Genomic DNA, 57,671 nt, shown 5'->3' with positions numbered 1-57,671 from the left:
GGCAGATTGTAATATATCGCTGAATATAAAAGCATTGGAACATTAAGCTCCAATGCTTTTTTCTTAATCTTATGCTTTTGGATTATTTGCCTGTTAATCTTGCAAAAAAGCCTTTTTTCTTCTGTGGTGTCTCCAGTGAACCTCTTACGCCTTTTACTGCCGTAATGTAGATGCCGCTTACGGTAGCTTTTACTTCCTTCTTTACAGGAATCAGCGGATATACCTGAGCGTCACACATAAGGGTCATGATCTTTGGTCCGATCTTTGCTTTTACAACAGGAACTTTGGAACGGCGCAGATACTTTGGTGTGTTGTCGATCACGATCTGCGGAAATCCTGCGTCTTTGAGTCTCATCTTTTTCTTGTCAATGATGAGCATAGACATTGTCTGTGCAACTGCGTCCAGCTGCTGCTGCTGTTCAGCCTGTTTCTTTTCTGCTCTCTTCCCTAAAAAATATAATACGATGCATGCAACGATTAATACTACAAGAATAACAAGCATTACGATTGTAAATATCTTCACAATGTACCTCCTAAAAATCTGTTTTCATGACGTATATTGTAACATTCTTTAAAGGCAAGTGCAAGAGCTCCGAAGATTTTCGATTAGTTTTCTGAAAAGAAAGGAATAATAGAGGCAAAAGAGAACGGACAGGTGGAATGATATGGGAAATCCAGAGTCAGAGTTTAAAGTGTATCAAGAATTAATACGCTATAATCGCAGAATGGGAGATGCTGTGCTGACAGATGACAATGAGGTGCAGATCTATACCGAGGGCAGAGAACTGTTTCACGCACTGATAGTAGAGATGAAGAAGGCCAGATCTTCCATCTATCTGCAGTATTATATCATCCGGGAGGATCTGGTGTGGAAGAAGATGGAAAAAGTGCTGAGGAAAAAGGCCGGACAGGGAGTGGAAGTCAGGATACTGTTTGATGGGCTGGGCAGTCGGAATGTCTGTGCAGGCAGATGGAATATGCTTCGTAACAAGGGAATTCATGTGGCTAAGACAGATGGTAATATAGGTGGCGGACAACGAAGAAGTCTCGGAATGATGCTTTCCGGAAGATGGGTCAATTGCAGGAATCATCGTAAGATAGCAGTCATTGACGGAAAGATTGGATTCCTTGGCGGATATAATATCGGAAAGGAGTATCTGGGTTATGATCGGAGATTTGGATACTGGAGGGATACACATATCCGGATAGAGGGGAGCGCAGTTGTAACCCTGTTGCTGCGTTTTTTTCGTGACTGGTATTATGCGACGAGTCAGGAACTGATCCTGCAACACAAGAATGCTCAATCTATACAGAATCATGGTTCCGGAGATAAGGCAGTCCAGATCATATCCGGAGGACCGGATTCATTCCGTCCCTTGATTCGTGATAATTATCTGTATCTGATCCGGCATGCAAGGAAGGCAATTCTGATTCAGACTCCTTATTTTGTACCAGACAGGAAGATTCGGGAAGCTTTGCTTCAGGCACTTGAAAACGGTATATTCGTATGTATTATGTATCCGTGCAAACCGGATCATCCAATCGTATATCGCGCAACAAGCTCTTATATAGAAGAGATGGTAAAGCACGGGGCGGTCTGTTACAGGTACGAGAAAGGATTCCTGCACGCAAAGTGCATGTGTGTGGACAAAAAAGTGACATGCATTGGAAGTGCGAATATGGATATGCGGAGCTTTCATCTGAATTGTGAAGCGAATGCCCTGATCTTTGATTCGGAAACAGCCAAAACATGTGAAAGAATCTTTTGGGCAGACAGCAGGCAGTGTACAAGGATGTCAGAGCTCATGTATCGTAGTCGTTCTGTCAGGACTCATTTTCTGGAATATGTATGTCGTCTGTTTTCCCCTTTGTTATAGGGTTCGGAGAATAAAAGAGTGAAATATGTGTGAAAACACTTTGAATGTGAAACGGAATGTGCTATAACATAATGGTAGTCTGATGAAGGCGCAGTCTGCAATTAATTAAGATATTATGAGGTGCGATATGAAAAAGAAAGTTATAGCTATATTAACAGGAGTTCTTGCAGCTTCCATGCTTCTGTCCGGGTGTGCTGCTAGCAAGGGTCTGGAAACAGATGAACTGAAGATCAGCATGTACAAGGGTGTAGAAGTAGAAGAGGTGGAAAAACCGGAAGAGGTTACAGATGAAGATGTAGAGAATGCGATCAATGCCACTTTGCAGTCTAATGCGACTACAAAGGAGATCACAGACCGTGCGGTAGAAAGTGGAGATACGGCTACGATTGATTTTGTCGGAAAGATAGATGGCGAAGAATTTGACGGTGGATCTTCCACCGATTATCCGCTGGAAATTGGTTCCGGACAGTTTATTGAAGGGTTTGAAGACAGTGTGATCGGACACGAGATCGGAGAGACTTATGACTGGAATGGAAAATTCCCGGATGATTATGACAATACAGATCTGGCTGGAAAAGATGTTGTATTTACGATTACTGTAAAATCCATTGCTCAGACGGAAGTTCCGGAACTGACGGATGATTTTGTAAAACAGGTGTCTGAAGAGTCTGCCAATGTAAAGGAATATAAGGAAGAAGTTAAGAAGCAGCTGGAAGAAGACAACGAGCAGAATTACGAAGATTCTCTTACACAGGAAGCATGGGATAAGGTTCTGGAGAATACGGAAGTGAAAAAATACCCGGAGGATGAAGTGAAAGAGTTCTCAGATTCACTGATCGAACAGTATAAGACAGCAGCTGAATATTATGGACAGGAGTATGAAGACTTTATCGAAACTCAGATGGGAACAACGGTCGAGGACTTTGAACAGCAGGTCGAAGACGTTGCAAAGGAAAATATTAAGCAGAAGATGGCAACAGAAGCCATTGCTGACAAAGAGAAGATTAAGATGGATGATGAAACCTATGAAAAAGAGCTGAAAGAGCTGGCTGATCTGTACGGATATACGGATGTTGATTCTCTGAAGGAAGCAGCTTCAGAAGAAGATCTGAAGGATATTGTCCTCAATAACCTGGTCAAAGAGTGGGTAAGAGAACACTGTGTTCAGGTAGCATCCAAATAATCAGTCAGGAAAGAATTCTTTCCATTCCCCCGGTTTTAGCTGAGGATCCAGTCGAATATTGCCGATGGAGATGCGTTTCAGCTCAATCACACAGCAATGAACATACTTCATCATACGGCGGATCTGCCGTTTCTTTCCCTCGGTGATTGTGATGGTTCCGAAGGTGACAGGATGCTCCGGCAGATTAGAGGAGATGGATGCCTGTACTTCCGGGTGGAGAGAAGGAAGAATAGCAGAAAGAATATTGTGCCCGGTGATTGTGATCCGGGCAGGAGAAGTAAGACTGGCGGCGCCCTTTAAGAGGACGCCGTTTTCTAATGCGCGGATTCTCTCTTCGGTCAGGTCTCCAAGAACCGTAAATTCATAGGTCTTTTCTTTGTGATAAGCCGGGTGAGTAAGTTTCTGATTCCACATGCCGTCATCGGTGATCAGAAGAAGCCCGGTGGTCTCGCGGTCCAGACGTCCTACCGGATTCAGATTGTCATTGTGAAGTTCGGAAAAATAGTCCATGACCGTCGGATAGCGGTCATCCCGGCGGGCAGTGACACAGCCGAAAGGCTTGTGGAACATATAGTAGTGATACATGGAATAAAGCACCTCCAGTTATGGATTCCCGGTATCCAAGAGTTACCTTTTGACAGTGTACCATATTTTTACAGAATTTCGTAAAAAATCAGTAAATCTTCAAAAAAACTCAATGGAAGCATTTCTGGTATGACCATCAAAAGGAATGTACCCTTGAGCAGATTGGTGAACTTTCCAAACAGTTAGTCAGTGAAGGCGTTACTGAATATATAAAAAGTATGAGATAAAGATAGTCACGGCTGTTGCCCCTTACGGAGTAGCAGTTGTGTTATATTTTTTTTGAAATTGAGGAAAGTATAATATAGTATCGGAATTTTCTTCCATATATGATAGAATATAGTTACTGGAATAAAAACTGTTTTGTGCGTTTTAGTGACAGGAAAATTGGTATACAAAGGAGAGGGATTGTATTGATGAGAAAAAAATGGATTGCATTGTTAGGTGTGGGGATACTGACTGTCAATTCAGTGATTCCCAATACGATGCTGTTAGCTTATGCCGCCGATGCGGAATCCGAACAGGCGGCAGTCGTTAGCGCAGGAGAGCAGATCGTAGAAGAACAGATTCCTGAGGAGCAGACGGCCGAAGAAGACAGTATCGAAAGAACCGAAGAGGTTGAGGAAGAGATTGTTTTGGAATCCGAAGAAGAAAGCATTGTTATCGAAAGTGGAAGCTGTGGAGCTACTACGGAGGATAATGTGGTATGGACGGTGCTGGACAGTAATGCTGACGAGACGGGAGATACCCTGGTGATCAGCGGAAATGGTGCCATGAAAGATTATTATGGAAATGCGCCATGGAATAACTACAAAGAGAGTCTGGAAAAACTGGAGATCCAGCAGGGAATTACCTATATTGGTAAACAAGCTTTTTATCAATTTGCAAAATTGGGTGGAGAATTGATCATTCCGGATAGTGTTACAGAAATCGGCTCTTCTGCCTTTTATCAATGTAGTGGTTTTATCGGGAACCTGGTATTACCGGAGGGGTTAAAGAGTATTGGCAGTTGGGCTTTTTATCAGTGTGAAGGCTTTACCGGAAAATTGATCATACCGAAAGAGATAACGAAAATTGAAGAATATACATTCTGTGATTGTAAGAACTTTACAGGCCTTCAACTGTCAGAAAATATATCATCCATCGGGAAGTCTGCTTTTTTGGGATGTAGTGGATTTACAGGAAGTCTGGTATTGCCGGAAGGATTGAAGAATATTGGGAAAAGCGCGTTTAGTCATTGCGAAGGCTTTACTGGGAAACTGATTATACCAGAAGGCATAATGAAAATTGAGGAAAGTACCTTTTATGGATGTAAACAATTTACCGAGCTTCAATTGTCGGAAAACTTAACATCCATAGAGCGTGATGCTTTTGGGGCCTGCAATGGTTTTACAGGAAGTCTGGTTATACCTGCGAAAGTGGAAACGATTGGAGCACAAGCGTTTTTTGGCTGCAACAAGTTTACAGAATTAAGACTTTCAGAGAATTTGAGGACGATAGGAAATGAAGCGTTTAGTTCATGCAGTGGTTTTACCGGGAACCTGGTATTGCCGGCAAAGCTTGAAACGATAGGAAATTCAGCGTTTAATAATTGTAATTTTACCGGAACTTTAGAATTGCCGGATAGCTTGACTTCTATCGGAAGTGGAGCATTCATTTCTTGTAAGTATTTTAGTGGTGATCTGGTGTTGCCTGAACATCTGAGCAGAATTGAAGATAGAACTTTCTCAGGGTGTAGCGGATTTGATGGAAAGCTGGTACTGCCAGAGGGCCTGGTAAGTATTGGGACTTCAGCTTTCAGCACCTGTTCAAAACTTTCCGGCCAGTTGGTAATACCCGAAGGTGTCACAAGAATTGAAGAAGAAACTTTTGAGGGGTGTAGAGGCTTTGATGGAGAACTGGTTCTTCCGTTGAATGTTACATTTATTGGAAATGAAGCTTTCAATGGATGTAGTAATTTGTCAGGAAATGTGTTCCTGTCAAAAAATGTGAAGTACATTGGGCTGGATGCGTTTAATAATTGTAAAGGATTGACTTCTGCAGTTGTGATTAATAAGGAATGTACGATTGCGGATAGTCAAAATACACTTCCTTTTGAGCGAATCTATGGTTTTGAGAATACGACAGCGCAGGAATATGCAGAAAAATATAACAGGGAATTTGAAGTGTACATCTGTGATCATGTCTGGGATGAAGGAGAGGTAATCACAGAAGCAACGTGTACAGAAGCTGGAGAGGAGCTGTATATATGTACTGTTTGTGAAGGTACAAAGACGGAAGTGATTCCAGAAAAGGGCCATACCTGGGATGAAGATTATACAGTAGATAAAGAGGCAACCTGCACAGAAATCGGAAGTGAAAGTATTCATTGCAGTGTCTGTGATGAGGTGAAAAAGGAGAGTTCACGAGAGATACCGGCCAAGGGTCATACCTGGAATACAGACTATACAGTGGACAAAGAAGCAACGTGTACAGAAGCAGGAAGTGAAAGTATTCATTGCAGTGTCTGTGATGCAGTAAAAGAGGATAGTGAACGAGAGATCCCGGCGAAGGGTCACAGATGGGATGAAGGAAAAGTGACAACGGAAGCAACGTGTACGGAAACCGGAGAAAAGACCTATACCTGTACAGTGTGCGGAATCATCAGGACGGAAGAGATCCCAGCAAAAGGCCACACCTGGAATACAGACTATACAGTGGACAAAGAAGCAACATGTACAGAAGCGGGAAGTGAAAGCATTCATTGCAGTGTCTGTGATGTGGTAAAAGAGGATAGTGCACGAGAGATCCCGGCGAAGGGCCACAGCTGGGATGAAGGAAAGGTGACAACGGAGGCAACGTGCACGGAAGAAGGCGAAAAGATCTATACCTGTACAGTGTGCGGAACAACCAGGACGGAAGAGATCCCGGCCAAAGGCCATACATGGAATACAGACTATACAGTGGCCAAAGAAGCAACGTGTACAGAAGCGGGAAGTGAAAGCATTCATTGCAGTGTCTGTGATACAGTAAAAGAAGATAGTGTACGTGAGATACCGTCGAAGGGCCACAGCTGGGATGAAGGAAAGGTGACAACGGAGGCAACGTGTACGGAAGAAGGCGAAAAGACCTATACCTGTACAGCATGTGGAACGACCAGGACGGAAGAGATCCCGGCCAAGGGTCACACCTGGAATACAGACTATACAGTAGAGAAAGAAGCAACATGTACGGAAGTGGGAAGTGAAAGTATTCATTGCAGCACCTGTGATGCAGTAAAAGAGGATAGTGCACGAGTAATCCCTGCAGCGGGACATACATATGGAGAATGGCAGACGGTAAAAGAAGCGACGACTTCGGAAGAAGGATGTAAGAAGCGTGTATGCAGCAAGTGCGGAGACGAAGAGATTCAGAGTATTTCGAAATTGCCTCTGGGTGAATGGAAGTCCAATTCCAAAGGCTGGTGGTTCCTTTGTACGGATGGAACCTATCCGGTGAGCTGCTGGAAGAAGATTGACGAACAATGGTATTATTTCAATGCATCCGGTTATCGTGTGACCGGATGGAATAAGATTAAGAATACGTGGTACTATTTTGATCCGGCGACAGGAATGATGTATGAGAATCAGTGGCTGAAACTGGATGGCAAGTATTATTATCTGAAGAGTGGCGGAGCTATGGCGACCGGCTGGCTGGATCTCTCCGGTAAATGGTATTACCTGAACAGCAGCGGTGTCAGAGCAAGCGGCTGGCTGCAGTCCGCAGGTAAGTGGTACTATATGGATTCAGAGACCGGAGCGATGCTGGAGAATGAATGGTATCAGGATACCTACTATCTGAAGGGCGACGGCGTGATGGCGACCGGCTGGCTTCAGCTGGACGAGAACTGGTACTATTTCAAGAGTTCAGGAGCAAAGGCGACCGGCTGGCTGCAGTCCGGAAGCACCTGGTATTATTTTGCACCGGCAACCGGCATCATGTATGCGAATGAATGGCTGGATCATACGTATTATTTCAAGGGAACCGGAGCGATGGTAACCGGTTGGCAGTCCATTGACGGAGAGTATTACTATTTTGATTCCAATGGCAGAAAAGTAACGAGTAAGTGGGTTGGCAATTATTATCTGAAGTCCGATGGAGTGATGGCTACAGATGAATGGGTCGACAACGACAGATATTATGTAGACGCAAACGGAAAATGGGTTCCGGGGAAAACAAAACAGTAGATGATACATAAAAAGCCCCGGCAGATTGAGTGATAAGTCTGCCGGGGCTTTGAAAATGAGTGATTGACACTGCTTTATTTGTTGCCGTAAGGAAGATAACAGGATACAGTGTGAACTTTAGACAGAATGAAAAAGCCCTTGAATTTCAAGGGCTTTTGTGATGCGGAGAAAGGGACTTGAACCCTCACAGGATGAACTCCCACTAGAACCTGAATCTAGCGCGTCTGCCATTCCGCCATCTCCGCTGACAAAAAGTATTCTATCACAGGATACACGAGAATGCAAATACTTTTTTGAAAAAATTAAAAAAAATCTCGCAAAAAAATGTCGGAAGCGAAAAAAGAAGATCTCAGGAAGGCAGTGTGTTCGTTTTAGAAATCGTTTTGCATCGAGGATTTGACAAATTCAGATAAATATATGCTGAAAAGTTATATTGGAGAGAGGAGTTTGCATCGAGAATTAAAAAAATCAGATCACATATATGCCAGAAAAAGGTATTTTGAGTAGAAATATGCATCTAAAAAATGTAAGAAACTGGTAACTAGATGACAAAAACAGAGAATATGGATGATTTTGGAAGGAAAAATACATATATAATTAAGAAATATGTTGTAACTCGATGCATGTCAAAGGATGAAGGACCCGCCCTGACACAAAATGGCATCGAGATATCAGGAATTTCCAGAATCTCGATGCCAGTAGAGAGCCAAGGAATCCTTACTTTACTTCGATCCCATTTACTTCCAGATGATCGTCGATGGCGATGACCAGGCAGCGTCTGCCGTCGATTTCCCGGGTCTCTACCAGATCTGAGCGTTCCGGATTCACTTTTATGATGATATCAGGCGTCTCGATTTGGAACGTTTTGGCACTGGCAATATTGGACGCAAGGAGTGTTTTGTGTTCGCCGACGGTTTCTTCATACTCTTTGTCGAAGGATTCAAGCTTTTCCTCAGATACACCACTTCTGGATAAGAGTTTCCTGACATCGGGTTTGGATAATTCCAGTGGCTCTGGTTCTTCTTTGGATTCTTCCAGCATTTCATTCAGATTGTCATGGATATTACGGACAACTTCATAATCGCAGTCATCTCCCAGAGTATCACTGATTATGGCCTGAAAGGTGGTCTTCTGATCACCGGCAGTCAGTGGAATGGCTGCGCCGAGAACGTTGGAGATAAAGGCAGGTTGAAGTTCTTCCGGCTTCTTTGTATAATACAGGACGCCATGCAGGTCGGTGGCGCGATCCTGGAATGCAGGAAAGAGGAAGCCTTTCACAGGTCCGTCTACAATCCAGTCGCGAATACGGTCTTCAATGTTATTGGTAAGAGCGTTGTAAGTAAGTCCTGCCTTGGTGAGATTCACCGGACAGATACTGCACAGGATATGATCATAGACCGTATCGGAAGCGTCATCCATCTCCATTCCGTCTTTTGCTACTCCCGGAACATCGTAGACGGCATGGATCAGCACGATGAAGTAATTCTCGCCATATTCATAGTTTTCGATTACTTTGTCATAGAATTCCTCCAGAAGCAGATCGTCTTCTAGTCTGCTGTCGCGAAGCTTTAACAGGAATTCCTGGGTTCCTCCGTTTAATTCCTGCTCCAGAGGGAATTCCATATTGATCAGATTCTTTCCGAGTGTGCCGGAGAGTGTGTGTTTAAATATGTCAAAGTATTTGAAAGCCTCTTCCTCCGGCAGGGAAAGAAAGGCTTTTTTCATCTCCATTTTTTTCTCTTTTTCATGATCCACATAGCAGCCACAGATACGGGTGATCGCACAGTTTTCCGGAGTAAACTGCTTGCGGATTTCCAGTACTTCTTTTTTATTCATTATCTGCACTTCCTTTTTTAGACTGTATCCAATCTTAGCATATTCCAATGTATTTTACAACATTTCCAAAAGGGAGTTTTGAGAAAGAAACAGGAGAAGACCCCTTTTAGAAATGCTGTAAATTCTCGTTGTAAAGCTTGAGTAAGACAAGTATAATAAAAGAAGAAATATGTCAAAATAAGAAAAGAGAGGGTAAATAAATGGGAAATATATTTGACATTCTGGGACCAGTTATGGTAGGTCCGTCCAGTTCCCACACGGCAGGAGCAGCACGTATCGGTCTGATTGCAAGACAGCTCTTTGGAAGACAGCCGGAGAAAGCAACCGTATATCTGCATGGTTCGTTTGCAGCAACGGGGAAAGGACATGGAACGGATAAAGCGTTGATCGCGGGTCTTCTGGGGATGATGCCGGACGACATGAGGATTCCGACCAGTTTTGAAGTAGCACATGAGGAGGGAATGGAATTTACCATTCAGAATAAGGATATCAAGGAAGCCCATCCGAATACGGCCCAGATTATTATGGAAGCAAACGGAGCACCGACGATGAAGATTCAGGCATATTCCATCGGAGGTGGAAGAATCCGGGTATGTAAACTGGATGGGATCGATGTAAACTTCAGTGGTGAGAGCTGCACACTGATTATCCGCAACGTGGACGAGCCGGGAAGAATCAGAGAAGTGGCGAATGCTTTGAGCAATGCAGAGATTAATGTTGCTACCATGCAGGTGTTCCGTGATAAGCGTGGCGGTACGGCGGTTATGGTAGTTGAGACGGATCAGATCGTACCTCGTGAGGCAATCGAAGATCTGGAAAGAAAGCCGGGAATTATAAGAGTGAAATTCCTTGATCCCAACGGGACAACGTAATATATGATAGTGGAGGATATAAAAGAGTATGTCATATCAATCAATGGAAGAAGCACTGGAAAGGTGTGAAAAAGACAGGATTCCATTCTGGAAGGCGATACAGCTCGAAGATGCAGATGAACGCGGCATCAAAGTTGAGGATTCCTGGGAAAAGATGAAATATATGTGGCATTCCATGCTGGATGCATTGGATGCTTATGAACCGGACAGAGTATCCAGAAGCGGCCTGGTCGGAAAAGAAGGCGGGCTTATGGAACAGTATCTGCAGACGGGAGATCCTCTGTGCGGTAATTTTATGGCGAAAGTAATGACCAATGCATTAAAAATGGGATGTAACAATGCCTGTATGAAGCGTATCGTTGCTGCTCCGACGGCAGGTGCCTGTGGTGTACTGCCTGCGGTTCTGGTTACTTATTATCGTGAATACGATGTTCCGGAAGAAACGATGATCGAAGCTATGTATGTGGCAGCAGGTCTGGGACAGATCATTGCCAATCGTGCATATCTTGCCGGTGCTTCCGGTGGATGTCAGGCGGAGATTGGCTCCGGTTCCGGAATGGCGGCAGGAGCGATCTGTTATGTCAGAGGTGGAAATACACAGCAGATTGGAGATGCCTGTGCGATGGCGCTTAAGAATCTGATGGGACTGGTATGTGATCCGGTGGGCGGACTGGTAGAAGTTCCCTGCGTAAAGAGAAATGTCGGAGGTGCTGTAAATGCGATGGCGGCAGCCGATATGGCATTGGCGGGAATCACAAGCAAGATTCCGGTAGATCAGGTCATTGATGCGATGAAAGAGGTCGGAGATAAGATGGATGTCTCTCTGCGCGAGACCGGAGTCGGCGGCGTGGCAGGAAGCCCGGCAGCTGAGGAAGTTGTAAAACAGATGAATATGTAAAATCTGAAGTCAGAAATAAACCGGCATCGGGACGGGGAAAAAGTCCTGATGCCGGCTTTTCGTCTGCAGCATTTTTTTAGGATAATATTTTGATAATCAAAATACTTGACATGCAAAACAATATGATATATACTTTGAAAGTCAAAATAACTTGTATTCAAAGTAAACAGAGGTATTTATATGACTGGAAAAATATGTGGAACGGGATCGTGTGTGCCGTCATTCGTAATGGATAATCATGATATTGCAAAGCTGGTAGAGACCAGTGATGAATGGATACAGGAGCGAACCGGAGTTGTAAGACGTCATATCATCAGAGAAGAAACAACGGTGTCAATGGCGGCGGAAGCAGGAAAGAGAGCTCTGGACAATGCGGGAATGTCTGCACAGGAGATCGATCTGATTCTTGTATCGACGATATCTTCGAATGTTGTGCTCCCGTGTGCAGCTTGTGAGGTTCAAAAAGAACTGGGCGCAGTTCATGCAACCTGTTTTGATCTCAGTGCGGCCTGTACCGGATTTGTGCTCGCCTACAATACAGCGATGGCATACCTTGCTTCCGGGGTATACCAGAATGCGTTGATCATAGGAAGCGAAAGCCTGTCCAATCTGACGAACTGGAAAGATCGCGGTACCTGTATTTTATTCGGAGACGGGGCGGGGGCAGCTGTTGTAAAAGCCTGTGCTCAGAAGGCGTATATTCCGGTAACGCACTCCGATGGGGCAAAGGGAGCGGCACTTAGCTGTACCAGCCGTTACAATAAAAGTGAACTTGCCGGGAAAGTAGATCCGCAGGAATGGATGGAGGATCGTTACCTGATGCAGATGGATGGCCGGGCAGTGTTCAAATTTGCGGTAAAGAGTGTACCACAGGCTGTGGAAGAATTACTGGAAAAGAATCAGATGAAAAAAGAAGAGATTGCATGGTATATTCTACATCAGGCAAATCGAAGGATTGTGGAATCTGTGGCAAAGCGCCTGGAAGAGCCTATTGAGAAATTTCCGATGAATCTGCAGGAGTATGGCAATACATCCTCTGCGAGCATTCCGATTCTGTTAGATGAGATGAATCGGAAGGGACTATTAAAGAACGGGCAGAAGATCATCCTGGCAGGATTTGGAGCAGGACTTACCTGGGGAGCATCCTTGCTGGAATGGTAACCGGCAGGATGGGAGAATGATGCGATAAACCGGTGGTGCAAGCTTTCCCGGTTTATATAGAGTTTTAAGAAAAAAATGAAAAAGGAGAAAATGAAATGTTAGAACAGATTAAGACAATGATTGCTGAAAATCTTGGAGTAAATGAGGATGCAATAACAGAGGGGTCTACCTTTAAAGAAGATCTTGGAGCAGATTCTCTGGATCTTTTTGAGCTTGCAATGGCTCTGGAAGATGAGTTTGAGATTGAGATCCCGACAGAAGATCTGGAAAAAATAGCTACTGTAGGAGATGTTGTGGAGTATATTAACGCACACAAAGAATAAGAAAGAAGCGGGGTTTTTAGATATGCAGACAGAAGTAACCAGATTATTAGGAATCGAATATCCGATCATCCAGGGAGGCATGGCATGGGTTGCAGAGTATCATCTGGCAGCAGCTGTATCAGAAGCAGGAGGTCTCGGACTGATCGGCGCGGCAAGTGCACCTGCCGAGTGGGTAAGAGAACAGGTACGCGAAGCAAAGAAACTGACAGATAAGCCATTTGGAGTCAATATTATGCTGATGAGCCCATATGCAGATGATGTGGCAAAAGTTGTTGTAGAAGAAGGTGTAAAAGTAGTTACAACCGGTGCGGGAAATCCTGAAAAGTACATGAAGATGTGGAAAGAAGCAGGGGTTAAGGTGATTCCTGTGGTTGCTTCTGTAGCCCTGGCAAAGAGAATGGAACGCTGCGGAGCTGACGCACTGGTGGCGGAAGGATGTGAAGCGGGCGGCCACATTGGAGAGAATACGACGATGGTATTGGTACCGCAGGTCGCAGATGCGGTGAATATTCCGGTCATTGCAGCCGGCGGAATTGCAGATGGAAGAGGAATTGCGGCAGCATTTATGCTGGGAGCAAAAGGTGTACAGATGGGAACTCATTTTGTTGTAACGGATGAATCTCAGGTACATGACAATTATAAAGAAAGAATTATCAAAGCGAAGGATATTGATTCACGTGTCACAGGAAGGACGACCGGACATCCGGTTCGTGCGCTTCGCAATGATATGACAAAGAAATACATTGAATTGGAAAACAAAGGTGCAGGCTTTGAGGAACTGGAACAGCTGACACTTGGCGGATTACGCAGAGCTGTGGTAGATGGTGACGTGAAGAACGGAAGTGTCATGGCAGGACAGATTGCAGGTATGGTTAAGGAAAGAATGTCCTGTAAAGCATTGATTGAAAAGCTGGTAAGAGAGACGGATGCGCTGATGAAAGGAATGGGATTCTATGAGTAAGACAGCATTTATCTATCCTGGACAGGGCGCGCAGAAGGCCGGAATGGGAGCAGACTTCTATCAGAACAATGAGACGTCCAGGCAAATTTATGATGAAGCAAGTAAAGTACTGAATCTGGATATGAAGGCACTTTGCTTTGAAGCGAATGATAAGCTTGACCTGACAGAATATACACAGGCAGCGTTGGTTACAACCTGTCTTGCTATGACAAGAGCAGCACAGGAAAAAGGATTGAAGGCTGATATTACCGCAGGGTTAAGTCTGGGCGAGTATTGCGCCATTGCTGTGGCAGGCGGCATGAATGACATGGATGCCATTCGTCTGGTTCGCAAAAGAGGAATTCTGATGCAGAACACTGTGCCGGCAGGAGAAGGAGCCATGTGCGCGATCATGGCGATGGATGAAAAGGCAATCGAGGAAATTACGGATGGAATTGACGGAGTAACGATTGCGAATTATAACTGCCCGGGACAGATTGTGATTACCGGAGAGACAGAAGCGGTAAAAGAAGCAGAGACAAGGCTGAAAGAAGCAGGGGCAAAAAGAACGGTGATGCTCAATGTCAGCGGACCATTCCATTCTCCAATGCTCCGGGAAGCAGGAGAGGAATTGGCAAAAGAGCTGGAACAGACGGAGTTTCACGCACTTCAGATCCCATATGTAACGAATGTTACCGCGAAGACAGTAATGGATATCGGGCAGACACCGGCACTTCTTAAGGAGCAGGTAAGTGTTCCGGTACGCTGGATGCAAAGTATGGAAGCAATGATTGCGGATGGTGTGGATACTTTTATCGAGATTGGTCCTGGAAGAACGTTGGCAGGATTTATGAAAAAAATTAATCGGAATGTGAAAGTATATAACATTGCCACATTGGATGATGTAGAAAAGGTAGCAGCAGAACTGTAAAAGGAGTAGGTATGTTAGAAGGAAAGATTGCATTGGTAACAGGAGCTTCCAGAGGAATTGGAAGAGCGATTGCGCGTAAACTGGCTTCGCAGGGAGCAACAGTTGTGATCAATTACAACGGTTCAAAAGAAAAAGCAGAGAAGGTAAAGCAGGAGATTGAGGCTGATGGAGGAAAAGCATCCATCTGTCAGTGTAATGTATCTGAGTATGAGGCATGCCAGGCGATGATTCAGAATGTTGTGAATGAATATGGAAGAATTGATATTCTGGTAAATAATGCAGGGATTACAAAAGATGGACTTCTGATGAAGATGTCAGAGGAAGATTTTGATCGCGTGATTGATACGAATCTGAAAGGTGCATTTAACACTACTCGTTTTGCAGTACGCCAGATGCTTCGCCAGAAGAGCGGACGCATTATCAATATGGCATCTGTCGTCGGAGTGACAGGCAATGCAGGACAGGTGAATTATGCGGCTTCCAAGGCGGGAATAATCGGAATGACCAAGGCAACAGCCAGAGAAGTAGCTTCCAGAGGAATTACAGTCAATGCCATTGCACCGGGATTTATAGAAACAGATATGACAGATGTTCTGTCTGAAAAGGTAAAAGAAGCTTCCGTCTCCCAGATTCCGCTTGGAAAATTCGGGAAACCGGAACAAGTGGCAGCAACGGCAGCATTTCTTGCATCTGAGGATGCCGGATATATTACCGGACAGGTGCTGCATGTAGATGGCGGTATGGTGATGTAGAGAGTGGAAGGAGAATAGTTGTATGAAAAAACGGGTGGTAGTAACAGGACTTGGAGCAGTGACTCCGATTGGTAATACAGTAGATGAGTTCTGGGCAGGAATCAGGGCCGGAAAAGTTGGAATTGGTGAGATCACTAGATTTGATACTGCGGATTACAAAGTGAAACTTGCCGCAGAAGTAAAAGGATTTGTTGCAAAAGAGCGGATGGACTTTAAAGCTGCAAAACGTATGGAATTATTTTCCCAGTATGCAGTTGCGGCTGCAAAAGAAGCGTATGAAGATGCAGGGCTGGAGATCGAAAATGAAGATCCGTTCCGTGCAGGTGTGATCGTGGGATCCGGAATCGGAAGTCTTCAGACGGTAGAAAAGGAATATGAAAAGATTCTGACACGTGGACCGGGAAGAGTAAACCCGTTGATGGTACCGCTTATGATCTCCAATATGGCAGCAGGGAACATTTCCATTCAGCTTGGTTTCCGCGGAAAATGTACGAATGTTGTGACGGCATGTGCAACCGGAACCAATTGTATCGGTGATGCGTTCCGTGCAATTCAGTATGGAGATGCAGATATCATGCTGGCAGGAGGAACAGAAAGCTGTATCTGTCCGACGGGAATTGCTGGTTTTACCAGTCTGACGGCTCTTTCTACATCACAGGATCCACTGCGTGCTTCCATTCCATTTGACAAGGATCGCGGAGGGTTTGTTCTGGGAGAAGGCGCAGGCGTTGTTGTGCTGGAAGAACTGGAACATGCAAAAGCAAGAGGCGCGCATATCTATGCAGAGGTTGCGGGATATGGAGCAACAGGAGATGCATATCATATTACCTCTCCGGCAGAAGACGGAAGCGGAGCAGCCAAAGCAATGGAACTTGCAATGCAGGAAGGTAATGTTACACCGGATGAGGTGGATTATATCAATGCACATGGTACTTCTACACATCACAATGACCTGTTCGAGACAAGAGCAATCAAACTGGCATTACAGGATGCAGCAAAGAATGTGGTCGTAAATTCTACCAAATCCATGATCGGTCATCTTCTGGGTGCAGCCGGTGGTGTGGAATTCATTACTTGTGTGAAGACCATTCAGGATGGATTTATTCATCAGACGGTAGGAACAGAAGTGGCGGATGAAGAATGTGATCTGAATTATGCCATTGGTGCACCAATAGAAAAAGAAGTTCGCTGTGTGCTGACGAATTCTCTGGGATTCGGTGGTCATAATGCAACCTTGTTAATCAAAGAGTATGAAGGATAGAGAAAGGATCTGAAGCGTATGGAATTAGAAAATCTTGTGAAATTAATCAATGCCGTATCAGATTCTGAACTGACAGGCTTTCAATATGAGGAAAACGGAGTGAAGCTGCATTTGTCGAAAAAAGGCGGGAAAGTACAGGCAGCACAGGTGTTAACGACAAGTCCGGTAAATGCAGAGGCAGTACAGACCGAATCTCCGGTCAGAGAAGAGAAGCCGGTGAGCGGAAAAGTCATAGAATCTCCGCTGGTAGGTACCTTTTATGTGGCACCTGCAGAAGATGCGAAGCCATTTGTATCCGTGGGAGATCAGGTGAAAAAAGGACAGACACTGGCAATTGTAGAGGCTATGAAACTGATGAATGAGATTGAAAGTGAGTATGACGGAACGATCGAAGAGGTGCTGGTAGAGAACGGAGAAGCCGTTGAATATGGTCAGCCATTGTTCCGCATTGCATAGAGGAGAGCGAAGAATTATGAATCATTTGGATATTAATCAGATTAAAGAGATCATTCCTCACCGCCATCCATTTTTATTGCTGGATTATATCGAGGATTATGAACCGGGGCAGTATGCGGTCGGATATAAATGTGTGACCTACAGAGAAGATTTCTTCAAAGGACATTTTCCACAGGAACCAGTGATGCCTGGAGTGCTGACGGTGGAAGCACTGGCACAGGCAGGAGCAGTTGCCATCTTAAGTGTGGAGGAAAACCGGGGAAAAGTTGCATACTTTGGTGGTATCAATAAATGTAAGTTTAAAGGAAAGATCGTACCGGGAGATAAAGTACGCCTGGAGACGAAAATTATCAAACAGAAAGGGCCGGTAGGAGTCGGTGAGGCGGTAGCAAGTGTTGACGGCAAGGTGGTAGTCAGCGCGGAATTGACATTTATGATTGGATAGGTGACAGAAGAATGATAAAAAAAGTATTGATTGCCAATCGTGGAGAGATTGCGGTGCGAATTATCCGTGCCTGCCGAGAGATGGGGATTGAGACGGTAGCAGTTTATTCGGAAGCGGATAAGGAAGCACTTCATACGAAGCTTGCAGATGAAGCGATCTGTATTGGACCTGCACCATCTTCCGAAAGTTATCTGAGTATGGACCGGATCTTAAGTGCTACGATTGTGAGCGGTGCCGATGCCATTCACCCGGGATTCGGGTTCTTGTCTGAAAACAGCAAATTTGCAGAACTCTGTGAACAGTGCAATATTACGTTTATCGGACCGAATTCTAAAGTGATTGCGAGCCTTGGAAACAAGCAGGAAGCGAGAAATACGATGATTGCGGCAGGGGTTCCGGTAATTCCGGGAAGTACCCGGCCGATCTATGACGCAGAGACGGGCGCGGATATTGCGGCCGAAATCGGGTATCCAGTGATTGTAAAAGCAGCACTTGGCGGCGGAGGAAAAGGAATGAGAGTCGCCCGGTCGCCGGAAGAATTTGAACAGAGCTTCCGAACCGCACAGAAAGAAACGCAGATGGCATTTGGTGATAATACCATGTATATCGAGCATTTTGTGGAGCATCCAAGACATATTGAGTTTCAGATTCTTGCAGACAGTTATGGAAATGTGGTGCATCTGGGAGAGCGAGATTGTTCCATTCAGAGAAACCATCAGAAACTGATTGAAGAATCTCCGTCCATTGCTCTTTCAGAAGAACTGAGACAGAAGATGGGAGAGGCAGCCGTAAAAGCTGCGAAGGCTGCCGGTTATGTGAATGCCGGAACAATCGAGTTCCTTCTGGAAAAGAGCGGAAATTTCTACTTTATGGAGATGAATACCAGAATTCAGGTCGAGCATCCGGTGACAGAATGGGTCACAGGAATTGATTTGGTAAAAGAGCAGATTCGCATTGCATCCGGAGAAAAATTGTCTTATACCCAGAAGGATATCCACCTGACCGGACACGCCATTGAGTGCAGAATCAATGCGGAAAATCCGGAAAAAGGGTTCCGTCCTTCACCGGGAACGATTACCGATATGTATCTTCCGGGAGGAAAAGGAATCAGAATTGATTCTGCGATTTACAGTGGATATACGATTCCGCCTTATTATGATTCTATGGTTGCAAAGTTGATTGTGTGGGCAAAAAATCGAAATGAAGCGATTCTGAAGATGCGAAGTGCATTGGGAGAAGTTATCATTGAGGGAATTGATACCAATGTGGATTATCAGTATGAGATACTGAATCATCCGGATTATATTCGTGGCAATATTGATATTGAATTTATCGAGAGATTGTAAAGGTGAATATCTATGAAGTTAGATAATATGTTTAAAAAGACCAGACTTTCTACAGGAAAGAAAGGTTATATCGCACTCTCCGGGAAGCCGGAGGTTCCGGAAGGGCTTCTGCGCAAATGTAATAAATGCGGAGGTGCGATTATTGCGGACGATGTAAAAAAAGGGTATTATATATGCCCCAAATGTGGTGGATATTTTCGTGTGCATGCATATCGAAGAATTGAAATGGTGGCAGATGCGGAGACATTTGAAGAATGGGATATGGATCTGGAGACAAAAAATCCTCTGAACTATAAAGGGTATGAAGAAAAACTGGAAGGCCTGCGGGAAAAGACGGGACTTCGGGAAGCGGTTGTGACCGGTAAGGCCAGAATCGATGGAAGAGAAGCTGTAATCGGAGTCTGTGACGGAAGATTTCTCATGGCAAGTATGGGAGGAGTCGTCGGAGAAAAGATTGCGCGGGCAGTTGAACGGGCAACAGAAGAACGGTTGCCGGTGATTCTGTTTGCCTGTTCCGGAGGAGCCAGAATGCAGGAAGGGATCACTTCTCTGATGCAGATGGCCAAGACTTCTGCTGCATTAAAAAGACACAGTGATGCAGGTCTTCTGTACATCAGTGTTCTGACGGATCCTACTACCGGAGGAGTAACGGCAAGTTTTGCCATGCTGGGAGATGTGATACTGGCGGAACCAAAGGCGCTGATCGGCTTTGCAGGACCACGTGTCATTGAACAGACGATCGGACAGAAGCTTCCGAAGGGATTTCAGCGTTCGGAATTCCTGTTGGAGCATGGATTCATTGACGCCATTGTGGAACGTCCCAAGCTGAAAGAAACGCTGTCTCAGATTCTGTCACTTCATAAAGAAAAGGAGAGCCTGGATCGTACAGAGGAGACAGAAAATGTTGTCCAAAAGACCGGTACGCAGACAGGGATTCAGAATACCAATCTGTCACATGACCAGGAAAAAACGTCTGTGGATGCGTGGGAACGTGTACAACTGTCCAGACAAAAGGACCGTCCGGTGGGAAGTGACTATATCCGGCATATGTTCACGGACTTTGTTGAATTTCACGGAGATCGTTATTATGCAGATGATAAGGCAATCATCGGAGGAATTGCCAGATTTCATGGCAGGCCGGTTACCGTGATCGCGCAGGCAAAAGGAACCAATACAAAGGAAAATATTGAACGGAACTTCGGGATGCCCTCTCCGGACGGATACCGCAAGGCACTTCGTCTGATGAAGCAGGCAGAGAAGTTCCATCGACCGGTTATCTGTTTTGTAGATACGCCGGGAGCATTTTGTGGACTGGAAGCAGAAGAGCGTGGACAGGGAGAGGCAATTGCAAGAAATATCTATGAGATGTCAGGATTAAAAGTTCCGGTACTTTCCATCATTATCGGAGAAGGCGGAAGCGGGGGAGCTCTTGCCATGGCAACTGCAGATGAAGTATGGATGCTGGAGAATTCCATCTATTCCATTCTGTCACCGGAAGGCTTTGCAAGTATTCTGTGGAAGGACAGTTCTAAGGCAAAAGAGGCGGCAAAGGTCATGCGTCTTACGGCAGAAGATCTGTATCAGCAGGGAATCGTGGAAAAAGTATTCAGGGAGCCGGAAGAATATACGGTTCAGAATATACAACAGGTAATCACTCCTCTGGAATGCGAACTGGAAGAATTTCTGAATCAATATGAAGTGATGTCTTCCAAAGAATTGACAGAGCGCAGATATCAGAGGTTCCGGCAACTGTAACAGAAGAGGAGCGAAAATATATGAAGATAAAACCATTGAAAATTGGTAATATAGAAGTAAAGCTTCCGTTGATTCAGGGCGGAATGGGCATTGGAATCAGTCTGGGCCGTCTTGCCGGGAGCGTTGCAAAAGAGGGCGGCATAGGGATCATCTCTGCCGCCCAGATTGGTTTTCAGGAGCCGGATTATGATGTGGATTCATTGAAGGCCAATTTGAGAGCGGTCAAAAAGGAATATGAGAAGGCGAGAAACATTGCTCCGAAAGGAGTGATCGGATTCAATATCATGGTAGCTATGCAGCATTATGAGCAGTATGTTAAAGCGGCGATTGCTGCGGGGGCGGATCTGATCATCTCCGGAGCAGGACTGCCAACGGAGCTTCCGAAGTATGCACAAGCTTCCGATGTAAAGCTTGCACCGATCGTATCCAGTGAAAAATCAGCAAGAGTGATCTTGAAGTACTGGGATCGAAAATACAAAAGGATCCCGGATCTACTGGTTATTGAAGGGCCGCTCGCCGGAGGACATCTGGGGTTTACCAGAGAACAGCTTGAGGAATACGGGGCTGATTCAGCCAGTTCTTTGAAAGAAACTGTGAAAGAATATGACGGGGAGATTCATGCCATACTGGAAGCGGTCAGGGAGTATGAAGACAAGTACAGTCAGAAGATTCCGGTGGCAATTGCCGGAGGTATCGAAGATCAGGAGCAGGCAGCTCATGCATTTGCTCTCGGAGCTGATGCCATTCAGGTGGCGACCAGGTTCGTGACAACTGAAGAGTGTGACGCGGATATCCGTTATAAAGAGGCGTATGTAAGAGCAGAAAAGGAAGATATTGTTATTGTGAAAAGTCCGGTTGGGATGCCGGGACGTGCCATTATGAATCCTTTTATGAAAAAAATTATGGCAGGAGAGCGGATTGCACCGGTCCGATGCCATGGATGCCTCAATGGATGTAATCCTGCAAAGATTCCTTACTGTATTACAGAAGCGCTGATCCATGCGGCAAAAGGGAAAGTGGAGGATGCACTTTTATTCTGCGGTGCGTATGCGTATAAGGCCAGTCGGATTGAAACGGTAAAAGAAGTTATTGATTCTCTCCTGCTGGAAAGGGTATAATGTAGGTGTAGAAAAGTAGGAAGAGTGAAGGACGATGGGAATGGACGACGCATATAAGCTGATTAATAATACGCTGGTGAACCTGATCAATGAGATCTGGGAGCTGGAAGAGAAGGCAATCATAACAGAGGAATTCAAAGATTTGACGAATAATGATATGCATGTCATCGAGGCAATCGGACTTGGTGACGGCAGAAATATGTCTTCTATTGCGAAAAAGTTAAAGATTACCGTCGGATCCCTCACTACAGCAATGAACAGTCTGGTGAATAAAAAATACGTTGAGCGTCACAGAAGCGAGGAGGATCGCCGTGTTGTATTTGTGAAGTTAACGGAAAAGGGAGTCAGAGCGTATCATCATCATGAGGATTATCATCGGCAGATGACGCAGGCTATTATGGATAAACTGGATGAAAAAGAACTGCCTGTTCTGGTTAAGACACTGGATGTGTTGACTGAATTTTTTACCGGATACAGCAAGGTAAAGGAGCCTTAAAAGATGGAAACAGAAATAGAAAGATTGCAGAATATTATTGATGACAGCAGGAACATTGTATTTTTTGGAGGTGCCGGAGTATCCACGGAGAGCAATATTCCGGATTTCAGAAGTGCGGACGGCCTGTACCACCAGCAATATAAGTATACGCCGGAGCAGGTCGTAAGCCACAGCTTTTTTGTTCGTAATACAGAAGGATTTTATGAGTTTTATAAGGATAAGATGATGTTTCTGGATGCAAAGCCGAATCCGGCACACCGGAAGCTTGCAGAACTGGAAGCGTCAGGAAAGTTAACGGCGGTTATCACGCAGAATATTGACGGACTTCATCAGGCGGCGGGCAGTAAGAATGTACTGGAGCTCCATGGAAGTATTCACAGGAATTATTGCCAGAGATGCCATAAATTCTACGATGCGGCATATGTGAAGCATGCAGAAGGGATCCCGAGGTGTACCTGCGGTGGTGTGATCAAGCCGGATGTTGTATTGTACGAAGAGGGACTGGATTCCGATATCATTCAGAAAAGTATCCGGGCAATCAGCAATGCGGATACTCTGATCATCGGAGGAACATCTCTGGTCGTATATCCTGCGGCAGGATTTATCGATTATTTCAGAGGAAGGCATCTGGTTGTGATCAACAAAGGTGCTACAGCGAGAGAAGTAGGAGCAGAGCTGACCATTGCAGCTCCGATCGGAAAAGTGTTGGAACAGGTAAAAATCTGATGAGGGATTGTTGAAAAACAATCCCTCATTTGTATTTTGAAAAAATCAAATTCATTCAATGTCGGTCAAAATCGGTTGTGCATATTAAACGAAAATGTAAGGTCATATTTGTGAAATAGTTTGATTGACTTTGACTGACTTTGAACATATAATGCAATCATAAAATAAAAACAGGAGGAAATGAGATGATTTATACAGTTACATTTAATCCATCACTAGATTATATTGTTTCTGTAGAAGACTTTAAATTGGGATTGACCAATCGTACAAGCTCTGAATTGATACTTCCGGGTGGAAAAGGAATTAATGTGTCAACAGTGCTTGGCAATCTCGGGATCGAGAATACAGCATTGGGATTTGCAGCAGGGTTTACCGGAGATGAGATTGTACATCGAATGGAAGAGATGGGCGTGAAGTCAGATTTTATCTTGCTTGAGAACGGAATGTCTAGAATCAATTTGAAGTTAAAGTCTATTGATGGAACAGAGATTAACGGATGCGGCCCTAAAATTGATCAGAAAGCAGTGAACTCTCTGATGGATAAACTGGATGTGTTAGGACAAGGCGACACTTTGGTCCTTGCCGGTAGTATTCCCAATTCTATGCCGGATGATATATACAGAAGGATTATGGGAAGACTGGATGGACGAGGAGTCATGATTGTTGTGGATGCAACGCAGGATCTGCTCTTAAATGTGTTGGAGTATCACCCGTTTTTAATTAAGCCTAATAATCACGAACTGGGTGAAATATTCAACGTGGAGCTGAAGACGAGAGAAGAAGTGATACCATACGGTAAAAAGCTGCAGGAAATGGGCGCGGTGAATGTTCTGGTGTCCATGGCTGGTGAAGGGGCAGTATTGATTGCAGGAGATGGCAGTGTATATGCGACTCCGGCACCAAAAGGGACTTTGAAAAATGGCGTCGGAGCGGGAGATTCTATGGTAGCTGGATTTGTCGCAGGCTGGTTGAAAGAACAAGACTATAAACATGCATTTTATATGGGCGTATCAGCAGGAAGTGCAAGTGCATTTTCAGAATTGCTGGCAACGAAGGAAGAAATAAAGGCAGTATATCAACAACTAATCCCGAATTAAGGAGGAAAAAAGGATGAGAATTACGGAATTGCGATTCCACATGGCAAATGCGACGCTGTTACCAAGCCGGGTCTTGCAGCTATGGTAATCAAGGAAGGTGTAGAATTTGATTCATTGGATGGTGAGCCGGTAACATTGATGTTCCTGATTGCAGCACCGAATACGGAAGATAATGTACACCTTGACGTATTGAGTAAATTGTCTGTATTGATGATGGATGAAGAATTTTCAAATTCTCTTCGAAATGCGTCGTCAGTAGATGAATTTCTTGCAATTATTGATAAAGCAGACAACGAGAAAGAAAGTATCGATGAGAGACTGGCAGATACAGGGGATGTGGCAGCTTCTAAATGCAAGATTCTTGCAGTTACTTCCTGTCCGACCGGTATTGCACATACTTATATGGCAGCAGAAGGAATTGAAAAAGCGGCAAAAGCAAAAGACTGTTTTGTAAAGATAGAGACAAGAGGATCCGGCGGAGCCAAAAATGTATTAACAGAACAGGAGATTGAAGAAGCAGACTGTATTATTGTTGCAGCAGACGCACAGGTTCCGATGGATCGCTTTGATGGAAAGAAAGTGATTGAATGTCAGGTATCAGACGGAATCAGTAAAGCAGATGAATTAATTGAACGTGCGATTGCAGGAGATGTCCCGGTCTATCATGCGGCAGCAGGGGCAAAAGTTACGAAAACAACAAAGAAAAGTGGCAGCATAGGACATCAGATCTATACACAGTTGATGAATGGAGTGTCTCACATGCTTCCGTTCGTAGTAGGTGGAGGTATTCTGATTGCAATTGCATTCTTGATTGATGGATTCTGCGTGGATATGAATGCATTGGATGTTGCAGACAGAGCTAATTTTGGAACGATTACACCAGCTGCAGCATGGCTTAAGAATCTGGGAGGTGTTGCATTTGGATTGATGCTTCCGGTACTGGGTGGTTACATCGCGATGGCAATCGGAGACAGACCGGCACTTGCATTGGGATTCGTAGGTGGAATGATGGCAATTGATATGGGAGGCCCGTTTAATAAGGCAGCATATGTATTCGGTACTGCAGCGATTGCAGCAGGTAATTACGACATTATGACAGCTGTTATGATTGGTGGTATGACGCCGCCTTGTGCAATTGCAATTGCGACCATGCTCTTTAAAAATAAATTTACAAAAGAAGAACGAGAGGCAGGTCCGACAAATATTATTATGGGTCTGGCATTTATCACAGAAGGTGCTATCCCATTTGCAGCTTCCGATCCGATTCACGTACTTCCTTCCTGTATTATCGGTTCAGGAGTTGCCGGAGCGTTGTCTATGGCATATTGTATATAGAGCCTGACGATGAGATTTTGGATAAAATGATGCGGCTTAAAGAAGAAGAAGAGAAAAAAAGGCTTCTTCAGACTTTGAAAGGCAAGGAAAACATCACTCTTGACGGTCAGAAAATCTTGCTGTATGCTAATATCGGTAATATTAAGGATCTTGCAACGGTTCGACAAAATGATGCTGGAGGTATTGGACTTTTCAGAAGTGAGTTTATCTACCTTGAGAAAGATCAGTATCCAACAGAGGAAGAACAATTTCAGATATATAAGACCGTAGCAGAGACCATGGCCGGAAAGCGTGTCATTATCCGAACTTTAGATATCGGTGCGGATAAGCAGTGTGATTATTTCGAAATGGAAAAAGAAGAAAACCCGGCAATGGGATGTCGTGCGATTCGTATCTGTCTGACACGTCCAGAGGTGTTTAAGACTCAGCTGAGAGCATTATTCCGTGCCAGTGCGTATGGAAAAATTGCAATTATGTATCCGATGATCACCAGCGTGAAAGAAGTTCGAAAAATCAAAGAAATTGTTGAACAAGTGAAGGATGAATTAAAGCAACAGGGCATAGAACATGGTGAGCCGGAACAGGGAATTATGATTGAGACTCCGGCAGCGGCAATCATAAGTGATATGCTTGCAAAAGAGGTTGATTTCTTCAGTATTGGAACAAATGATCTGACACAGTATACGCTGGCAATTGACAGACAGAATATATCGTTGGATGATTTTTATGATCCGCATCATCCGGCAGTTCTTCGCCTGATATCCATGGTAGTCGATAATGCACACAAAGCAGGCATCTGGGCAGGTGTTTGTGGTGAGCTTGGTGCAGATCTGGAATTGACAAGAGAATTTCTGGCGATGGGAGTAGATGAATTGTCCGTATCTCCGGGAAGAATTCTTCCGATTCGTAAGATCGTGCTCGAGACGAACGTTGCAGATTATAAAGAAAACAGAAGATAGAAACGGAGTATCATATGCTGTCAGAGCAACGTTACGCAATGATTTTAGAATTACTGAAAGAAAGACACAGCATTTCAGTAATAGAATTAACAGAACTGCTGAATATATCGGAATCAACTGCCAGAAGGGACATTACGGCACTGGATAAGGCGGGAAAGCTTGTGAAAGTGTTTGGTGGTGCTGTTGCTGCAGATAATACATTTCTTGCACTGGAGCCTACGGTGGCACAAAAAAAAGAGGTTCAGAAAGAGGAAAAGCTTCGGATTGCAAAGTATGCCGCTTCTTTAATTGAACCGGAAGATTTCGTATATCTGGATGCAGGGACAACGACGGGATATATGCTGGAGTTCCTTGAAAAAACATCGGCAACTTTTGTGACGAATGCGGTTGCACATGCACAGAGACTTGCGGCTAATGGGACAAGAGTGTTTTTGATTGGCGGAGAACTGAAAAGTTCGACAGAAGCAGTTGTAGGAAGCGAAGCTGTGATATTGCTGAAAGAATATCATTTCACAAAAGGCTTTTTTGGAACGAATGGAATCAGTAAGACAAAAGGCTTTACAACACCGGATGTGAATGAAGCGCTTGTCAAAAGGACGGCAGTTGAACAGTGTCAGAAAGTGTATATACTGGGAGATTCTTCGAAGTTTCATCTGGTAAGTTCCGTAACTTTTTCGCCATTTCATGGAAAGAAAATCCTGACTGACAGTATTCCGGATGAATATCGGGAGATTTCAGATATTATTGTGTGTTAATAATCAGAAGCTGTGAATATAAAAGAATTATCTCGTGGAAGAACGTGTGTAAAGAAGCACAGTATTCCACGAGATTTATTTTTTCAGGGGGAGGCTTAACGAATCAGATGCTAAAAAATCAAAAGGATCAGGTTGAACGTATAGAAATGTATGGAAAAGAGACAAAAAAGGCGCGTGATAATTTTGCTTTAGGCCCGAATGGAACAAACTTTCATCTGATTGGAGCTATGCTGGATATCAAAAAGGCAGCAGCGCAGACATACAGGGAACTGGAGATGATGGAAAAATGGAAAGCGGATGCCATCATTTTCGCATGCGATGAGTTGAAAAAGGAAAAATATCGGGATAATTTTTGTGTGCATCCATTACAGGGCGGTGCCGGAACAGCCATCGGACTGGGTGATAATGCCAGCAGACAGTATCGTTTCCGTGTGATAGAGAAACTGCGGGATCTGACCGGAATTGGACTTGCAAGGGCAGAATACGAAGTGGATCTGACTCAGAATAATGATGTATTTGTGGAAGTGTCCGGGCTTTTGAAAGCCATGGCAGTGAATCTGATGAAGATTGCCGGGGACTTAAGATGGATAAATTCCGGGCCGAAAGGCGGACTTGGGGAGATTATTCTTCAGGAAGTACAGGCAGGGAGCACAATTATGCCTGGAAAGGTGAATCCGGTGATTCCGGAGATGGTGACACAGGTTGCCATAAAAGTGATGGCAAATGATCAGGCGGTTGCGACGGCAGCTGCCAGTGGTAATTTTGAGTTAAATGCGTTTCTTCCCCTGATTGCAGACAGTCTGTTGGAAAGCCTGGAATTGTTGATTCGTGCAACAGAATTATTTCGTACAAAATGCATAGATACTCTGCGTGTCAATGAAGCGCAGTGCCGGAAGCATCTGGAAGGATCCCTTGCGGAGGTTACCCATAAAGCGGTCGAGATCGGATATGAGAAAGCGGCAGAAGAAGCCCGGAGAAAAGCAAAGATAGATGAATGAAAACATGCAACTGAAAAACGCCGGTATCTCTGAAGGAGACCTTCGGGATACCGGCATTGATTTATGTGGATGTTCATGGTCTGGTATGAGGAAGGTGCAGATCTACCCCAGCGAAGGGAAGATCTCGATGCTTCGTTCCAGAATTCCCTGCATATAGGCAATTGCAGTTCCGTAATTTGTGATCGGAATATTGGCATCTTCCGCACATTTCAGACGATATTTCATTTCCCGTTCATTGAGCGTACAGCCGCCGCAGTGAACGATCATTTTATAGCAATCCAGTTCCAGAGGAAATTCCGTTCCGCTGGTGAATTCAAAATTCAGTTGTTTTCCGGTATAATTCCGAATCCAGCGAGGAAGCTTGACGGTACCGATATCATCACACTGTCTGTGGTGTGTGCAGCCTTCTGAGATCAGGACGGTATCACCATCTTCCAGTGTGTCCAGGGCACGGGCGCCGTGTACGACCGTGCGGAGATTTCCCTTATATCGGGCGAAAAGAATGGAAAATGAGGTCAGAGGAATCTCTCCTGGTGTGTCGGCGGATACTTTGGCAAATACCTGGCTGTCAGTAATGACAAGAGACGGCTTTTTGGATAGATTCTGAAGCGTCTCTCGCAGTTCGTGTTCCTTGACTACAATTGCAGTTGCATCTGCTTCCAGAATATCACGGATCGTCTGTTGTTGCGGAAGAATCAGACGCCCTTTTGGGGCGGCTTTATCGATCGGTACCACCAGCACGACAAAATCCGATGGGTGGATCAGATCACCCACAATACGCAGTTTGGAATCCTCCTGTGGAGCAAGGACGGTAATCTGTTCCTTCAGTTCATATATATTCATTTGATCCTCGGCGCTGGTCCACAGGATACGCCGGCTATTAATTCCGTATGCAGCCTGTGCAGATTCGAGGACGGTACACTGGTCAGCTTCCGAAACAAGATCTGCTTTGTTCAGAACAATCAGATAAGGAATCTCCTTTTGCCGGATTCGTTCCAGGATCGCAGCATCCTCTTTTGTCATACCGGTGGTTCCATCCACCACCAGAATGGCAATATCCGTTTTGTTCAAAACCTGATAAGCTTTTTGAATTCGAAGCTTACCAAGTTCTCCTTCATCATCCAGACCAGGGGTATCGATCATTACAACAGGCCCGAGCGGGAGAAGTTCCATAGCCTTCAGAACCGGATCTGTTGTAGTACCTTTTACGTCCGATACAATCGCAAGGCTCTGGCCTGTAAGAGCATTAATGATACTCGATTTGCCGGCGTTACGTTTGCCAAAAATACCAATATGAATGCGCTCGGAAGAGGGCGTATTATTTAAACTCATAGTTATCAACCTCCTGTTTAATTTAATGAATCTCCGCGTGCGGTTACGACACGATATCCGATGGACTGCATCCTGGTCTCCAGGCATCTTCGGCACTGGGCAGATTCATCTCCGGTGCAGATTTTGTTGTCGTACAGCAGGTAATCCTTTCTTACGCTGGTGGGGGACAGATTCGGCATCACAACATTGGCACCGGCCAGAATGCCCAGTTCTCTTCCTCTGGGATGGATGGTTCCAAGTGCAGTGGTGGAAGGAAGCAGTACCCTGGGGATCATCAGTCGGATCAGCCCCAGCAGAAAGAGTGTAAGTTCCAATGTTCCGGCGGGTTCTCCGGCAAATGGAGTATCATGATGCGGGATGAACGGGCCGATTCCGATCATCTGTGGATTCAGTTCTTTCATGAACAGCATATCTTCAGCCAGATGCTCTGCTGTCTGATAGGGGGAACCGACCATGAATCCGGTTCCTACCTGATAACCGATCTCTTTCAGATATCTCAGACATTGCTGTCGGTGAGCGGCGCTCAGAGAAGCAGGATGCAGCATACCATAATGCTGATAATTACAGGTTTCGTGTCTGAGAAGATACCGGTCGGCTCCGGCATCGAAAAAGGCCTGATAGGTTTCACGCGATTTTTCACCGACAGATAGAGTAATGGCACAGTCGGGATAGCGTTGTCTGATTGTCCGTATGAGAGTAATCATCTTATCATCGGTAAACCAGCCGTCTTCGCCTCCCTGAAGGACGAAGGTGCGAAAGCCCAGGTCATAGCCTTCGCGGCAGCAGGTGAGAATCTCCTCTTCGGTCAGTCGATACCGGTGTACATTTTTGTTACTTTTCCGGATACCGCAGTAAAGACAGTCATTTCGACAGTAGTTGGTGAATTCAATCAGTCCCCGGACATAGATGTCGGTCCCATAATATTTTTGCTGTTCCTGTCGGGCAAGAGGAAAAAGATATTCGGACAATTCGGGTGTACGCCCGGAGATCAGAGCTGTCCATTCACTTCTGGACAGCGTCTGTTCTGTATGAAGTTTATCAATCAGTGATATCAGATCTGAAGTAGGGATGGATGTGTTCATTGGCAGTCTCCTTAAATCTATTGGTTTGCATGATACTGGTTTTGCCGGTTCGTTTCTGCACGCCATAGATACGTAAAAAACCTGGCGTACATAGCGTCAGGTTCTGAAAAGGCAGAGATATCCTGCCAGTGTATTCTCTATGAATCTGTACGCCTTTTCACTCAGAATATACAGTCTTTGTGATCAGTACGGTTTTGTAAAATTATAACATACTGCAAATGTTTCCACAATCATCGTTTATGGATTCACAAATTGCAGATATTTATGAACGCATATATTTCACACAAATTGTAGAAGTCTGTTATAATAGGAAAGAAATAGTTTCAGGGAAAATCTTATCGAAGAAAGAGGTCAGAGAATGGAAACGGAATATGTGGCACATGATTTTGAACCGATATATGACGAACGTTCACGGATTCTGATGCTGGGAACTATGCCATCACCGAAGTCACGGGAAGTGGGATTTTATTATGGTCATCCGCGAAACCGTTTCTGGAAAGTGGTATCGGATGTCTGTCAGGAATCGCTGCCGGAGACTAAGGAAGAGAAGATTACGTTTGCACTGAGAAACCGGATTGCGGTATGGGATGTGCTGGCAGGCTGCGAGATCAGAGGAGCAGAGGACAGCAGCATCCGCAATCCTGTACCCAATGATATGAGCAGAATTCTGAAAACAGCGGATATCCAGGCGATATTCACGACCGGGATGAAGGCATATCAGTTATATAAAAAGTATTGTTATCCTGTAACCGGTGTAGAGGCGATCAGTCTGCCATCTACAAGCCCGGCAAACTGCAGGATATCCTATGAAGAATTGTATCAGGCATATTCGATAATACAAAAATATATCAGTGACGGGTATCAATCCCCTATCTGATATACGTTCCGAGAGAGAGTCTTGAGTTGAAGCGAATAAATAACGATGAAAGAAGGAGAAGGATGGAAAATCTGATATTTAGTTTAAATGCGACGGTTCCGGTGTTTTTTATGATGCTTTTGGGATTGATATTTCGAAAAGCAGGATGGATTGATGATGCATTTGCATCAAAGATGAATCAGTTTGTATTCCGGGTGCCGCTTCCACTGCTTGTGTTCAGTGATCTGGCATCGGTCGACTTTGATAAGGTGTGGAATATGAAGTTTATCTTATTCTGCTTTTTGGTAACAGTACTCAGTATTGCAATCTCTGTTGTAATCTCATATTTATGGAAAGACAAGTCGATCCAGGGAGAATTTATTCAGGCTTCCTATCGAAGCAGCGCGGCGCTTCTGGGAATTGCGTTCATTCAAAATATATATGGAACGTCGGGAATGGCGCCTCTTATGATCATCGGAAGTGTGCCGCTCTATAATGTGATGGCAGTTCTTGTGTTGTCACTATTCCGACCGGAACAGAAGGGACTGGACCGTAAGGTTCTGGAAAAAACACTGAAAGGCATTGTGACGAATCCAATCATTATCGGAATCGTGGTCGGACTTCTGTGGTCAGCACTAAAGATTCCAATGCCACATATTGCAGAAAAAACAGTGAGCAGTGTTGCAAGTGTTGCCACGCCGATGGGATTAATGGCTATGGGAGCAACCTTTGACATCCGGAAAGCATTTGCAAAGGTAAAACCGTCTGTCGTGGCAGCATTGATCAAGCTGGTGGGATATGCAGGTGTCTTCCTTCCGATGGCTGTATGGATGGGCTTTTGCAGGGAGGAACTGGTGGCCATTCTTGTGATGCTGGGATCTGCCACAACCGTGAGCAGCTTTGTTATGGCAAAAAATATGGGACATGAAGGTACTCTGACGTCAAGTACCGTTATGCTTACCACTTTGTTCAGTGCATTCACCCTGACAGGATGGCTGTATATACTGAGAAGCTTTTCCCTTATCTAGGGTGAACTATTAAAAAAGTCTTAATTTCCTTGACAAATTGATTTTCGATGGCTATGATAATCAGTAGTTTATACGTAAAGGCTTTGATAAAGAGGAGTATGTATTCATGAACCTGCCAGAGAGAGTGACCCACAGGCTGAGAGGTACTCGGGATATTCAGGATACAGAAGGTAGCTTTTGAGCCGGATGGCTGAACTTCATAATAAGAAGCTAGGTCGTCCCGGAGTCGTTCCCGTTATAGAATAAGATGAGATGTATAGAAGGGGTGAATAAGTATTTCTTCTATATAATAAAGGTGGTACCGCGACTACAATCGCCCTTTACGTAATGTAGAGGGCTTTTTCATTTTCAAAATGTGAAGAAAATGTGAAAAGTAATAGGATAAAGTGTATCTGAAGTATGAGGAGGAAACTATGAGTCAGAACCTGGAAAAGACCTACAATCCAAAAGAGATTGAAGCAAAGTTATATGAAAGATGGTGTGAAAATAAGTATTTTCACGCTGAGGTTGACAGAAGCAGAAAACCGTTTACAACTGTGATGCCGCCACCGAATATTACCGGTAAGCTGCATATGGGACATGCACTGGACAATACACTGCAGGATATCCTGATCCGCTATAAGAGAATGCAGGGATACAATGCACTGTGGATTCCGGGAACAGACCATGCGGCAATCTCCACAGAGGTTAAGGTTACCAATCAGTTGAAAGAAGAAGGGATTGATAAAAAAGAGCTTGGAAGAGAAAAATTCCTGGAGAGAACCTGGCAGTGGAAGGAAGAGTATGCAGGAACGATCGAAGGACAGTTGAAAAAGTTAGGTGTATCCTGTGACTGGGACAGAGAACGCTTCACAATGGATGAGGGTTGTTCCAAAGCTGTTGAAGAAGTATTTATCAAACTTTATGAAAAAGGATATATCTATAAGGGATCAAGAATCATCAACTGGTGTCCGGTATGTAAGACATCTCTGTCTGATGCAGAAGTTGAGCATGAAGAGCAGGATGGATTCTTCTGGCACATCAAGTATCCGATCGTAGGAACCGATGATTTCCTGGAGATCGCAACAACACGTCCGGAGACTATGCTTGGTGATACGGCTATTGCCGTACATCCGGATGATGAGAGATATAAAGATATCGTTGGAAAGACCTGTCTGCTTCCATTGACTGACAGAGAGATTCCGATTGTTGCAGACTATTATGTAGATAAAGAATTTGGAACCGGTGCGGTTAAGATCACACCTGCACATGACCCGAATGACTTTGAAGTTGGAAAGCGTCACAACCTGCCTGAGATCAACATTATGAACGACGATGCTACGATCAATGCGCAGTATGGTGGAAAATATGCCGGCATGGATCGTTACGAGGCAAGAAAGGCCATGGTGAAGGATCTGGAAGAGCAGGGATATCTGGTAAAGGTTGTGCCACATTCTCATAATGTAGGTACACATGACCGTTGCCATACAACGGTAGAGCCGATGGTAAAGCAGCAGTGGTTCGTTAAGATGGATGAACTGGCAAAACCGGCGATTGAAGCAATCAAGAACGGGGAACTCAGATTTGTTCCGGAGCGTTTTAATAAGATCTACCTGCACTGGCTGGAGAATATCCGTGACTGGTGTATCTCAAGACAGATCTGGTGGGGACACAGAATTCCGGCTTATTACTGTGATGAATGTGGAGAAGTTGTGGTAGGACGCGGTGCTCCGGAAAAATGTCCAAAGTGCGGATGCACACACTTTACACAGGATGAAGATACACTGGATACATGGTTTAGTTCTGCGCTGTGGCCATTCTCCACACTTGGATGGCCGGATCAGAATGAAGATCTGGATTATTTCTATCCGACAGATGTACTGGTTACCGGATATGACATCATTTTCTTTTGGGTAATCCGTATGGTATTCTCCGGTTATGAGCATACAGGGAAAGCACCGTTCCATACCGTATTTATTCACGGTCTGGTGAGAGATTCCCAGGGCCGCAAGATGAGTAAATCTCTCGGAAATGGTATTGATCCGCTGGAGATCATCGATCAGTATGGTGCAGATGCCCTGCGTATGACACTTGTAACAGGAAATGCGCCTGGTAATGACATGCGTTTCTATAATGAAAGAGTAGAGGCGAGCCGTAACTTTGCGAACAAAGTATGGAATGCATCCAGATTTATCCTGATGAATCTGGGAGATAAGGAACTGACAGAGCCGGCAGATTTCAATCGTTATCCGGCAGATGCATGGATCTTGTCCAGATGCAATACACTGGTAAAAGACGTAACAGAAAATATGGATAAGTTTGAGCTTGGTATCGCTTTGTCCAAGATCTACGATTTCCTATGGGATGAATTCTGTGACTGGTATATCGAGATCGCAAAATATCGTATCTATCATGCGGAAGAAGACGCAGAAGGTGCAAATGATGCACTGTGGACGCTCAGAGAGGTACTGAAGAATTCTCTGAAACTTCTCCATCCATATATGCCGTTTGTAACAGAGGAGATTTACAGCAAACTGGTTCCGGAAGAGGAATCACTGATGATGTCAGACTGGCCTGTATACGATGAAAAGCGCAACGCTCCGGATGCAGAGATGGTGGTAGACCATTACAAAGAGATCGTAAGAGGAATCCGTAATGTGCGGGCAGAAATGAACGTACCGAATTCCAGAAAGGCAACCGCATATGTTGTATGTGAAGATGCCAAGATATGTGAGGGACTGGCTCTGCTTGATACATCAGCACAGACCATGGCAGCTTTGAACGCACTTGTGATTCAGAATGATAAGACAGGAATTGCAGATGATGCGGTATCCGTTGTGGTACCGGATGCGACGGTATATGTTCCGCTGGAAGAACTGATCGACTTTGATCAGGAGATTGATAGATTAACAAAAGAAGAAACGAGACTTTCAAAAGAAATTGCCCGTGCAACAGGAATGCTGAATAATGAGAAGTTTGTCAGCAAGGCTCCTGCAGCGAAAGTCCAGGAAGAACGTCAGAAGCTGGAAACATACCGACAGATGATGGAACAGGTAAAAGAAAGACTGGAAGGATTAAGAGCAAAAAGGTCATAGGTGAAGATGAAGAAGGTTCATTTAAAAAAGCCCGACATTAAGGCGGGAATTCATAAATTAAAACATCTGAAAAAAGAAGATATAATAGAATACTGGAAGGGCAGAAGGGAACGAAGAGAAAGGATCCTGGAAGAGCGCCGCAACAGCGCATTTGCACAGAAGATGAAACCGGTATATGCATTTATGAATCGTTTCTCGCTGGTATTTCACGCACTGCTGGCATGCATCATTAATTATGCAATAGAAGCAATTTCCAGGCATTCCTTAGTGGAAGCCTGGAAATATATGACTGGATCGCCATATGTGTTCCTGTACAATGCTTTTATGATATTTGTGACATTTTCGATTGTCTATCTGCTCAAGCGAAGAGTGTTCGCAAGAATCATTATCAGTGCGGTCTGGCTGATTCTCGGAGTTGCCAATGGGTATATTCTACTGAAGCGTGTCACACCATTCAATGCACAGGATCTCAAGATTGCGCAGGATGGTATCGCTCTGATCAATAATTATTGTAATGGTTTTGAGCTGGTCATTCTGGTGATCGGAGTCGTGGCGCTGATCGTCTGGTGTATATCCATGTGGAGGCGGGGCGGACAGTACAGTGGGAAAGTCCACCACGTTCGTGCTCTGATCGGAATTGCAATCTGTTGTGCACTGTATGGTTTTGTGGCAGAGCAGGCGGTAGATAAGAGAGTGGTCTCTACGTATTTTGGAAATATTGCGTTTGCGTATGAAGATTACGGACTTCCTTACTGTTTTATGGCAAGTCTTTTTAATACCGGGATCAATGAACCGAATGATTATAATGAAGAAACGATTGCCGAGATCAGCAAGAATGGAGAGATTACCAGGAATGAGACCGGGCTTGCGGAAGAGGAGCGGCCGAATATCATTGTTGTACAGCTGGAATCTTATTTTGATGTGGCCGAAGCAGAGTTTTTTACAACATCGGAGGATCCATGTCCGAATCTTCATGCCATGTACGATGAGTATTCAACAGGATATTTTAAAGTACCTTCTGTAGGAGCCGGTACTGCAAATACAGAGTTTGAGGTATTGACGGGAATGAATCTTCGTTACTTCGGTCCAGGAGAATATCCGTACAAGACGATGCTGAAAACCACGCCATGCGAAAGTGCGGCAACTGCGCTTGGCACACTGGGATATGGTACACATGCACTTCACAACAATACCGGTAACTTTTACAGTCGCGCCAACGTGTTTAATAATATTGGATTTGACACATACACCAGTAAGGAATTCATGAATGTACTTCAGACTACGGAAAACGGCTGGGCGAAGGATGACATTCTGATTCAGCATATTCTGGAATCCATGGATACGACGCAGCAGCAGGATTTTGTGTTTGCGGTCAGTGTTCAGGGGCATGGAGACTATCCGGAGGAACAGGTCATTGAAAATCCGACAATTACGGTAGAAGGAATCGACGATCCTGCTAAAAAGAATAAATGGGAGTATTATGTCAATCAGGTATATGAGATGGATCAGTTTGCCGGAAATCTGGTAAAGGCGATTGAAGAACGCGGTGAACCAACGGTTGTTGTGTTCTATGGAGATCATCTTCCGACGATGGGACTTAAGGCGGAGGATCTAAAGAGCAGGTACCTGTATAATACAAACTATGTGATCTGGGATAATATCGGTCTGGAAAAGGAAGATAAGAACCTGCCGTCTTATCAGTTGATGGCAGAGGTGTTTGAACGACTGGACATTCATTCCGGAACGATATTCAATTATCATCAGGAAAGAACAAAGAGCAAGAATTATCTGGCGGATCTGGAACTGCTTCAGTATGACATCCTGTATGGCAATCAGTATGTGTATGATGGAGATCAGCCGATTACGGAAGGACATATGGTAATGGGAGTGCGGGATGTCACGCTTAGCAGCATTGTACCGCATTTGAATAAAGGATATAGTCTGTACGGAGAGAATTTTACCAAATACAGTAAAATATATATCAATGGAGAAAAGCAAAAGAGCAGTTTCCTGAATAATACCAGAATCGATCTGTCAGAGGTTGAACTGTCAGACGGAGATGTGATTCAGGTCGGACAGGTTGGATCCAGTGAAACGATCTTCCGTATGTCAGAAAAGTATATCTATCAGGATGGTGAACTGGTAGAACAGGAAGGTACAGCAACCGATAAGTCGAAATCGTGGGTGGATCAAAGCTATGATGTTGAGTAAAAAAGAGACTGTGTCCTACACATATGAGGAAGCAGTAGAATATATTGAAGAGATTCCCAGGTTTACAAAAAAACATACGCTCGAACATACCAGGGCATTTTTAAGAAGACTTGGGAATCCGGCAGTGGACAGAAAGATCATTCATGTTGCCGGAACCAATGGAAAAGGTTCCGTATGTGCATATCTTCAGGCACTGTTGATGGCAGAGGGGAAGAGAACAGGGTTCTTTACATCCCCTCATCTTGTATCTGTAAATGAACGAATAAGAATGGACAATGTCCAGATAGAAAATGATACCTTTCTGAAGGTATTTCAAATGGTTCTGTCCGTTGTCAGAGAGATGGAGGAAGATGGAATAGAGCACCCTTCATATTTTGAATTTCTCTTTGGTATGGGAATGATGGCTTTTGCGCAGACGGATGTGGAATATATCATTCTGGAAACAGGCCTTGGAGGAAGACTGGATGCGACCAATTCTGTGGAGCATCCGGCACTTACGCTGATCACATCGATCAGCCTGGATCATACGGATATTCTTGGGGATACCATTGAGAAAATTGCGGCAGAGAAAGCAGGAATCATCAAAGAAGAAATTCCGGTTATCTTTGACGGAAGTAATGAAAAGGCATCACAAGTCATACTGGAAACGGCGTTCGAGAAGCAGGCACCCTGTAGAGAAATCTCGAAAAATGCGTTCGAAATTCGAGAAGTTAACCGCAAATATATTGCATTTTCCAGAGTGAATGCGTATGATAAAGATGTTATCTATCAAGTCCCAATCTGTGGCTGTTATCAGGTGACGAATGCAATGATCGCACTGGAAGCGGCAGAATATCTGCTGGAGGGAGAAAAAATCCATATCAATCGGTGGGTTGATGCACTGGCATCGATACACTGGGCAGGCAGAATGGAACAGGTTGCGGAACATATTACGATTGATGGTGCGCATAATCCGGGAGCGATTGAAGCGTTTGTAGAAAGCGTTAAGGCTTTGAAGGCGGATGAAGGAGAGGGACCGGTCATTCTGTTTTCGGCTGTTGCAGATAAAAAGTATGAGCAGATGATTGCCTATCTGTGTCAGAACATGAATGCAAAAGCTTATATTGTGACGCAGATCGAAGATACCCGAGGAGTTCCGGTACAGGAACTGAAGGCGATATTTGAAAAATATACGTCCAGAAAAGTGCTGTGTGAGGAAAGCCTCGAAGAGGCTCTTTTGGCGGCAGAAAGGGAGCGTGGGCAAGACGGAGAGATCTATTGCCTGGGATCACTATACCTTGTGGGGATGATTAAAAAACTACTGGGAGGTGCTTTGCATGCTTGATTTTGAAGAAGAATTAAAGAAGTTTCAGCCGAGTCTGGAAGTTGAAGATATAGAAGATGCGGTGTATCAGGAAGATCTGACAGATATGACAGATATTCTGCGGGAAGTGATTCAGCAGACAAAGTAGGAACAGAGTCGTAGGAGACATTATTAACAGAGGGTAGTATATGGATTATACAACAAAACTTGTATATCAGTCGAATTACTGGTATAACGACGGATTAAAAAAAGCGAATATCCGGGATATGTCCGGTGCGATTGCTTCTCTGAAAAAAAGCTTACAGTATAACAGAGCCAATATTGCGGCAAGAAACCTTCTGGGACTTGTCTATTATGGACGCGGAGATGTTGGAGAGGCGCTGGTTGAATGGATCTTAAGCAAGAATTTTCAGTCACATGAGAATATTGCCAATTATTATATTCAAAAGATCAAAGAGAAGAAAGATGAGCTTGATACGATTAATCAGGCGATCAAACGGTACAATCAGGCATTGACATACTGCTATCAGAGGGGAGAAGATCTGGCGATCCTTCAGTTAAAAAAAGCGGTAGAAGCGCATCCGACTTATGTCAAGGCGTATCAGCTTCTGACACTGCTCTATATACAGACGGAGCAGTATTCAAAAGCCAGGCAGGCAGTACGAATTGCACATAAGCTGGACAAGACAGATGAGATTACGCTTCAGTACATGCATGAACTGAATCAGGTAAGAAAGTCCAGAAATGTTAAGATTAAGGAAGAAGAAGGAAAGAAAAAGAATCCGCAGACTGTTACTTATAATATAGGTAATGAAACTATCATCCAGCCGGTGACATCCGGACTAAAGGAGAATGCGGGACTTCATTCTCTGATCAACATTGCTGTCGGAGTCCTGATGGGGGTTGCTGTGATGTGCTTCCTGGTCATGCCGGCGATCAATGCGTCCAGACAGGATAAGATCAATGAGCAGACGGTGAAGTTCAGTGACCAGATTGCGACACAGAAGGCGCAGATCAGTGCTTTGAAAAAAGAACTGGAGGAATACAGGTCAACCAGTGAGGAGACAGAAAGTGCACAGGCTACGGCTGCCTCAACGCAGGACAGTTATGAGATTGTCATAAACATCAGTGCACATTTTCAGGCCGGTGATATGAGTGATGAGGCAATGCTGGAAGAACTGTTGAAGGTAAATCCGGATTCTCTGGGAACCGTGGGAAGAGAAAAGTTTGAAAACATTACGGAAACATTGTATCCAAGAATGTGTACAAACCTGTATGCAACTTCCCAGAGTAATTTTGAAGTTGCCAATTATGAGACTGCTATTACAAACCTTGAGACCATTATGAAGATGGATGAAGGGTATAATGATGGTGCGGCAATGCTTTTGCTAGCGCAATCATATGAAAAGAGTGGCGATCAGGATCAGGCAAATATCAGATACCAGAAGATCATTGAGGAGTATCCGGATACCAAGGCAGCAGAGACCGCGCAGGAAGCACTGGATGCACAGAACAGTAAAGGCAAAAAAGATACAGAAGAATAAGAGATCAAACGTACGAAAGAAAAGGATATGCAGATGCATATCCTTTTTTCATTGCCATGCATCCTGGAAAGCTGCCGATGGCAGATCCTGTCGATGCAAGATTTTGAATGGAGGGGAAAGCATGAAATATCAGGTACAGGAAAATTGTCTGACCATATTTCTTCCGGGAGAGCTGGATCATCACAATGCGGAAGAAATCAGGAGGGAATCGGATCATCTGATCGAACACAATCATATTCGCTATGTCATCTTTGACTTTAAAGATACCGTATTCTGTGACAGCTCCGGAATCGGAGTGATCATGGGCCGTTATAAGCGTGTGTATATGTTGGGAGGAGAGGTGTGTGCAGTACACACCAGTGAAAGGATCCGGAAGATACTGAAGATGTCGGGAGTAACAAAAATAATGCATATATATGAGGAGGACAGGTAATATGGAAAATACGAATGAAATGCAGTTAATATTTGACAGCCGCTCATCCAATGAGTCATTTGCCAGGGTGGCTGTGGCAGCTTTTATGACAGCGCTGAATCCGACCGTGGAAGAAGTGTCTGATGTGAAGACTGCTGTATCAGAGGCGGTAACCAATGCGGTGATTCATGGATATGAAAATGAAGTAAAGAATATATACATACGCTGCCGGACAGAAGGAAAAACATTATATCTGGAGGTAGAAGATAAAGGAAAAGGGATCCAGGATGTCAAACAGGCAATGGAGCCGCTTTTTACAACAAAACCGGAACTTGACCGTTCCGGAATGGGATTTTCTTTCATGGAAGCATTTATGGATCATCTGGAAGTTATATCCGTACCCGGACAGGGAACTGTTGTAAAGATGCAGAAAACGATTGGAGAAGGACGAAAATTATGGACCACACACTCGCTTTGATACAGAGATCTCACAATGGGGATGAAGAAGCGAGAGCACAGCTGGTGGAAGAAAATACCGGACTGGTATGGTGTATTGTAAAAAGGTACTATAATCGGGGGGCGGAAGCGGATGACCTGTTTCAGATCGGCAGTATCGGACTGTTGAAAGCGATTGATAAATTCGATCTATCCTATGATGTGAAGTTTTCTACCTATGCGGTTCCAATGATTTCAGGTGAGATCAAAAGATTTCTGAGAGATGACGGAATGATCAAGGTAAGCAGATCATTAAAGGAACTCGCATACCGGGCATACGGCTGTGAGGCTGTGATGCAGGAAAAACTGGGAAGGGATCCGACGGTTACAGAGCTTGCAGAAGAGCTGGGCGTGGAAACGGAGGAACTTACCATGGCACTGGAGGCAAGTGGAGACATTGAGTCTCTGCATAAGCCGATCTATCAAAAGGAGGGGCAGGAAATTCGTCTGATGGACAAGCTTCCGCAGAAAAAAGAGGAAGAAGACAAGATACTGGACCATATGCTTTTGAAGCAGTTGCTTTCATATCTGGACAAAGAAGAAAGACAGCTGATCTATCTTCGGTATTTTGCGGATCAGACGCAGTCGCAAGTAGGAAAGCAGATGGGAATCTCACAGGTGCAGGTATCAAGAATGGAAAAGAAAATATTAAAAAATCTGCGGAAAATGGTATGAAGAGTATTTTAATGTAATATATAGACACATCAAATAAATGATGTAATATATAGAAAAACGTCTTTTGCAATCTTGTCTGGTGTTGGTTTTGTTGTCGTTTTTTGGATTTGCTGTTATCTATTTTGCACCTGGTGATATTTCGAGTCTGTATATTCAGCCGACCATGTCGGAGGAACAAATCGAGGCAGTAAGGGAAAAATGGGCCAGAGGTACTGCGGATAAAAAGATATTGAGAAAACATGTGTTGAAAAATACGTTGCTTCCGGTAATTACATTGGTGGGTATGAATTTGTCATCAGTAGTAGGAGGATCCTTTATTATTGAGACGGTATTTGGCTGGCCGGGAGTTGGTACATATGCTATGACAGCGATAAAGAACAGAGATTATCCGGCGATTATGGCTTATACGATGTTGATTGGTGCTGTATTGGTAGCCGGCAATTTGATTGCTGACTTGTTATATGCAGTTGTGGATCCACGGATCAGGCAGGGGATTTCAGCAGAACACTGGCTTGGAACAGATGAATACGGAAGAGATTATTTTACAAGAGCATTATATGGAGGACAGGTTTCGATAGTAGTTGGGTTGATGACAATGGTTGTAGCAATCGGTATTGGAACGTTGATTGGTACTTGCGTTGTTCTCCTGGCCAAGCGTGACACGTGTCACAAGAGCAGAGACAATGACATTAAAGCAGAGGGGCTTTGTCTGTGCGTCAAAGAATCTGGGAGCAAGTGACAGATACGTCATTTTTCATCACATTATTCCGAATATGGTTGGGCAGATTAGTGTGGCAGCAACTTTAGGAATTGCGCATGCAATTTTAACGGAGTCATTTTTAAGTTACATCGGTCTTGGCGTTCAGTTGCCGAGAGCATCATTTCATCCATATACACAGGCATTGCTATCAGCGGTTCCGATTCCTGATCCGGTCATATCAAAAGAGAAACAGAGAATCATTATGGGTGGAGATGTTCCAAGTCCCATTGATCCGCCTCAGGGATGCAGATTCTGCACAAGGTGTGAATATGCGGATGAGAAATGTAGAACACAAATGATGCAGTTGGTAGAAGTGTCAGACGGACATTTCGTGTCATGTGTAAAAGCTACCATGTAGATATATGTAGAGAAATAGAAAAATCAGGTCTGTAAACGGTATATATTATGAAAAGCAAGTGAATGATATCTGATAATCAGGATATCATTTGCCTGCTTTTTTATATTCAGTAAGGTGATGAGAAAATCTTCTGTTTTATTATATGTATAGTTTTTGGCGGAAGTATTCATACTAAGCAAAGAAAATAAAGATAACAAATACAATAAGATATTAGGATAAAGAAGGTGAGTGTATGGATGACGCGAGGAGAAAGCTTAGAATCTGTCTGTTATGTATCGTGACGGCAGCGGTGATCATAGGGGGGATTTATTACTTTGGAAGTCGGAAGGAGACGGATGATGTCCGGGAGGGAACACTCGTAAGGCAGGAGAGATTATGGCAGGAAGCAAAGATATCGTATATATAAAAGCAGACAGGAATATTGAAGTGACAAAATCAGACGTGACGTTGGGGGATGTGTTGCAGATGGAGTGCAGCAATCCGGCAGTTGTGCCCCGGTTAAGTACGGTGAAGTTGTTAAGGTTTCATCACACAGATCAGAAGATGCAGAACAGAGTTGCGGTATCGGTGTTGAAAGTAATTGAGAAGATACACAAAGAATATCCCGGAATCACGGTTGAAAATATGGGTGAGACGGATTTTATCGTCACCTATGAGGAGCAGCAGACAACGGGAGGGATGGTTCATTATCTGAAAACGGCGGCAGTAGTGCTGATCAGTTTCTTCGGAGCTGCGTTTTCGACGATGGCATTTAACAATGATGTGGATACTACAAAGATGTTTGCGCAGATATATGAGCAGCTGACCGGGCAGGTGTCGGATGGATTTACACTGCTGGAACTGACGTACTGTATAGGACTTACGATTGGAATTCTGGTATTCTTTGATCATTTTGGCAGGAGAAAGTGGACGGTAGATCCGACTCCGATGGAGGTTGAGATGCGGCTTTATGAAAATGATATTCAGACAACACTGATTGAAACCTATGCAAGAAAGGAGAAAGAGATCGATGTGGGCAGCAAAGATACTTTTAATCATTTTCGGACTTAGCGCCGGTGTAGCTGCCGCAGGAGGATTGTTTTCTTTTATTATAGGGTTGGGAGTGGTATCGGACTTTGCAGACAGAACGCATACAGGAGAGCATCTGATGTTATATGAGGACAGTATTGCGCTGGGAGGGATTCTGGGAACTATTTTTTCCATATATCAGATCAGCATACCGGGAGGTGTCTGGCTGGTACCGATGTTCGGAATCTTTGGGGGCCTGTTTGTCGGATGCTGGGCCATGGCGTTGGCAGAAGTCCTGAATTTGTTCCCGATCTTTATTCGACGAGTTCGTCTTTTGCGATGTATCCCATATATTATTCTGGGAATTGCATTGGGAAAGGGACTGGGGGCACTGGTGTTCTTTTTAAAACGATGGTAAGCATGATGGATGTGGCGAGTAAATAACATGGTGAGTAAACAACATGACGGGAGGTAGCATATATGGATAACAAACAACAGCAACAGGCTTATGAGAACTATGTAAAACAGAAAACACCGGTACACAGTCTCCCTGTGAATATGTCAAGGGCATTTGTGACAGGAGGAATCATCTGTACAATCGGACAGGTAATCCTGAATTACTGTGAATACATTGGGTTGGACAAGGATATCAGCGGAGGCTGGTGTTCCATGCTTCTGGTGTTAACGAGCGTGATTCTGACCGGATGCAACATATATCCCGGAATTGCGAAGTGGGGAGGAGCAGGTGCATTGGTTCCGATCACAGGATTTGCCAATTCAGTGGCTGCTCCGGCAATTGAGTATAAAAAGGAAGGTCAGGTCATGGGAATCGGATGCAAGATCTTTACGATTGCAGGACCGGTAATTCTGTATGGAATCTTTACCAGCTGGATTTTGGGGCTTGGGTACTGGGTTCTGAAATGTGTGGGAATTGTATGAGAATTATATGAGATTATATGAGAAGTGTGCAAAGAGACAGATCAGGTAAAGTAAAGGGGAGATATGATGATAACAGGTTTACAGAGTATCGCATTTGAACAGTCACCTTTTGTAGTCGGCAGTGCTTCTGTTGCCGGAAAAAAAGAGGGTGAAGGACCGCTGGGGAGGCTATTTGACATGGTGGAGCCAGAAGATCTTTTTGGTGAAAACACATGGGAGGAAGCTGAGAGTGCAATGCAGAAAGAAGCGTGTCTGCTGGCATTGGGAAAAACACATCTTCGACCGGAGGATATTCGGTTCCTGTTCGGAGGAGATCTGCTCAGGCAGGGAGTTGCCACATCTATGGGTGTGGAGGAACTGCATATTCCAATGTTCGGGTTATATGGAGCATGCTCTACCTCCGGGGAGGCTCTTGCCCTGGCGGCAATGAGTGTTGCGGCGGGCTATGGAGAATATATGCTGGCAGTTACTTCCAGTCATTTCGGAAGCGCAGAAAAGGAATTCCGCTTCCCGTTGGGATATGCCAATCAGAGACCGTTATCTGCACACTGGACTGTGACCGGAAGTGGTGCATTTATCGTGGGGCTGAAAAGGAGCCATGTACGGATTACGGGAGTGACGGTGGGAAAAATTGTGGATTATGGATTGAAGGATTCGCAGAATATGGGAGCATGTATGGCACCGGCGGCCTGTGATACGATCATACAGAATCTGAAAGATTTTGCAAGAGTCCCGGAAGATTATAATCGAATTGTTACGGGAGATCTGGGATATGTCGGGCAGAGTATATTGTTTGATCTGATGAGGGGAAAGGGGTATGATATCAAGAAAAATCATATGGACTGTGGAATGCTGATATTTGATCAGAATCTGCAGGATACGCATGCCGGAGGAAGTGGATGCGGCTGCGCGGCAGTTACATTGTCGTCCTACATCCTGCCAAAGATTGAACGGGGAGAATGGAAGAGAGTATTGTTCGTTCCGACAGGAGCCCTGATGTCTACGGTGAGCTACAATGAAGGGGCCAGTGTGCCGGGAATCGCGCATGGCATTGTATTGGAGCATTGTTAGCGAAGAGAACGGATATAGAATGTTTTTTTCATGATGTCAATAGATGAGAAAAGGAGGAAGCCTATGGATTATATCAATGCATTCTGGATAGGAGGTCTGATCTGTGCACTTTGCCAGATCCTTTTAGACCGGACAAAGCTGATGCCGGGAAGAGTTATGGTTCTGCTGGTCTGCAGTGGAGCTGTTCTTGGGGCATTGCAGATCTATCAGCCATTTCAGGAATATGCGGGAGCGGGAGCCAGCGTTCCGCTGCTGGGATTTGGCAACCTGTTGTGGAAAGGAGTCAAAGAAGCAGTGGATACACAGGGATTTATCGGTATCTTTATGGGTGGATTTAAGGCAAGTGCCGTTGGAATCTCGGCAGCATTGATATTTGGATATCTTGCCTCACTCGTATTTGAGCCGAAAATGAAAAAGTAAAAGGACTGCTACAACATCAGATGTATATCCCAGGATGAATCACTGGATGTTGTAACAGTCCCGTTGAATTTATATGTAATTTGTAATTACTGGAGCTTTTCTCCCGTCAGCATCTCGTAACTCTGAAGATATTTTTCAATTGTCTTCTGAACGATCTCATCCGGAAGTGTCCAGTCGTTGTCCGGATTCGCCTTCAGCCAGTCACGTGCGAACTGCTTGTCAAAAGATGGCTGTCCGTGTCCCGGTTCATATCCGTCTGCAGGCCAGAAACGGGAACTGTCCGGTGTCAGCATCTCATCACCGAGTACGATGTTGCCATCTTCGTCCAGACCAAATTCAAACTTGGTATCTGCAATGATGATGCCGCGGCTCAGTGCATAATCAGCACATTTCTTATAGAGCGCGATGGTGTAGTCGCGGAGTTTGGTAGCATATTCTTCGCCTTTTCCCGGGAAATACTTTTCCAGGTGAGCAATGCTCTGTTCATAAGAGATATTTTCATCGTGATCACCAATCTCAGCTTTGGTAGAAGGTGTGTAGATTGGTTCAGGAAGCTTGTCAGACTCTTTCAGACCTTCCGGAAGTGTGATACCGCATACGGTTCCGTTTTCTTTGTAGCTTGCCCAGCCGCTTCCGGTGATATAACCACGAACGATACATTCGATTGGCAGCATATTCAGTTTCTTGCACATCATGCTGTTGCCGTCGAACTGTGGCTGCTGGAAGAATTCCGGCATATCCTTTACATCAGCAGAGATCATGTGGTTTGGAAGGATATCTTTGGTCAGATCAAACCAGAACTTGGACATCTGAGTCAGAACCGTTCCTTTTTTTGTTACAACATTTTTCAGGATTACATCAAAACAGCTGATACGGTCAGTCGCAACCATAATCAGGCTGTCGCCGTTATCATAGATTTCACGGACTTTGCCTTCTTTTATTGGTTTCATCTCATATACCTCGCTATATTATAGTTTAAAATAGTCTATACGTAATAGCTAAACAGATTTTGCGGGAAAAAACAATACCATTTTGCAATTTTATGGGATTTTTTTGTATAAAATCAAAAACTTGTTAAGAAATTGTAAAAAGCAGTTGTTTTCTGTATAGGTAAATGGTATGTTAAAAATGTTGGATTAATATGTAGATTATTTAGGAGAGAGGAAATCATGAAATATGTAAATATAATTATTCCTTTTGTCGGAGGACTTGGAATGTTTATTTATGGCATGCAGATTATGGCGCAGGGCCTGGAGAATGCTGCCGGAAATCGAATGAAAACTTTGTTGGAAGTTCTGACAAAGAATAAGCTGATGGGAGTGCTTCTTGGAGCTGCGATTACAGCGGTTATTCAGAGTTCATCTGCGACTACTGTCATGGTTGTAGGTTTTGTAAATGCAGGAATCATGAATCTGACACAGGCGATGGGAGTTATCATGGGAGCCAACGTAGGTACGACCGTGACAGGATGGCTGGTATCTTCCGTGGAGTGGGCCAAGTTCTTAAGTCCGTCTACGCTTGCACCGATTGCAGTCATGCTTGGTGTGATCATCATGCTGACCGGGAAAAGGAGGTCTGCAAAGGATATCTCCAGCATTGTCGTGGGCTTCGGTCTTCTGTTTATCGGTATTACGACCATGTCTTCCTCGGTGGCGCCACTGAAAGAGGTACCGGCTTTCTGTAATCTGTTTGTAACATTGGGACATAGTCCACTTCTGGGAATCCTGACCGGTGCAGTTGTAACGGGTATTATTCAGAGCTCATCCGCTTCGGTTGGTATCCTGCAGAGTCTTGCGGCAGCGGGCCTGATTCCGTTCCGTGCAGCAATCTATATTATCATGGGACAGAACATCGGTACCTGTGTGACTGCTATCATGTCAAGTCTTGGAGCTAAGAAGAATGCAAAGACGGCAGCACTGATGCATCTGCTGTTCAACGTAATCGGCACGGTGATATTCAGCGTAATTGCGATTGTGTACTTTGAACTGATCAATACGGCAGCTGGTTTGGGTAATATCACGCAGACACAGATCAGTACCGTTCATACCATATTTAATATCGGAACCACCGTCCTTCTGTTCCCTGTATCGAACTGGATCGTGAAGCTGGCGAAGAAGATCGGACGTGTGGATGAGGCCGAACAGGATAGAGGAGTCGTACTTCTTGATGACCGTATCCTTCAGACACCAGGTATCGCACTTCAGTCTACGATCAAAGAACTGATTCGTATGGGAGAAATCGTAAAAGAATCTCTGGAAGTCGCAAGAACCGTATTATTTACATTAAAAGAAGAGGATATTCAGTTCCTGAAAGATGAAGAAAGTACCGTAGATAATCTGAGCGCCGGAATCACCGAGTATGCAATTAAGCTTAGCTCATTGCAGATCAGTGAAAAAGAACATCAGGAAGTATCACACATTCTGCAGCTTGTATCTGATATCGAGCGTATCAGCGACTACTGTGAAAACATATCCGAATTTGCAGAGACTTTGTACGAGAAAAAAGTCGGTTTCTCAGAAATTGGAAAGGAACAGCTGCAGGGGATGCTGGATATCTGTATCGACAGTTATGTATATGCATTAGAATCTTATGAAAAGCAGAGCAAAGAGATCGCACTGAAAGTAATCGAAAAAGAAACCCAGGCTGACGATCTGGAGATTACACTCAGAAGCAAACATATCAAACGACTGGCAAACAACCAGTGCAACACAGAAGCAGGAATCGTATTCCTCGACACACTGGTATGTCTGGAACGTATCTCCGACCACGCGAGAAACATCGCCGAAGAAGTGCTGGAGAAGCAACAATAATAATTTGGGACGGGGAATTTTTAAAAATTCCCCGTCCCAAATTATTAAAACCCCTGTCCCTTTTTGCCGATTTTTATGGCTAAAAAGGGATTTATCCACGAAGGAAGTGGAATTCCCCTAAATTATATGTGGGAAACTATGGGATAAGTTGGAGGATTATATGAGGAAAAAGATTAAGTATCTTATAGGGTTGTTTTTATTAATGTTCTGTCTTTTGGCAGGCTGTGGAAACCAGAATGTGGAGACGGACGATACATCTTCCGGGCAACAGGAAACGAGCCAGGAGGCGCAGCAGGAGCCGGAAGGGCTGGTTGAGGAATCCGGCGAGTATACGTCTAAGGAAGAAGTGGCGGCGTATCTGAATGAATTTGGACATCTGCCGGAGAATTATATTACGAAGAAGGAAGCACAGTCCCTTGGCTGGAACAGTAAAGAGGGCAATCTGGATGAGGTTGCACCGGGCAAAAGTATCGGCGGTGATTATTTTGGTAATTACGAGGGAGCTCTTCCGGAAGCGGATGGACGGACTTACCATGAATGTGATATTGATTATGAAGGGGGGCGCCGGAACGCGAAGAGGATTGTGTATTCAGATGATGGCCTGATCTATTATACGGAAGATCATTATGAAACTTTTGAATTGTTATATGGTGAGGAATAAGAAGATGAGAGTGATACTGGACGCAGGCAGGATGGAAAACAGAGAGGATACATTTGCATATCTGAAGGAACAGTTTCAGCTGCCGGAATACTTTGGCAATAATCTGGATGCGCTGTATGACTGCCTGACAGAGCTTACGGATACGGTAGTTGTGATTGAACATGAAGATCAGGCGGGGGCGTGGTATAAGAAAGTTGAGAGAGTTCTTGCGGATGCATGTCGGGAAAATCCAGGATTAAAATGTGAAGGTTATGCATAAGGAATAGAGAATAAGAAAAATATACATTAAAACAGAGTCGATGGTTTTCAAAAGAGAGGTCATCGGCTCTATTTTAATTGGAATTGTGAAGGAAAAACATGTTGACAAAACGGGACCACATTCTTATAATACACACGCTTAAAGCAAAACAACGAACGGTTAACCAGATTGTTAATTAGTGGAAGGAGAAAAAGTGTGATATTAGATATATTTCGGGAGAAGAATACGGAAATTGTATTTTCTGTTCTTCCGTCCTGGGAAATGTTTTTTTCCATGCATGTACTGTCGAATCCGGAGCACCATGCCTCCAGAAAAAAATGGGCGGAATCAAAAGAAAAGTCGTCTCCGGAGCTGATCGGGCGAATCAGGGAGCTGGACGAGATTACGAATACCTGGACCATCATTATTGATTCTGACAGATGGAGCGAGATCCGTCAGATGGAGATCGTAGAGATGTTATCTTATTTCCGGAAAATGACGATCTATCTTATTATCGTGAAATTTTCCGAAGAGAAGAAGCAATCTTGCGAGCATACCTTGGACGTATCCTTAAGAAAGAACGGGAAAAATGTGAAAATGAAGGATTGTGGGAATGGTGTAAAAAGATTCATCCGAGGCTTTGTGTGGAACAGGATACGGTCACATATCTGAAGAACAGAGAATATCGCTATCTGAAAGAAGATATCCATTCAATATTCATAACAGCCAGCACTTTTGTGGCACCACATCTGTGGTTATATCACAATCCAAATGAATTAGAGATTGTGAAAGGAGTGATCGTCGAGCAGTCGGAATACAGGATTCCCAAAGATTTCGTGTGGATATTCAAGACTCTGGGAGACGGCACGAGGCTTCAGATCATCCGACATCTGATGGATGGAATCTGTACGACCAGGGATCTGGCCTGTGAGATGGGAATCAGCGAAGCAGCCGTTTCAAAGCACCTAAAGATCATGAAAGCCGCGGGGCTTGTCCGCAAATCCAAACAGGGATTTTACATGAAATATGAATTCGTAACAGAGATGATTGATTATATTCCATATGCATTTTATGAAACGATGCTGCAATAGAAAGATATGTGGAGAAAGGAGTATGAAGAAGAATGTGGAGGATCATTTTTTCTATCTATCGGAAAAACAGGACAGGTATTATGCGAGCAGTTCCATGGTCCTTTATGGTATCCAGAATCGTGACCGGGGTAACACAGATCATAGTTCCATATTTTTTATATCATTATCTGGCCAGGGAAAGCCTGGGCAGTGAGTTCGCAGGATATACGGACGGAGCGGACTATATGACCTATATCGTATTGGGATCTGCACTAAATGTTCTGGCTGTTGCAACGCTGATGAATATTGGGCGTGTGCTGATCAGTGAACTGCGGGAAGGAACGCTGGAGCCACTTCTGTTATCTCCGGCTCCCCGGAGTCATTATTTCGTGGGATGTCTGCTGGAACAGACAACACGGGCGCTGTTAGAGTTCGGAGCTGTGTTGGCGGTGGGAGCTGTTCTGGGAGCAAATGTAAAATCTATGCTCTCATTTCGTGCAATATCGGTAATCCTATTGGCGGTATTTGGCTTTTTCTGTAAGGGAATCCTGTTGTCTTCAGTCATGCTGTATACAAGGGATACTTATCTGACACAGAATACTTTATTTGTAACCATGAGTCTGACCTGTGGAATTACCTATCCGATTCAGTATCTTCCGGGGTGGGTGCGGAAATTTGCTCAGATTTTTCCACTGACGCCGGCAGTGACATTGTTCTGAAACGTGGTGATTGGGCGCCAGAATCTGTCAGCGAACGGATCATTGATCCTGCAGGTACTTGTGTTATCCGGTGTTTATCTGATGGTAGGGGCAGTCTGGTATATGCACATGGAACGTAAATTAGTAGAAAGCGTATTTTGGTAAATATATGGGTAAATGAGGAGAAAGCAGGATGTATTTTGAAAATGAAGAACTCAAAAGAGCAGAAAATAATCATAAGATAAAAGCAGTACATTTGTGCAAGGATTATGTTTTAAAAGAAAAAAAGAGTATGTTTGGATCAAAGCGAAAAAGGGTCATTCATGCTGTAAAAGACATTTCACTGGAGATTCCCCAGGGAAATATCATAGGTGTGCTGGGAATCAACGGCGCCGGAAAGACCACAACGATACGCATGCTTGCCTCTGTGATCAAGCCGTCTTCCGGGAGTCTGATGATGAATGGTGTAGATGCCATAAAAAATCATCTGTGGGTGAAAGAGCGGATTAATATGATATCAGGCGGAGAGAGAAATCTGTACTGGAGACTGACGGCAAAAGAAAATCTCAGGTACTTTGGAAGTCTGTATGGATTAAGCGGAGCACTGTTACATGACAGAATAGACCGTTTGCTGAAGATTGTAGGTCTGGAAGAAGCTGCAGATATACCCGTAGAACGGTATTCGAAGGGTATGAAACAGTGACTTCAGATTGCAAGAGGACTGATCAACGACCCGGATTATATATTTCTGGATGAACCGACACTTGGATTAGATATTATGATTGCGAAAGAAATCCGGCAGCTGAACATGAAATTAGCCAGAAAAGACAAGAAAGAAGTACTGCTCACGACACACTACATCAGTGAGGCAGAGGAACTCTGTGATTATATCTATGTCTTGGATTAGGGAGAGATGATTGCCCGGGGAACGAAGGAAGAATTAAAGAAGTATCTGTCTGTAGATAGGGATGGACAGGAACCGGGGCTGGAAGAAGTACTGATGAAAATTATCAATCAGGCGATGAATTATGGAAAGGCGTTGGGGGCGCTCATACAGGAAGTCTGGATGTTCTGTTGCTTTTGCGTATTTATATTGATTGATACCGGTACGCTTAAGCTTCAGAATATCTTCCTGTTACCGCTGGTATTTTTTTTGCTGATCATCTCATCCACAATATGGGGAGGAATGCTGAATGCCATATTCTTGTTCTCAAGAGATGCGTCTATTGTCATGAATCTGCTGGATACTCCGATGACATTATTTTCCGGCAGCAGGATACCAGTCAGCTGTTTTCCATGGTGGGCGAAGCTGATATCCTGTGTATTTCCGCTAACCTATTGTCTTAACATCATCCGGTTTGTATTTCATATCCGGGAAGAGGGGAAGGGCTGGATCGCGGATCTGGCCGGATTAATACTCTGCCTGTGTATCATGATCGCATTTACCGTTTTTCTGGTACGAAAGGCAGAGGAGCATAATCGAGAAACCGGTGAACTGCAATTTTATTAATTGCAACACTCCGTTCAGTCACTGAGAAAATGTATGATTTTGTCCCAATAGTTATCCAGTACATCTGTGTCGGAGCTGAATATTTCATGTCTGGTATCCGGCATACGAATGCATTGAGCAAAGGGAACCGTGTCCGTGCCGATCAGGACCGGTTTGTTTTGCCTGTTCAATTTGGCGATGAATCGCTGTTGTTCTTTTTCAGATACGAAAGCATCCTGCTCTGCCTGAAAGAGCAGAACAGGTGAGTGTATCTGTTTCCATGCCTTTGCCTGAAGAAAATGATTCAGCCGCATGGCCTCATGCAGCCATCCGAAGGAAGCTGCACTCGTATGGAACAAAGGCTCCTGCGCTTTGATGTCATTATAATAGGAGAATCTGGCTTCTGACTGGGAAGCACTGTCTTCAAAAGCTTCTTTTCCCTGATACGGACGCTGTCCGAGCACATAAGCTTCTGACTTTCCGATCCTGCAGCATACAGAAGCGATCAGACCCGCCACAGCCCAGGGAACATTCCCTGTAGAGGGGCGGATCATAGGCGAGGACAGAATGACTCTGTGAAAATCCTGAGGATTGTATGCTGCCGCTGCGGCTGCAACGCCTCCGCCCATAGAATGACCATACAGATTGGCAGAAAGATCCGGATGTGCTTTTTTGGCATATTCGGCTGTATACAACAGATCCTGCACATATCGTTCGTAGCGGTCGATATGTACCAGAGAAGGATCTTTCACCAACCGGTAACTTCTCCCATGTCCGCAATGGTCGATGATGTAGGTATGATATCCTGCATTGACAAAATAATAGGCCATCTCCAGATATTTTTCTGCTGTTTCTGTAAAACCATGTGAGATCAGAATGATTCCGGCAGGGGAATCCGCCAGATATCTGACGCCATATAGTTTCTTTTCAGGTTCCCGTTCCAGACAGAATGTTTCCATCCGCTGTGTTAGATAAGGTATTACGAGATGATCCATCTGTTCCTGATACCGGGTGTCTGACAATATCATTGAATGTTTCATATGATTACTCCTGAATCTTATCTAATATTTTTCGTTCGTTATAGAACAGGAAGATGAATCCGCCGATAAAGCAAAGTGCCGCCGCCAGAAGAGCTGCGATGCGGTATCCCATTCCGGTACCGGAGCCGATTGTGGAGACTGCGGTAAACAGGAGCATTGCAAGGCTCTGTCCAAGCTTGAACGCAAAGGTTCTGGCAGCATAAAACATACCTTCCCGATTGTTTCCGGTATCGATGGCATCACTCTGGGCAACGTCTGCAACCACTGCCTGAGGGAGAATACCAAAAATTGCCATAGGGAGAGCAGCCACGACGGTAAGGATCATGCCCTGAACCACGGGTGGAATTCCGGGAATGCTGCCGAGGAATCCGGAATAAAAGTAAGCCGCACAGAAGATTGCAAAAGCAAAGAGAATCAGGTTCTTCTTTCCGATCTTTGGCGCCAGTTTGTTGATCGGAACATAAAAGATCAAAGACAGTGCGGTCATGCCGATAAAATATATGGTAGTCATACTTTCGGACAGTTTCAGCAGACTGGTGACAAAGAACGGAAGTCCGGTCTGAAACATCGTAATCGCGATCCAGTAGAAGATATCTGATCCGACGAATTTGCGAAATTCTCCATTCTTAAATGTAGACACCAGAGAACGGAATGCAGAATCCTGGGTAGGAATCGTGTTTACATAATCTTTTTCCCGGATCGTCAGAACCGGAACCAGCATGCAGAAGAATGCAATGGCGGCAATGATCGTAAATGTGATCCGGATTGCATTGATTCTTCCAAAAGCGGGGATAAAAAGCCCCCAGATGAACGGCGCCAGATATGCAACGGCGGTTCCCGCGATAAAAGTAAACGAAATCACTGTGGAAATATTCAGCCTTTCCTGCTGTGTATGTCCTAATTCCGGAATTAACGCATTGTAAGGTGTACAGTAGGCTGTAATAGAGAGGTAGTACAGCATGACCATCACAAAGAGGAATGCTGCATTGATCCAGCTCACTTTTGATACCGGAGACCAGAAGACAAGAACGGTCGATAAGGCGAGCGGAAGAGCGGCAAACTTCAGGAACGGCATACGGCGTCCGTTTTTCGAAGTGCATCGATCCGATAAAGATGCGATCATAGGGTCGGTGAAAGCATCGAATACACGACCAAAGGCAGTAATTGCCCCAATGACGGTAACGATTCCGAGAATCACCAGTCCCTGAGGGATCAATAAAGTCTGCCCCTGTGACATGGCAGCTTCATCCGGTTGATAAAAATAGACCAGCCAGTTCGAAATAATGCCGGACAGCATGGACCAGCCAAACTGACCGACTGCAAAACACCAGATTTTTGCTGTTGATAAATTTTTCATTCGTATTAACCCCCAACATGTAAGTTTTCTTTTATTATAACATTGGAAAGAGATGTTGGGGGAAAGAAAGTATCAAAAGGATTTATCGATATTTTGCAGCAGTTCTTTCCGGAAACCAAGAAGTAGTTCTGTTCGCAATTTTCACCAGAGTCAACATCACCGGAACCTCTGTCAGTACACCTACTGTAGTGGCAAGTGCAGCAGGGCTGGTTGTGCCAAACAATGCAACAGCGACTGCGACCGCCAGCTCGAAGAAATTGGAAGCACCAATCATTCCGGCAGGAGCTGCTGTATTATGGGGCAATTTCAGTAACCTGCAGGTTCCATAAGCAATGAAGAAGAAAATTTATGGGTAAATATCTTTTCAAAATAATCAGCCCCTTTGTGTTTGATTACCAGGATACGGGTCAGGATACCTCCGGCCAGCGGAATGACCACAAACAATATAACGCTGAGAATTAATGTATCAAAAGGAACCATTACATTTGATACACCTAACAGGAACTTTACGATCGGTACAAAAGCAATCAGAATAATCAGGTCATTTGTTGCCACCTGAACAACGGTATAAGCCGGATTGCCATGTGTCAGCGTACTCCATACAAAGACCATGGCAGTACAGGGGGCTGCTCCGAGCAAAACGGCTCCCGCCAGATATTCCGTTGCCAGTTCTGGCGTGATCAGTCCTTTAAAAATTACAAAAAAGAACAGAGATGCGATTCCATACATGGTAAATGGCTTTATCAGCCAGTTGACGATCCATGTGACAAACAGGCCTTTGGGATTCTTGCCGACATTCCGTATACTCTGAAAGTCTACCTTCAGCATCATAGGATAGATCATAATCCAGATGAGTACAGCCATCGGGATGGAGATCCGGGCGTATTCCAATCTGCTCAAAAGTGCAGGCAGTGCGGGAGCAAAATGTCCTGACAGGACACCTGCGATCATGCAAAGAAACACCCATACTGTCAGGTATCGCTGGAAAAAATTAATTCCTGTATTTTTTTCTTCTTTTTTCATAAGTTTATACCTCATCATATTGAAATATAGAAATTATTCTATTTAAAAATCATATAAAAACCAATGCAAAACCTTACAGGAAAAATCACATTGGCATCAATGGCAATCACAGGAAATACCAGGATGGCATATACAGTCATCCTTGTCAGAAATAATGTATCCAAGACTCTGGTAAAAAGAATCCAACTGTTCCTGGTTCAGGGAGTAGTAGGTATTCTTCCCTTCTCTACGATCAATTACAATATTTGCTTCGATTAATACTTTCATATCGTGAGATAAGGTAGGCTGAGTGATATGAAATTCTTCAAGGATCCTGCAGGCACATAGTTCTCCACAGGAAAGCATATCAAATTGAAAAAAATCTATATGTTTGTTGAAAAGCAGTGGAGCATTTTATTGCATTTTTATAT

58 protein-coding genes, 1 tRNA gene, 3 pseudogenes and 1 other annotated feature (1 of these 63 running past the window's edge) are annotated in these 57,671 nt (G+C 44.4%); of the genes and pseudogenes, 51 read left to right on the top strand and 11 right to left on the bottom strand.

All coding sequences use genetic code 11. From position 1 onward, the window contains the following. Positions 1-46, top strand: partial view of a DUF1934 domain-containing protein gene (locus JQM82_RS01510; protein ID WP_235248143.1) — the 3' portion only. It extends 413 nt beyond the left edge of the window; 46 of the gene's 459 nt are visible here — the last part of the coding sequence; its start codon lies off the left edge, out of view; its stop codon occupies positions 44-46. 36 nt (positions 47-82) lie between these two features. On the opposite strand, the gene JQM82_RS01505 is transcribed toward JQM82_RS01510, so the two are convergent. Then, a complete protein-coding gene (locus JQM82_RS01505) occupies positions 83-502 on the bottom strand; it encodes a hypothetical protein (protein ID WP_268827642.1) in 420 nt (139 codons plus the stop codon). Positions 503-665: 163 nt separating this feature from the next. Here JQM82_RS01505 and cls point away from each other — a divergent pair, with 163 nt between their 5' ends. Together cls and tig are read left to right on the top strand one after the other, a co-directional pair. After that, positions 666-1,877 (top strand): cardiolipin synthase, encoded by a 1,212-nt coding sequence (gene cls / locus JQM82_RS01500; protein ID WP_235248140.1) that lies wholly within the window; start codon positions 666-668, stop codon positions 1,875-1,877. Between the two features lie 127 nt (positions 1,878-2,004). Continuing rightward, positions 2,005-3,060: a trigger factor gene (tig, locus tag JQM82_RS01495; protein ID WP_235248139.1), complete on the top strand. Its 1,056-nt coding sequence runs from the start codon at positions 2,005-2,007 to the stop codon at positions 3,058-3,060. On the opposite strand, the gene JQM82_RS01490 is transcribed toward tig, so the two are convergent. Next, the gene (locus JQM82_RS01490) at positions 3,061-3,645 is read right to left on the bottom strand and encodes a pseudouridine synthase (protein ID WP_235248138.1); all 585 of its coding nucleotides are present in this window, start codon (positions 3,643-3,645) and stop codon (positions 3,061-3,063) included. A 413-nt stretch (positions 3,646-4,058) separates the two neighbouring features. Here JQM82_RS01490 and JQM82_RS01485 point away from each other — a divergent pair, with 413 nt between their 5' ends. Then, complete coding sequence (locus tag JQM82_RS01485; protein WP_235248137.1) at positions 4,059-7,847, top strand: leucine-rich repeat protein; 3,789 nt, start codon at positions 4,059-4,061, stop codon at positions 7,845-7,847. A 161-nt stretch (positions 7,848-8,008) separates the two neighbouring features. On the opposite strand, the gene JQM82_RS01480 is transcribed toward JQM82_RS01485, so the two are convergent. Further along, a tRNA-Leu gene (locus tag JQM82_RS01480) sits at positions 8,009-8,092 on the bottom strand. A gap of 472 nt (positions 8,093-8,564) precedes the next feature. After that, positions 8,565-9,683 (bottom strand): DUF4317 domain-containing protein, encoded by a 1,119-nt coding sequence (locus JQM82_RS01475; protein ID WP_235248136.1) that lies wholly within the window; start codon positions 9,681-9,683, stop codon positions 8,565-8,567. A gap of 200 nt (positions 9,684-9,883) precedes the next feature. Between JQM82_RS01475 and sdaAB the strand changes: the two genes are divergently transcribed. The 20 genes and pseudogenes from sdaAB to JQM82_RS01375 all read left to right on the top strand — a co-directional run bounded on the left by sdaAB (position 9,884) and on the right by JQM82_RS01375 (position 28,307). Then, the gene (sdaAB, locus tag JQM82_RS01470; RefSeq protein ID WP_235248134.1) at positions 9,884-10,555 is read left to right on the top strand and encodes an L-serine ammonia-lyase, iron-sulfur-dependent subunit beta; all 672 of its coding nucleotides are present in this window, start codon (positions 9,884-9,886) and stop codon (positions 10,553-10,555) included. A 28-nt stretch (positions 10,556-10,583) separates the two neighbouring features. Beyond that, positions 10,584-11,453, top strand: a complete 870-nt coding sequence (sdaAA, locus tag JQM82_RS01465; RefSeq protein WP_235248132.1) for an L-serine ammonia-lyase, iron-sulfur-dependent, subunit alpha — start codon at positions 10,584-10,586, stop codon at positions 11,451-11,453. Between the two features lie 180 nt (positions 11,454-11,633). Further along, positions 11,634-12,614 (top strand): beta-ketoacyl-ACP synthase III, encoded by a 981-nt coding sequence (locus JQM82_RS01460; protein ID WP_235248130.1) that lies wholly within the window; start codon positions 11,634-11,636, stop codon positions 12,612-12,614. 95 nt (positions 12,615-12,709) lie between these two features. Further along, complete coding sequence (gene acpP, locus JQM82_RS01455; RefSeq protein WP_235248128.1) at positions 12,710-12,937, top strand: acyl carrier protein; 228 nt, start codon at positions 12,710-12,712, stop codon at positions 12,935-12,937. A 22-nt stretch (positions 12,938-12,959) separates the two neighbouring features. Beyond that, positions 12,960-13,898, top strand: coding sequence for an enoyl-[acyl-carrier-protein] reductase FabK (gene fabK / locus JQM82_RS01450; protein ID WP_235248126.1), 939 nt, complete (start codon positions 12,960-12,962; stop codon positions 13,896-13,898). Continuing rightward, positions 13,891-14,808 carry an ACP S-malonyltransferase gene (gene fabD / locus JQM82_RS01445; RefSeq protein ID WP_235248124.1) on the top strand — a complete coding sequence of 306 codons (918 nt, stop codon included), beginning with the start codon at positions 13,891-13,893 and terminating at the stop codon, positions 14,806-14,808. Before fabK ends, fabD begins: the two co-directional genes overlap by 8 nt. Before the next feature lie 11 nt (positions 14,809-14,819). Continuing rightward, entirely contained in the window at positions 14,820-15,560 is a 741-nt protein-coding gene (gene fabG, locus JQM82_RS01440) for a 3-oxoacyl-[acyl-carrier-protein] reductase (protein ID WP_235248123.1), read from the top strand. Positions 15,561-15,582: 22 nt separating this feature from the next. Continuing rightward, the gene (gene fabF / locus JQM82_RS01435; RefSeq protein ID WP_235248122.1) at positions 15,583-16,821 is read left to right on the top strand and encodes a beta-ketoacyl-ACP synthase II; all 1,239 of its coding nucleotides are present in this window, start codon (positions 15,583-15,585) and stop codon (positions 16,819-16,821) included. 18 nt (positions 16,822-16,839) lie between these two features. Further along, positions 16,840-17,277 (top strand): acetyl-CoA carboxylase biotin carboxyl carrier protein, encoded by a 438-nt coding sequence (gene accB / locus JQM82_RS01430; RefSeq protein WP_235248121.1) that lies wholly within the window; start codon positions 16,840-16,842, stop codon positions 17,275-17,277. A gap of 16 nt (positions 17,278-17,293) precedes the next feature. After that, on the top strand, positions 17,294-17,722 hold the full coding sequence (gene fabZ / locus JQM82_RS01425; protein WP_235248120.1) for a 3-hydroxyacyl-ACP dehydratase FabZ: 429 nt from the start codon (positions 17,294-17,296) through the stop codon (positions 17,720-17,722). An 11-nt stretch (positions 17,723-17,733) separates the two neighbouring features. Continuing rightward, positions 17,734-19,068, top strand: a complete 1,335-nt coding sequence (locus JQM82_RS01420; protein ID WP_235248119.1) for an acetyl-CoA carboxylase biotin carboxylase subunit — start codon at positions 17,734-17,736, stop codon at positions 19,066-19,068. A gap of 12 nt (positions 19,069-19,080) precedes the next feature. After that, the gene (locus JQM82_RS01415) at positions 19,081-20,823 is read left to right on the top strand and encodes an acetyl-CoA carboxylase carboxyltransferase subunit alpha (protein ID WP_235248118.1); all 1,743 of its coding nucleotides are present in this window, start codon (positions 19,081-19,083) and stop codon (positions 20,821-20,823) included. A gap of 20 nt (positions 20,824-20,843) precedes the next feature. Continuing rightward, positions 20,844-21,941, top strand: coding sequence for an NAD(P)H-dependent flavin oxidoreductase (locus tag JQM82_RS01410; RefSeq protein ID WP_235248116.1), 1,098 nt, complete (start codon positions 20,844-20,846; stop codon positions 21,939-21,941). A gap of 40 nt (positions 21,942-21,981) precedes the next feature. Beyond that, positions 21,982-22,437 (top strand): MarR family winged helix-turn-helix transcriptional regulator, encoded by a 456-nt coding sequence (locus tag JQM82_RS01405; RefSeq protein WP_235248114.1) that lies wholly within the window; start codon positions 21,982-21,984, stop codon positions 22,435-22,437. Positions 22,438-22,440: 3 nt separating this feature from the next. After that, positions 22,441-23,163, top strand: a complete 723-nt coding sequence (locus tag JQM82_RS01400) for an NAD-dependent protein deacylase (RefSeq protein ID WP_235248113.1) — start codon at positions 22,441-22,443, stop codon at positions 23,161-23,163. A gap of 185 nt (positions 23,164-23,348) precedes the next feature. After that, on the top strand, positions 23,349-24,260 hold the full coding sequence (gene pfkB, locus JQM82_RS01395) for a 1-phosphofructokinase (protein ID WP_235248112.1): 912 nt from the start codon (positions 23,349-23,351) through the stop codon (positions 24,258-24,260). A 24-nt stretch (positions 24,261-24,284) separates the two neighbouring features. Next, positions 24,285-25,586: pseudogene (locus JQM82_RS01390) on the top strand (PTS fructose transporter subunit IIABC); the annotation flags it as partial. Then, positions 25,580-26,554, top strand: a pseudogene (ptsP, locus tag JQM82_RS01385) (phosphoenolpyruvate--protein phosphotransferase); the annotation flags it as partial. The pseudogenes JQM82_RS01390 and ptsP, both read left to right, overlap by 7 nt. Positions 26,555-26,568: 14 nt before the next feature. Then, a complete protein-coding gene (locus JQM82_RS01380) occupies positions 26,569-27,309 on the top strand; it encodes a DeoR/GlpR family DNA-binding transcription regulator (RefSeq protein ID WP_235248111.1) in 741 nt (246 codons plus the stop codon). Positions 27,310-27,416: 107 nt separating this feature from the next. Next, positions 27,417-28,307: a lyase family protein gene (locus JQM82_RS01375; protein ID WP_235248110.1), complete on the top strand. Its 891-nt coding sequence runs from the start codon at positions 27,417-27,419 to the stop codon at positions 28,305-28,307. A 102-nt stretch (positions 28,308-28,409) separates the two neighbouring features. Here the strand turns inward: JQM82_RS01375 and hydF are convergent, their stop codons facing one another. Next, positions 28,410-29,639 carry a [FeFe] hydrogenase H-cluster maturation GTPase HydF gene (gene hydF / locus JQM82_RS01370; protein ID WP_235248109.1) on the bottom strand — a complete coding sequence of 410 codons (1,230 nt, stop codon included), beginning with the start codon at positions 29,637-29,639 and terminating at the stop codon, positions 28,410-28,412. 17 nt (positions 29,640-29,656) lie between these two features. Continuing rightward, positions 29,657-30,721 (bottom strand): [FeFe] hydrogenase H-cluster radical SAM maturase HydE, encoded by a 1,065-nt coding sequence (gene hydE / locus JQM82_RS01365; RefSeq protein ID WP_235248108.1) that lies wholly within the window; start codon positions 30,719-30,721, stop codon positions 29,657-29,659. A 358-nt stretch (positions 30,722-31,079) separates the two neighbouring features. Here hydE and JQM82_RS01360 point away from each other — a divergent pair, with 358 nt between their 5' ends. The 18 genes from JQM82_RS01360 to spoVAE all read left to right on the top strand — a co-directional run bounded on the left by JQM82_RS01360 (position 31,080) and on the right by spoVAE (position 46,875). After that, positions 31,080-31,598, top strand: a complete 519-nt coding sequence (locus JQM82_RS01360) for a DNA-deoxyinosine glycosylase (protein ID WP_235248107.1) — start codon at positions 31,080-31,082, stop codon at positions 31,596-31,598. Positions 31,599-31,660: 62 nt separating this feature from the next. Then, a complete protein-coding gene (locus JQM82_RS01355) occupies positions 31,661-32,605 on the top strand; it encodes an AEC family transporter (RefSeq protein WP_235248105.1) in 945 nt (314 codons plus the stop codon). Between the two features lie 74 nt (positions 32,606-32,679). Next, positions 32,680-32,929, top strand: a binding site (T-box leader). A gap of 89 nt (positions 32,930-33,018) precedes the next feature. Continuing rightward, entirely contained in the window at positions 33,019-35,679 is a 2,661-nt protein-coding gene (locus JQM82_RS01350) for a valine--tRNA ligase (protein WP_235248104.1), read from the top strand. A gap of 6 nt (positions 35,680-35,685) precedes the next feature. Further along, on the top strand, positions 35,686-37,890 hold the full coding sequence (locus JQM82_RS01345) for an LTA synthase family protein (RefSeq protein ID WP_235248147.1): 2,205 nt from the start codon (positions 35,686-35,688) through the stop codon (positions 37,888-37,890). Then, positions 37,877-39,214 carry a bifunctional folylpolyglutamate synthase/dihydrofolate synthase gene (locus JQM82_RS01340; protein WP_235248103.1) on the top strand — a complete coding sequence of 446 codons (1,338 nt, stop codon included), beginning with the start codon at positions 37,877-37,879 and terminating at the stop codon, positions 39,212-39,214. Before JQM82_RS01345 ends, JQM82_RS01340 begins: the two co-directional genes overlap by 14 nt. Continuing rightward, positions 39,207-39,341, top strand: a complete 135-nt coding sequence (locus JQM82_RS16175; protein WP_268827640.1) for a hypothetical protein — start codon at positions 39,207-39,209, stop codon at positions 39,339-39,341. The genes JQM82_RS01340 and JQM82_RS16175 overlap by 8 nt, the downstream gene beginning before the upstream one ends. A gap of 40 nt (positions 39,342-39,381) precedes the next feature. Then, complete coding sequence (locus JQM82_RS01335) at positions 39,382-40,737, top strand: tetratricopeptide repeat protein (protein WP_235248102.1); 1,356 nt, start codon at positions 39,382-39,384, stop codon at positions 40,735-40,737. Positions 40,738-40,858: 121 nt separating this feature from the next. Then, positions 40,859-41,170: an STAS domain-containing protein gene (locus tag JQM82_RS01330; protein WP_235248101.1), complete on the top strand. Its 312-nt coding sequence runs from the start codon at positions 40,859-40,861 to the stop codon at positions 41,168-41,170. A gap of 1 nt (position 41,171) precedes the next feature. Next, complete coding sequence (spoIIAB, locus tag JQM82_RS01325; protein ID WP_235248100.1) at positions 41,172-41,627, top strand: anti-sigma F factor; 456 nt, start codon at positions 41,172-41,174, stop codon at positions 41,625-41,627. Beyond that, on the top strand, positions 41,606-42,319 hold the full coding sequence (gene sigF / locus JQM82_RS01320) for an RNA polymerase sporulation sigma factor SigF (protein WP_235248098.1): 714 nt from the start codon (positions 41,606-41,608) through the stop codon (positions 42,317-42,319). The genes spoIIAB and sigF overlap by 22 nt, the downstream gene beginning before the upstream one ends. A gap of 64 nt (positions 42,320-42,383) precedes the next feature. Further along, positions 42,384-43,058: an ABC transporter permease gene (locus tag JQM82_RS01315; RefSeq protein ID WP_235248096.1), complete on the top strand. Its 675-nt coding sequence runs from the start codon at positions 42,384-42,386 to the stop codon at positions 43,056-43,058. Beyond that, positions 43,003-43,437 carry an oligopeptide/dipeptide ABC transporter ATP-binding protein gene (locus JQM82_RS01310; protein WP_235248094.1) on the top strand — a complete coding sequence of 145 codons (435 nt, stop codon included), beginning with the start codon at positions 43,003-43,005 and terminating at the stop codon, positions 43,435-43,437. Before JQM82_RS01315 ends, JQM82_RS01310 begins: the two co-directional genes overlap by 56 nt. A gap of 232 nt (positions 43,438-43,669) precedes the next feature. Beyond that, positions 43,670-43,843 carry a hypothetical protein gene (locus tag JQM82_RS01305; RefSeq protein WP_235248092.1) on the top strand — a complete coding sequence of 58 codons (174 nt, stop codon included), beginning with the start codon at positions 43,670-43,672 and terminating at the stop codon, positions 43,841-43,843. After that, the gene (locus tag JQM82_RS01300; RefSeq protein ID WP_235248090.1) at positions 43,813-44,487 is read left to right on the top strand and encodes a stage V sporulation protein AA; all 675 of its coding nucleotides are present in this window, start codon (positions 43,813-43,815) and stop codon (positions 44,485-44,487) included. Before JQM82_RS01305 ends, JQM82_RS01300 begins: the two co-directional genes overlap by 31 nt. Then, a complete protein-coding gene (locus tag JQM82_RS01295; RefSeq protein ID WP_235248089.1) occupies positions 44,447-44,863 on the top strand; it encodes a stage V sporulation protein AB in 417 nt (138 codons plus the stop codon). Before JQM82_RS01300 ends, JQM82_RS01295 begins: the two co-directional genes overlap by 41 nt. A 62-nt stretch (positions 44,864-44,925) precedes the next feature. Beyond that, positions 44,926-45,384, top strand: a complete 459-nt coding sequence (locus JQM82_RS01290) for a SpoVA/SpoVAEb family sporulation membrane protein (protein ID WP_235248087.1) — start codon at positions 44,926-44,928, stop codon at positions 45,382-45,384. A 66-nt stretch (positions 45,385-45,450) separates the two neighbouring features. Then, positions 45,451-46,455 carry a stage V sporulation protein AD gene (locus JQM82_RS01285; protein ID WP_235248085.1) on the top strand — a complete coding sequence of 335 codons (1,005 nt, stop codon included), beginning with the start codon at positions 45,451-45,453 and terminating at the stop codon, positions 46,453-46,455. Positions 46,456-46,518: 63 nt separating this feature from the next. Further along, the gene (spoVAE, locus tag JQM82_RS01280; RefSeq protein WP_235248083.1) at positions 46,519-46,875 is read left to right on the top strand and encodes a stage V sporulation protein AE; all 357 of its coding nucleotides are present in this window, start codon (positions 46,519-46,521) and stop codon (positions 46,873-46,875) included. A gap of 86 nt (positions 46,876-46,961) precedes the next feature. On the opposite strand, the gene JQM82_RS01275 is transcribed toward spoVAE, so the two are convergent. Beyond that, entirely contained in the window at positions 46,962-47,825 is an 864-nt protein-coding gene (locus JQM82_RS01275) for a phosphoribosylaminoimidazolesuccinocarboxamide synthase (protein WP_235248080.1), read from the bottom strand. 219 nt (positions 47,826-48,044) lie between these two features. Between JQM82_RS01275 and JQM82_RS01270 the strand changes: the two genes are divergently transcribed. The 9 genes from JQM82_RS01270 to JQM82_RS01235 all read left to right on the top strand — a co-directional run bounded on the left by JQM82_RS01270 (position 48,045) and on the right by JQM82_RS01235 (position 53,862). Next, on the top strand, positions 48,045-49,685 hold the full coding sequence (locus JQM82_RS01270) for a Na/Pi cotransporter family protein (protein ID WP_235248079.1): 1,641 nt from the start codon (positions 48,045-48,047) through the stop codon (positions 49,683-49,685). A gap of 160 nt (positions 49,686-49,845) precedes the next feature. After that, positions 49,846-50,346: a ribonuclease domain-containing protein gene (locus JQM82_RS01265; protein ID WP_235248078.1), complete on the top strand. Its 501-nt coding sequence runs from the start codon at positions 49,846-49,848 to the stop codon at positions 50,344-50,346. 4 nt (positions 50,347-50,350) lie between these two features. Then, on the top strand, positions 50,351-50,605 hold the full coding sequence (locus JQM82_RS01260; RefSeq protein ID WP_235248077.1) for a barstar family protein: 255 nt from the start codon (positions 50,351-50,353) through the stop codon (positions 50,603-50,605). A gap of 195 nt (positions 50,606-50,800) precedes the next feature. Beyond that, positions 50,801-51,256, top strand: coding sequence for a DUF5937 family protein (locus JQM82_RS01255; RefSeq protein ID WP_235248076.1), 456 nt, complete (start codon positions 50,801-50,803; stop codon positions 51,254-51,256). Then, positions 51,229-51,675, top strand: a complete 447-nt coding sequence (locus JQM82_RS01250; protein ID WP_235248075.1) for an ArsR/SmtB family transcription factor — start codon at positions 51,229-51,231, stop codon at positions 51,673-51,675. Before JQM82_RS01255 ends, JQM82_RS01250 begins: the two co-directional genes overlap by 28 nt. Positions 51,676-51,707: 32 nt before the next feature. After that, a complete protein-coding gene (locus JQM82_RS01245) occupies positions 51,708-52,373 on the top strand; it encodes an ABC transporter permease (protein WP_235248074.1) in 666 nt (221 codons plus the stop codon). 172 nt (positions 52,374-52,545) lie between these two features. Further along, positions 52,546-53,055 carry an ATP-binding cassette domain-containing protein gene (locus JQM82_RS01240; protein ID WP_235248073.1) on the top strand — a complete coding sequence of 170 codons (510 nt, stop codon included), beginning with the start codon at positions 52,546-52,548 and terminating at the stop codon, positions 53,053-53,055. A gap of 75 nt (positions 53,056-53,130) precedes the next feature. Then, positions 53,131-53,259: a hypothetical protein gene (locus JQM82_RS16170; protein WP_268827638.1), complete on the top strand. Its 129-nt coding sequence runs from the start codon at positions 53,131-53,133 to the stop codon at positions 53,257-53,259. A 6-nt stretch (positions 53,260-53,265) separates the two neighbouring features. Continuing rightward, the gene (locus tag JQM82_RS01235) at positions 53,266-53,862 is read left to right on the top strand and encodes an ABC transporter permease (protein WP_235248071.1); all 597 of its coding nucleotides are present in this window, start codon (positions 53,266-53,268) and stop codon (positions 53,860-53,862) included. Between the two features lie 14 nt (positions 53,863-53,876). On the opposite strand, the gene JQM82_RS01230 is transcribed toward JQM82_RS01235, so the two are convergent. The 4 genes and pseudogenes from JQM82_RS01230 to JQM82_RS16460 all read right to left on the bottom strand — a co-directional run bounded on the left by JQM82_RS01230 (position 53,877) and on the right by JQM82_RS16460 (position 57,606). Further along, positions 53,877-54,881 carry an alpha/beta fold hydrolase gene (locus JQM82_RS01230; RefSeq protein WP_235248069.1) on the bottom strand — a complete coding sequence of 335 codons (1,005 nt, stop codon included), beginning with the start codon at positions 54,879-54,881 and terminating at the stop codon, positions 53,877-53,879. Positions 54,882-54,885: 4 nt separating this feature from the next. Next, complete coding sequence (locus JQM82_RS01225; RefSeq protein WP_235248067.1) at positions 54,886-56,238, bottom strand: MFS transporter; 1,353 nt, start codon at positions 56,236-56,238, stop codon at positions 54,886-54,888. Between the two features lie 82 nt (positions 56,239-56,320). After that, positions 56,321-57,261: pseudogene (locus JQM82_RS01220) on the bottom strand (arsenic resistance protein). Positions 57,262-57,357: 96 nt separating this feature from the next. Next, a complete protein-coding gene (locus tag JQM82_RS16460; RefSeq protein ID WP_334302954.1) occupies positions 57,358-57,606 on the bottom strand; it encodes a metalloregulator ArsR/SmtB family transcription factor in 249 nt (82 codons plus the stop codon). Positions 57,607-57,671: the final 65 nt, after the last annotated feature.

Origin of the sequence: Faecalicatena contorta (assembly GCF_021531995.1) — a bacterium.
In the GTDB taxonomy this organism is placed as follows: domain Bacteria; phylum Bacillota; class Clostridia; order Lachnospirales; family Lachnospiraceae; genus Dorea_A; species Dorea_A contorta_A.
Note: the sequence above shows the minus strand (reverse complement) of the source record. Positions and strands in the feature narration are given on the sequence as shown.

Coding starts and splice junctions, on each gene's coding strand:
- JQM82_RS01505 (WP_268827642.1), bottom strand. CDS start 502: ATGCTTGTTATTCTTGTAGTATTAATCGTTGCATGCATCGTATTATAT.
- cls (WP_235248140.1), top strand. CDS start 666: ATGGGAAATCCAGAGTCAGAGTTTAAAGTGTATCAAGAATTAATACGC.
- tig (WP_235248139.1), top strand. CDS start 2,005: ATGAAAAAGAAAGTTATAGCTATATTAACAGGAGTTCTTGCAGCTTCC.
- JQM82_RS01490 (WP_235248138.1), bottom strand. CDS start 3,645: ATGTATCACTACTATATGTTCCACAAGCCTTTCGGCTGTGTCACTGCC.
- JQM82_RS01485 (WP_235248137.1), top strand. CDS start 4,059: ATGAGAAAAAAATGGATTGCATTGTTAGGTGTGGGGATACTGACTGTC.
- JQM82_RS01475 (WP_235248136.1), bottom strand. CDS start 9,683: ATGAATAAAAAAGAAGTACTGGAAATCCGCAAGCAGTTTACTCCGGAA.
- sdaAB (WP_235248134.1), top strand. CDS start 9,884: ATGGGAAATATATTTGACATTCTGGGACCAGTTATGGTAGGTCCGTCC.
- sdaAA (WP_235248132.1), top strand. CDS start 10,584: ATGTCATATCAATCAATGGAAGAAGCACTGGAAAGGTGTGAAAAAGAC.
- JQM82_RS01460 (WP_235248130.1), top strand. CDS start 11,634: ATGACTGGAAAAATATGTGGAACGGGATCGTGTGTGCCGTCATTCGTA.
- acpP (WP_235248128.1), top strand. CDS start 12,710: ATGTTAGAACAGATTAAGACAATGATTGCTGAAAATCTTGGAGTAAAT.
- fabK (WP_235248126.1), top strand. CDS start 12,960: ATGCAGACAGAAGTAACCAGATTATTAGGAATCGAATATCCGATCATC.
- fabD (WP_235248124.1), top strand. CDS start 13,891: ATGAGTAAGACAGCATTTATCTATCCTGGACAGGGCGCGCAGAAGGCC.
- fabG (WP_235248123.1), top strand. CDS start 14,820: ATGTTAGAAGGAAAGATTGCATTGGTAACAGGAGCTTCCAGAGGAATT.
- fabF (WP_235248122.1), top strand. CDS start 15,583: ATGAAAAAACGGGTGGTAGTAACAGGACTTGGAGCAGTGACTCCGATT.
- accB (WP_235248121.1), top strand. CDS start 16,840: ATGGAATTAGAAAATCTTGTGAAATTAATCAATGCCGTATCAGATTCT.
- fabZ (WP_235248120.1), top strand. CDS start 17,294: ATGAATCATTTGGATATTAATCAGATTAAAGAGATCATTCCTCACCGC.
- JQM82_RS01420 (WP_235248119.1), top strand. CDS start 17,734: ATGATAAAAAAAGTATTGATTGCCAATCGTGGAGAGATTGCGGTGCGA.
- JQM82_RS01415 (WP_235248118.1), top strand. CDS start 19,081: ATGAAGTTAGATAATATGTTTAAAAAGACCAGACTTTCTACAGGAAAG.
- JQM82_RS01410 (WP_235248116.1), top strand. CDS start 20,844: ATGAAGATAAAACCATTGAAAATTGGTAATATAGAAGTAAAGCTTCCG.
- JQM82_RS01405 (WP_235248114.1), top strand. CDS start 21,982: ATGGACGACGCATATAAGCTGATTAATAATACGCTGGTGAACCTGATC.
- JQM82_RS01400 (WP_235248113.1), top strand. CDS start 22,441: ATGGAAACAGAAATAGAAAGATTGCAGAATATTATTGATGACAGCAGG.
- pfkB (WP_235248112.1), top strand. CDS start 23,349: ATGATTTATACAGTTACATTTAATCCATCACTAGATTATATTGTTTCT.
- JQM82_RS01380 (WP_235248111.1), top strand. CDS start 26,569: ATGCTGTCAGAGCAACGTTACGCAATGATTTTAGAATTACTGAAAGAA.
- JQM82_RS01375 (WP_235248110.1), top strand. CDS start 27,417: ATGCTAAAAAATCAAAAGGATCAGGTTGAACGTATAGAAATGTATGGA.
- hydF (WP_235248109.1), bottom strand. CDS start 29,639: ATGAGTTTAAATAATACGCCCTCTTCCGAGCGCATTCATATTGGTATT.
- hydE (WP_235248108.1), bottom strand. CDS start 30,721: ATGAACACATCCATCCCTACTTCAGATCTGATATCACTGATTGATAAA.
- JQM82_RS01360 (WP_235248107.1), top strand. CDS start 31,080: ATGGAAACGGAATATGTGGCACATGATTTTGAACCGATATATGACGAA.
- JQM82_RS01355 (WP_235248105.1), top strand. CDS start 31,661: ATGGAAAATCTGATATTTAGTTTAAATGCGACGGTTCCGGTGTTTTTT.
- JQM82_RS01350 (WP_235248104.1), top strand. CDS start 33,019: ATGAGTCAGAACCTGGAAAAGACCTACAATCCAAAAGAGATTGAAGCA.
- JQM82_RS01345 (WP_235248147.1), top strand. CDS start 35,686: ATGAAGAAGGTTCATTTAAAAAAGCCCGACATTAAGGCGGGAATTCAT.
- JQM82_RS01340 (WP_235248103.1), top strand. CDS start 37,877: ATGATGTTGAGTAAAAAAGAGACTGTGTCCTACACATATGAGGAAGCA.
- JQM82_RS16175 (WP_268827640.1), top strand. CDS start 39,207: ATGCTTGATTTTGAAGAAGAATTAAAGAAGTTTCAGCCGAGTCTGGAA.
- JQM82_RS01335 (WP_235248102.1), top strand. CDS start 39,382: ATGGATTATACAACAAAACTTGTATATCAGTCGAATTACTGGTATAAC.
- JQM82_RS01330 (WP_235248101.1), top strand. CDS start 40,859: ATGAAATATCAGGTACAGGAAAATTGTCTGACCATATTTCTTCCGGGA.
- spoIIAB (WP_235248100.1), top strand. CDS start 41,172: ATGGAAAATACGAATGAAATGCAGTTAATATTTGACAGCCGCTCATCC.
- sigF (WP_235248098.1), top strand. CDS start 41,606: ATGGACCACACACTCGCTTTGATACAGAGATCTCACAATGGGGATGAA.
- JQM82_RS01310 (WP_235248094.1), top strand. CDS start 43,003: ATGACATTAAAGCAGAGGGGCTTTGTCTGTGCGTCAAAGAATCTGGGA.
- JQM82_RS01305 (WP_235248092.1), top strand. CDS start 43,670: ATGGATGACGCGAGGAGAAAGCTTAGAATCTGTCTGTTATGTATCGTG.
- JQM82_RS01300 (WP_235248090.1), top strand. CDS start 43,813: ATGGCAGGAAGCAAAGATATCGTATATATAAAAGCAGACAGGAATATT.
- JQM82_RS01295 (WP_235248089.1), top strand. CDS start 44,447: ATGTGGGCAGCAAAGATACTTTTAATCATTTTCGGACTTAGCGCCGGT.
- JQM82_RS01290 (WP_235248087.1), top strand. CDS start 44,926: ATGGATAACAAACAACAGCAACAGGCTTATGAGAACTATGTAAAACAG.
- JQM82_RS01285 (WP_235248085.1), top strand. CDS start 45,451: ATGATAACAGGTTTACAGAGTATCGCATTTGAACAGTCACCTTTTGTA.
- spoVAE (WP_235248083.1), top strand. CDS start 46,519: ATGGATTATATCAATGCATTCTGGATAGGAGGTCTGATCTGTGCACTT.
- JQM82_RS01275 (WP_235248080.1), bottom strand. CDS start 47,825: ATGAAACCAATAAAAGAAGGCAAAGTCCGTGAAATCTATGATAACGGC.
- JQM82_RS01270 (WP_235248079.1), top strand. CDS start 48,045: ATGAAATATGTAAATATAATTATTCCTTTTGTCGGAGGACTTGGAATG.
- JQM82_RS01265 (WP_235248078.1), top strand. CDS start 49,846: ATGAGGAAAAAGATTAAGTATCTTATAGGGTTGTTTTTATTAATGTTC.
- JQM82_RS01260 (WP_235248077.1), top strand. CDS start 50,351: ATGAGAGTGATACTGGACGCAGGCAGGATGGAAAACAGAGAGGATACA.
- JQM82_RS01245 (WP_235248074.1), top strand. CDS start 51,708: ATGTGGAGGATCATTTTTTCTATCTATCGGAAAAACAGGACAGGTATT.
- JQM82_RS01240 (WP_235248073.1), top strand. CDS start 52,546: ATGTATTTTGAAAATGAAGAACTCAAAAGAGCAGAAAATAATCATAAG.
- JQM82_RS16170 (WP_268827638.1), top strand. CDS start 53,131: ATGATTGCGAAAGAAATCCGGCAGCTGAACATGAAATTAGCCAGAAAA.
- JQM82_RS01235 (WP_235248071.1), top strand. CDS start 53,266: ATGATTGCCCGGGGAACGAAGGAAGAATTAAAGAAGTATCTGTCTGTA.
- JQM82_RS01230 (WP_235248069.1), bottom strand. CDS start 54,881: ATGAAACATTCAATGATATTGTCAGACACCCGGTATCAGGAACAGATG.
- JQM82_RS01225 (WP_235248067.1), bottom strand. CDS start 56,238: ATGAAAAATTTATCAACAGCAAAAATCTGGTGTTTTGCAGTCGGTCAG.
- JQM82_RS16460 (WP_334302954.1), bottom strand. CDS start 57,606: ATGCTTTCCTGTGGAGAACTATGTGCCTGCAGGATCCTTGAAGAATTT.